The organism is Chryseobacterium sp. 22543 (assembly GCF_052044565.1).
In the GTDB taxonomy this organism is placed as follows: domain Bacteria; phylum Bacteroidota; class Bacteroidia; order Flavobacteriales; family Weeksellaceae; genus Chryseobacterium.
On sequence record NZ_JBQENH010000001.1, the window covers coordinates 971,729 to 1,028,591 of the forward strand.

At 36.1% G+C, this 56,863-nt stretch carries 61 protein-coding genes and 2 tRNA genes (1 of these 63 only partly in view); 27 read left to right on the top strand and 36 right to left on the bottom strand.

What is annotated here, in order from left to right:
* The 7 genes from ACTJIP_RS04280 to ACTJIP_RS04310 form a co-directional block, all read left to right on the top strand.
* Positions 1 to 108, top strand: the 3' portion of a protein-coding gene (locus ACTJIP_RS04280; RefSeq protein ID WP_077419180.1) for a hypothetical protein. The gene continues 1,203 nt to the left of window position 1, outside the view; only the last 108 of its 1,311 coding nucleotides appear in the window; its start codon lies off the left edge, out of view; it ends in the stop codon at positions 106 to 108.
* Between the two features lie 11 nt (positions 109 to 119).
* Positions 120 to 194, top strand: a tRNA-Lys gene (locus ACTJIP_RS04285).
* 4 nt (positions 195 to 198) lie between these two features.
* Positions 199 to 271: transfer RNA gene (locus ACTJIP_RS04290), tRNA-Lys, on the top strand.
* Positions 272 to 368: 97 nt separating this feature from the next.
* Complete coding sequence (locus ACTJIP_RS04295) at positions 369 to 752, top strand: tetratricopeptide repeat protein (protein ID WP_077419179.1); 384 nt, start codon at positions 369 to 371, stop codon at positions 750 to 752.
* Between the two features lie 27 nt (positions 753 to 779).
* Positions 780 to 980 (top strand): YqaE/Pmp3 family membrane protein, encoded by a 201-nt coding sequence (locus ACTJIP_RS04300; protein WP_077419178.1) that lies wholly within the window; start codon positions 780 to 782, stop codon positions 978 to 980.
* Between the two features lie 249 nt (positions 981 to 1,229).
* The gene (locus tag ACTJIP_RS04305; protein WP_077419177.1) at positions 1,230 to 1,961 is read left to right on the top strand and encodes a class I SAM-dependent methyltransferase; all 732 of its coding nucleotides are present in this window, start codon (positions 1,230 to 1,232) and stop codon (positions 1,959 to 1,961) included.
* A 261-nt stretch (positions 1,962 to 2,222) separates the two neighbouring features.
* Positions 2,223 to 3,326, top strand: a complete 1,104-nt coding sequence (locus tag ACTJIP_RS04310) for a serine hydrolase domain-containing protein (RefSeq protein WP_440704159.1) — start codon at positions 2,223 to 2,225, stop codon at positions 3,324 to 3,326.
* Between the two features lie 12 nt (positions 3,327 to 3,338).
* On the opposite strand, the gene ACTJIP_RS04315 is transcribed toward ACTJIP_RS04310, so the two are convergent.
* Positions 3,339 to 4,745: an MFS transporter gene (locus tag ACTJIP_RS04315; protein ID WP_077419175.1), complete on the bottom strand. Its 1,407-nt coding sequence runs from the start codon at positions 4,743 to 4,745 to the stop codon at positions 3,339 to 3,341.
* A gap of 41 nt (positions 4,746 to 4,786) precedes the next feature.
* Positions 4,787 to 5,350, bottom strand: a complete 564-nt coding sequence (locus ACTJIP_RS04320; RefSeq protein ID WP_077419174.1) for a TetR/AcrR family transcriptional regulator — start codon at positions 5,348 to 5,350, stop codon at positions 4,787 to 4,789.
* Positions 5,351 to 5,537: 187 nt separating this feature from the next.
* Here ACTJIP_RS04320 and ACTJIP_RS04325 point away from each other — a divergent pair, with 187 nt between their 5' ends.
* Together ACTJIP_RS04325 and ACTJIP_RS04330 are read left to right on the top strand one after the other, a co-directional pair.
* Entirely contained in the window at positions 5,538 to 5,918 is a 381-nt protein-coding gene (locus ACTJIP_RS04325) for a VOC family protein (protein ID WP_077419375.1), read from the top strand.
* Positions 5,919 to 6,014: 96 nt separating this feature from the next.
* Complete coding sequence (locus ACTJIP_RS04330; protein ID WP_180564470.1) at positions 6,015 to 6,635, top strand: hypothetical protein; 621 nt, start codon at positions 6,015 to 6,017, stop codon at positions 6,633 to 6,635.
* 266 nt (positions 6,636 to 6,901) lie between these two features.
* On the opposite strand, the gene ACTJIP_RS04335 is transcribed toward ACTJIP_RS04330, so the two are convergent.
* Complete coding sequence (locus ACTJIP_RS04335; RefSeq protein WP_077419172.1) at positions 6,902 to 7,261, bottom strand: hypothetical protein; 360 nt, start codon at positions 7,259 to 7,261, stop codon at positions 6,902 to 6,904.
* On the bottom strand, positions 7,261 to 7,395 hold the full coding sequence (locus ACTJIP_RS04340) for a hypothetical protein (protein WP_257468984.1): 135 nt from the start codon (positions 7,393 to 7,395) through the stop codon (positions 7,261 to 7,263). Before ACTJIP_RS04340 ends, ACTJIP_RS04335 begins: the two co-directional genes overlap by 1 nt.
* Positions 7,396 to 7,495: 100 nt before the next feature.
* On the opposite strand from ACTJIP_RS04340, the gene ACTJIP_RS04345 reads away from it, so the two are divergent.
* The 8 genes from ACTJIP_RS04345 to ACTJIP_RS04380 all read left to right on the top strand — a co-directional run bounded on the left by ACTJIP_RS04345 (position 7,496) and on the right by ACTJIP_RS04380 (position 13,597).
* Complete coding sequence (locus ACTJIP_RS04345) at positions 7,496 to 8,116, top strand: TetR/AcrR family transcriptional regulator (protein ID WP_180564471.1); 621 nt, start codon at positions 7,496 to 7,498, stop codon at positions 8,114 to 8,116.
* Entirely contained in the window at positions 8,094 to 8,591 is a 498-nt protein-coding gene (locus tag ACTJIP_RS04350) for a GNAT family N-acetyltransferase (RefSeq protein WP_180564472.1), read from the top strand. The genes ACTJIP_RS04345 and ACTJIP_RS04350 overlap by 23 nt, the downstream gene beginning before the upstream one ends.
* Before the next feature lie 10 nt (positions 8,592 to 8,601).
* Entirely contained in the window at positions 8,602 to 9,420 is an 819-nt protein-coding gene (locus tag ACTJIP_RS04355; RefSeq protein WP_440704160.1) for a helix-turn-helix domain-containing protein, read from the top strand.
* A gap of 75 nt (positions 9,421 to 9,495) precedes the next feature.
* Positions 9,496 to 10,086, top strand: coding sequence for an NAD(P)H-dependent oxidoreductase (locus ACTJIP_RS04360; protein WP_077419168.1), 591 nt, complete (start codon positions 9,496 to 9,498; stop codon positions 10,084 to 10,086).
* Between the two features lie 484 nt (positions 10,087 to 10,570).
* Entirely contained in the window at positions 10,571 to 11,770 is a 1,200-nt protein-coding gene (gene tyrS, locus ACTJIP_RS04365) for a tyrosine--tRNA ligase (protein WP_077419167.1), read from the top strand.
* Between the two features lie 205 nt (positions 11,771 to 11,975).
* Positions 11,976 to 12,497, top strand: coding sequence for an exonuclease (locus ACTJIP_RS04370; protein WP_428168329.1), 522 nt, complete (start codon positions 11,976 to 11,978; stop codon positions 12,495 to 12,497).
* Between the two features lie 13 nt (positions 12,498 to 12,510).
* Positions 12,511 to 13,017 carry a hypothetical protein gene (locus ACTJIP_RS04375; RefSeq protein ID WP_428168330.1) on the top strand — a complete coding sequence of 169 codons (507 nt, stop codon included), beginning with the start codon at positions 12,511 to 12,513 and terminating at the stop codon, positions 13,015 to 13,017.
* A gap of 139 nt (positions 13,018 to 13,156) precedes the next feature.
* Entirely contained in the window at positions 13,157 to 13,597 is a 441-nt protein-coding gene (locus ACTJIP_RS04380; RefSeq protein ID WP_077419165.1) for a GNAT family N-acetyltransferase, read from the top strand.
* A gap of 175 nt (positions 13,598 to 13,772) precedes the next feature.
* On the opposite strand, the gene ACTJIP_RS04385 is transcribed toward ACTJIP_RS04380, so the two are convergent.
* The 8 genes from ACTJIP_RS04385 to panD form a co-directional block, all read right to left on the bottom strand.
* The gene (locus ACTJIP_RS04385; protein ID WP_219073190.1) at positions 13,773 to 15,284 is read right to left on the bottom strand and encodes a helix-hairpin-helix domain-containing protein; all 1,512 of its coding nucleotides are present in this window, start codon (positions 15,282 to 15,284) and stop codon (positions 13,773 to 13,775) included.
* 4 nt (positions 15,285 to 15,288) lie between these two features.
* The gene (locus ACTJIP_RS04390; RefSeq protein ID WP_180564480.1) at positions 15,289 to 16,566 is read right to left on the bottom strand and encodes a protein phosphatase 2C domain-containing protein; all 1,278 of its coding nucleotides are present in this window, start codon (positions 16,564 to 16,566) and stop codon (positions 15,289 to 15,291) included.
* Positions 16,566 to 17,609 carry a TerY-C metal binding domain-containing protein gene (locus tag ACTJIP_RS04395; protein WP_180564481.1) on the bottom strand — a complete coding sequence of 348 codons (1,044 nt, stop codon included), beginning with the start codon at positions 17,607 to 17,609 and terminating at the stop codon, positions 16,566 to 16,568. The genes ACTJIP_RS04390 and ACTJIP_RS04395 overlap by 1 nt, the downstream gene beginning before the upstream one ends.
* Positions 17,610 to 17,626: 17 nt before the next feature.
* Positions 17,627 to 18,265, bottom strand: a complete 639-nt coding sequence (locus ACTJIP_RS04400; RefSeq protein WP_180564482.1) for a vWA domain-containing protein — start codon at positions 18,263 to 18,265, stop codon at positions 17,627 to 17,629.
* Between the two features lie 85 nt (positions 18,266 to 18,350).
* Positions 18,351 to 19,028, bottom strand: a complete 678-nt coding sequence (locus ACTJIP_RS04405) for a TerD family protein (RefSeq protein ID WP_077419160.1) — start codon at positions 19,026 to 19,028, stop codon at positions 18,351 to 18,353.
* Between the two features lie 29 nt (positions 19,029 to 19,057).
* Positions 19,058 to 19,633, bottom strand: a complete 576-nt coding sequence (locus tag ACTJIP_RS04410) for a TerD family protein (RefSeq protein ID WP_440704161.1) — start codon at positions 19,631 to 19,633, stop codon at positions 19,058 to 19,060.
* Positions 19,634 to 19,810: 177 nt separating this feature from the next.
* Positions 19,811 to 20,839 carry a lysylphosphatidylglycerol synthase transmembrane domain-containing protein gene (locus ACTJIP_RS04415; RefSeq protein ID WP_077419159.1) on the bottom strand — a complete coding sequence of 343 codons (1,029 nt, stop codon included), beginning with the start codon at positions 20,837 to 20,839 and terminating at the stop codon, positions 19,811 to 19,813.
* 3 nt (positions 20,840 to 20,842) lie between these two features.
* Positions 20,843 to 21,193 (bottom strand): aspartate 1-decarboxylase, encoded by a 351-nt coding sequence (gene panD, locus ACTJIP_RS04420; RefSeq protein ID WP_440704162.1) that lies wholly within the window; start codon positions 21,191 to 21,193, stop codon positions 20,843 to 20,845.
* Between the two features lie 399 nt (positions 21,194 to 21,592).
* Here panD and ACTJIP_RS04425 point away from each other — a divergent pair, with 399 nt between their 5' ends.
* Complete coding sequence (locus ACTJIP_RS04425; RefSeq protein WP_002976900.1) at positions 21,593 to 21,883, top strand: HU family DNA-binding protein; 291 nt, start codon at positions 21,593 to 21,595, stop codon at positions 21,881 to 21,883.
* A 246-nt stretch (positions 21,884 to 22,129) separates the two neighbouring features.
* Here the strand turns inward: ACTJIP_RS04425 and pdxH are convergent, their stop codons facing one another.
* A complete protein-coding gene (pdxH, locus tag ACTJIP_RS04430) occupies positions 22,130 to 22,771 on the bottom strand; it encodes a pyridoxamine 5'-phosphate oxidase (protein WP_077419158.1) in 642 nt (213 codons plus the stop codon).
* 24 nt (positions 22,772 to 22,795) lie between these two features.
* Between pdxH and ACTJIP_RS04435 the strand changes: the two genes are divergently transcribed.
* Positions 22,796 to 23,344 carry a YqgE/AlgH family protein gene (locus tag ACTJIP_RS04435; RefSeq protein ID WP_077419157.1) on the top strand — a complete coding sequence of 183 codons (549 nt, stop codon included), beginning with the start codon at positions 22,796 to 22,798 and terminating at the stop codon, positions 23,342 to 23,344.
* Between the two features lie 101 nt (positions 23,345 to 23,445).
* Entirely contained in the window at positions 23,446 to 24,027 is a 582-nt protein-coding gene (locus tag ACTJIP_RS04440) for an N-acetylmuramoyl-L-alanine amidase family protein (protein ID WP_077419156.1), read from the top strand.
* 85 nt (positions 24,028 to 24,112) lie between these two features.
* On the opposite strand, the gene ACTJIP_RS04445 is transcribed toward ACTJIP_RS04440, so the two are convergent.
* From ACTJIP_RS04445 to ACTJIP_RS04500, 12 genes are all read right to left on the bottom strand, one after another.
* Positions 24,113 to 24,928 carry an aminotransferase class IV gene (locus ACTJIP_RS04445; protein WP_077419155.1) on the bottom strand — a complete coding sequence of 272 codons (816 nt, stop codon included), beginning with the start codon at positions 24,926 to 24,928 and terminating at the stop codon, positions 24,113 to 24,115.
* A gap of 78 nt (positions 24,929 to 25,006) precedes the next feature.
* Complete coding sequence (locus tag ACTJIP_RS04450; protein WP_034696870.1) at positions 25,007 to 25,393, bottom strand: START-like domain-containing protein; 387 nt, start codon at positions 25,391 to 25,393, stop codon at positions 25,007 to 25,009.
* Positions 25,394 to 25,581: 188 nt separating this feature from the next.
* Positions 25,582 to 26,757, bottom strand: a complete 1,176-nt coding sequence (locus tag ACTJIP_RS04455) for an aspartate aminotransferase family protein (RefSeq protein WP_180565763.1) — start codon at positions 26,755 to 26,757, stop codon at positions 25,582 to 25,584.
* Positions 26,758 to 26,892: 135 nt separating this feature from the next.
* Positions 26,893 to 27,669 carry a hypothetical protein gene (locus ACTJIP_RS04460; protein WP_077419154.1) on the bottom strand — a complete coding sequence of 259 codons (777 nt, stop codon included), beginning with the start codon at positions 27,667 to 27,669 and terminating at the stop codon, positions 26,893 to 26,895.
* A 2-nt stretch (positions 27,670 to 27,671) separates the two neighbouring features.
* A complete protein-coding gene (locus ACTJIP_RS04465) occupies positions 27,672 to 28,499 on the bottom strand; it encodes a hypothetical protein (RefSeq protein WP_180564485.1) in 828 nt (275 codons plus the stop codon).
* 1 nt (position 28,500) lies between these two features.
* Positions 28,501 to 29,406, bottom strand: coding sequence for a hypothetical protein (locus tag ACTJIP_RS04470; protein ID WP_219073192.1), 906 nt, complete (start codon positions 29,404 to 29,406; stop codon positions 28,501 to 28,503).
* 270 nt (positions 29,407 to 29,676) lie between these two features.
* Positions 29,677 to 31,416 (bottom strand): OstA-like protein, encoded by a 1,740-nt coding sequence (locus ACTJIP_RS04475; protein ID WP_077419151.1) that lies wholly within the window; start codon positions 31,414 to 31,416, stop codon positions 29,677 to 29,679.
* Between the two features lie 3 nt (positions 31,417 to 31,419).
* The gene (locus tag ACTJIP_RS04480; RefSeq protein WP_047386665.1) at positions 31,420 to 31,893 is read right to left on the bottom strand and encodes a Fur family transcriptional regulator; all 474 of its coding nucleotides are present in this window, start codon (positions 31,891 to 31,893) and stop codon (positions 31,420 to 31,422) included.
* Positions 31,894 to 31,958: 65 nt separating this feature from the next.
* Positions 31,959 to 33,953 carry a KUP/HAK/KT family potassium transporter gene (locus tag ACTJIP_RS04485; RefSeq protein ID WP_077419150.1) on the bottom strand — a complete coding sequence of 665 codons (1,995 nt, stop codon included), beginning with the start codon at positions 33,951 to 33,953 and terminating at the stop codon, positions 31,959 to 31,961.
* Between the two features lie 114 nt (positions 33,954 to 34,067).
* Positions 34,068 to 35,048, bottom strand: coding sequence for a pyruvate dehydrogenase complex E1 component subunit beta (locus tag ACTJIP_RS04490; protein ID WP_047378880.1), 981 nt, complete (start codon positions 35,046 to 35,048; stop codon positions 34,068 to 34,070).
* 239 nt (positions 35,049 to 35,287) lie between these two features.
* Positions 35,288 to 35,707 carry a DUF2147 domain-containing protein gene (locus ACTJIP_RS04495; RefSeq protein WP_077419149.1) on the bottom strand — a complete coding sequence of 140 codons (420 nt, stop codon included), beginning with the start codon at positions 35,705 to 35,707 and terminating at the stop codon, positions 35,288 to 35,290.
* 150 nt (positions 35,708 to 35,857) lie between these two features.
* A complete protein-coding gene (locus ACTJIP_RS04500) occupies positions 35,858 to 37,786 on the bottom strand; it encodes an LTA synthase family protein (protein WP_077419148.1) in 1,929 nt (642 codons plus the stop codon).
* An 89-nt stretch (positions 37,787 to 37,875) separates the two neighbouring features.
* Between ACTJIP_RS04500 and ACTJIP_RS04505 the strand changes: the two genes are divergently transcribed.
* The 5 genes from ACTJIP_RS04505 (at position 37,876) to ACTJIP_RS04525 (ending at position 41,023) form a co-directional block, all read left to right on the top strand.
* Positions 37,876 to 38,589 carry a CDP-alcohol phosphatidyltransferase family protein gene (locus ACTJIP_RS04505; protein ID WP_077419147.1) on the top strand — a complete coding sequence of 238 codons (714 nt, stop codon included), beginning with the start codon at positions 37,876 to 37,878 and terminating at the stop codon, positions 38,587 to 38,589.
* Positions 38,590 to 38,664: 75 nt separating this feature from the next.
* Positions 38,665 to 39,429, top strand: coding sequence for a 3'-5' exonuclease (locus tag ACTJIP_RS04510; RefSeq protein ID WP_077419146.1), 765 nt, complete (start codon positions 38,665 to 38,667; stop codon positions 39,427 to 39,429).
* Positions 39,430 to 39,431: 2 nt separating this feature from the next.
* A complete protein-coding gene (locus ACTJIP_RS04515) occupies positions 39,432 to 39,830 on the top strand; it encodes a putative signal transducing protein (protein ID WP_077419145.1) in 399 nt (132 codons plus the stop codon).
* 90 nt (positions 39,831 to 39,920) lie between these two features.
* On the top strand, positions 39,921 to 40,526 hold the full coding sequence (locus ACTJIP_RS04520) for a fumarylacetoacetate hydrolase family protein (RefSeq protein ID WP_180564489.1): 606 nt from the start codon (positions 39,921 to 39,923) through the stop codon (positions 40,524 to 40,526).
* A 59-nt stretch (positions 40,527 to 40,585) separates the two neighbouring features.
* Positions 40,586 to 41,023, top strand: coding sequence for a universal stress protein (locus tag ACTJIP_RS04525; protein WP_047386643.1), 438 nt, complete (start codon positions 40,586 to 40,588; stop codon positions 41,021 to 41,023).
* Between the two features lie 83 nt (positions 41,024 to 41,106).
* Here ACTJIP_RS04525 and ACTJIP_RS04530 read toward each other — a convergent pair whose 3' ends face one another.
* On the bottom strand, positions 41,107 to 41,340 hold the full coding sequence (locus ACTJIP_RS04530; protein ID WP_047386641.1) for a DUF6341 family protein: 234 nt from the start codon (positions 41,338 to 41,340) through the stop codon (positions 41,107 to 41,109).
* A 42-nt stretch (positions 41,341 to 41,382) separates the two neighbouring features.
* Between ACTJIP_RS04530 and ACTJIP_RS04535 the strand changes: the two genes are divergently transcribed.
* Complete coding sequence (locus ACTJIP_RS04535; protein WP_077419143.1) at positions 41,383 to 42,288, top strand: DUF6427 family protein; 906 nt, start codon at positions 41,383 to 41,385, stop codon at positions 42,286 to 42,288.
* A gap of 6 nt (positions 42,289 to 42,294) precedes the next feature.
* Entirely contained in the window at positions 42,295 to 42,879 is a 585-nt protein-coding gene (locus ACTJIP_RS04540) for a DUF3109 family protein (RefSeq protein ID WP_077419142.1), read from the top strand.
* A gap of 76 nt (positions 42,880 to 42,955) precedes the next feature.
* Here the strand turns inward: ACTJIP_RS04540 and ACTJIP_RS04545 are convergent, their stop codons facing one another.
* The 10 genes from ACTJIP_RS04545 to ACTJIP_RS04590 form a co-directional block, all read right to left on the bottom strand.
* Positions 42,956 to 45,820, bottom strand: a complete 2,865-nt coding sequence (locus tag ACTJIP_RS04545) for a M16 family metallopeptidase (protein ID WP_077419141.1) — start codon at positions 45,818 to 45,820, stop codon at positions 42,956 to 42,958.
* A gap of 152 nt (positions 45,821 to 45,972) precedes the next feature.
* A complete protein-coding gene (locus ACTJIP_RS04550; protein ID WP_077419140.1) occupies positions 45,973 to 46,659 on the bottom strand; it encodes a hypothetical protein in 687 nt (228 codons plus the stop codon).
* Between the two features lie 236 nt (positions 46,660 to 46,895).
* Positions 46,896 to 48,230 carry a trigger factor gene (locus ACTJIP_RS04555; protein ID WP_077419139.1) on the bottom strand — a complete coding sequence of 445 codons (1,335 nt, stop codon included), beginning with the start codon at positions 48,228 to 48,230 and terminating at the stop codon, positions 46,896 to 46,898.
* Between the two features lie 138 nt (positions 48,231 to 48,368).
* Entirely contained in the window at positions 48,369 to 48,956 is a 588-nt protein-coding gene (locus ACTJIP_RS04560; protein ID WP_077419138.1) for a hypothetical protein, read from the bottom strand.
* Positions 48,957 to 48,974: 18 nt separating this feature from the next.
* Entirely contained in the window at positions 48,975 to 51,368 is a 2,394-nt protein-coding gene (locus tag ACTJIP_RS04565; RefSeq protein ID WP_077419137.1) for a TonB-dependent receptor, read from the bottom strand.
* 266 nt (positions 51,369 to 51,634) lie between these two features.
* On the bottom strand, positions 51,635 to 51,991 hold the full coding sequence (locus tag ACTJIP_RS04570) for a hypothetical protein (RefSeq protein WP_228408911.1): 357 nt from the start codon (positions 51,989 to 51,991) through the stop codon (positions 51,635 to 51,637).
* Positions 51,992 to 52,137: 146 nt separating this feature from the next.
* Positions 52,138 to 54,063 (bottom strand): ABC-F family ATP-binding cassette domain-containing protein, encoded by a 1,926-nt coding sequence (locus tag ACTJIP_RS04575; RefSeq protein ID WP_077419136.1) that lies wholly within the window; start codon positions 54,061 to 54,063, stop codon positions 52,138 to 52,140.
* Between the two features lie 135 nt (positions 54,064 to 54,198).
* Positions 54,199 to 54,447 carry a hypothetical protein gene (locus tag ACTJIP_RS04580; protein ID WP_077419135.1) on the bottom strand — a complete coding sequence of 83 codons (249 nt, stop codon included), beginning with the start codon at positions 54,445 to 54,447 and terminating at the stop codon, positions 54,199 to 54,201.
* Between the two features lie 36 nt (positions 54,448 to 54,483).
* On the bottom strand, positions 54,484 to 55,218 hold the full coding sequence (locus ACTJIP_RS04585) for a hypothetical protein (RefSeq protein ID WP_077419134.1): 735 nt from the start codon (positions 55,216 to 55,218) through the stop codon (positions 54,484 to 54,486).
* A gap of 251 nt (positions 55,219 to 55,469) precedes the next feature.
* Positions 55,470 to 56,822: a T6SS phospholipase effector Tle1-like catalytic domain-containing protein gene (locus ACTJIP_RS04590; RefSeq protein ID WP_440704163.1), complete on the bottom strand. Its 1,353-nt coding sequence runs from the start codon at positions 56,820 to 56,822 to the stop codon at positions 55,470 to 55,472.
* Positions 56,823 to 56,863 lie beyond the last annotated feature (41 nt).

Sequence of the window (56,863 nt, forward strand, 5' to 3'; positions counted from 1 at the left end):
GTAAGCCCATTCAGACCTACCCCTGAACTGGTGCATGGGGTGATGGTTTCAAATCCGTTTCTTGCGAAAGTCTTAAGACAGAATAAATATTTTTCAGGAAAAATATGAGAAAAATAAAAGGATAGGTTAGCTCAGTGGCAGAGCACCTGGCTCTTCACCCGGGTTGACGCAGGTTCGAGCCCTGCACCTATCCTGATATCTGATATAGCTCAGTGGCAGAGCACCCGGCTCTTGGACCGGGAGGACACAGGTTCGAGCCCTGTTATCAGACCGAATTAATACAATAATGAACAGGAATACGAAACTTTCTGTTCTAAGAAGCTAAATTTGTACAGCATAAGCAAACATCCATTCTGTAATTTTAAATAATGAGTACTATACCCCAAAGATTAGAAAACGTAAAAAAACTTCAGGCTAAAAGATGGGAAAATGAAGACCATTGGGATACTTTAAATGACCTGCTGATCAAAGAACTGGATGAAATTTTACTGATTGAACCTGAAAACACACCGGCTTTAATTAATATTGGTGCTGTGTATTCCGATATGGGAGAAAATGAAAAAGCGCTGGAGTATTTAAAGACGGCTTTAGAATTAGGTTCTAAAGACAAAAACCTATTTGTAAACCTGGCTATTGTACTCGTTTATATGGAAAAGCATCAGGAAGAATATTTGGAATATCTTGAAGAAGCTGAAGATAAAATTGAGGATCCGCTTACTTTTAAAGCGTATTTTGATCCTCAATCCCGTTAAAAGTATGTTCAATTAAAATTTAAAACTATGTTACTAGCCATATTACTTCCTTTCTTATCCTTCATTATCCGTGGAAAAGTTCTCACCGGAATTATCTGTCTGATTTTACAGATTACGCTGATCGGATGGCTTCCTGCCGCCATTTGGGCTGTTCTTTCTTTAAACAATGAAAGAGCAGATAAACGCAATGACAAACTGATTAAAGCGTTTCGCAAAAATCAAAAGTAACTTTTCAATTCCCAATACAGACAATACATTGAGATTCTGATATAATTGTCGTAAATTTACATAGGCCCTATTCTCACCGGAGAAATTACTGGAACTAAAATTCCTTTGACTGAAATATTTTCAAAGTCTGAAACGTATTAGTTTAACATCAAAAAGAACAGCAATATTCCATGTCAAGGTTTTGAACCTTGACATGGATAATAAAAAAGTCAAAATGATTTTAATTAAAGAACCTCATTTTTTGAAGCTATGAAAGAAAATAAATACGACAATCCATCATTTTTTGACCAGTACGAAAAAATGCTCCGCTCACAGATAGGATTGGAAGGAGCCGGAGAATGGCACACCTTAAAAAAGATGCTGCCTGATTTTCAGGGAAAGAATATTCTTGACCTTGGCTGCGGTTTTGGATGGCACTGCCGGTATGCAATGGAAAATGGTGCAGAATCTGTGATCGGAATTGATCTTTCGGAAAGAATGCTGGCCAAAGCTCAGGAAATCAATAATCTGGAAGGAATTCAATATGAAAGAAAAGCTCTGGAAGATGTTGATTATCCTGCTGAAAAATTTGATATCATATTGAGTTCACTCACATTACATTATGTAGAATCATTTGATACTATTGCTCAGCATATTTACAATTGGTTGAGTCCCGGGGGATCTTTTGTCTTTTCAGTGGAGCATCCTGTTTTCACTGCTGAAGGCGGCCAGGACTGGGTGTATGATAAAAACGGCGAAAAAACCTGTTGGCCTGTAGACCGTTATTTTTTAGAAGGAAAAAGAAACACTACTTTTTTAGGAGAAAATGTGATCAAATACCATCGTACTTTAACTTCTTATTTAAATACACTATTAAAACACGGCTTCAAAATCAAAGAAGTTATTGAACCGGAACCAGGTCAGGAGATGTTGAAAGAAATCCCGGAGATGAAAGAAGAACTCCGCAGACCGATGATGTTGTTAATCTCTGTTGAAAAATAGCTTTTAAACTGGCAGACGGATAATTTTCCCTGCATGGAATCACCTGATTTTCGAAAGATTCGTAAGTGATTAAAATGTATAGACAAAGACGGCAAAAAAACAAAATCTCGCCTGAATAATCAACTTTTTTATAATCTTAAGTCTGAAGATCGTTAACTGTTTTTAGATGAAATCAATTTTAAAAATGAAAAAACAAATTACTATATTGTATAACATAGTAATAATAAATAATTATATCTTTGCATAACAAAGTATAAAAATATGATTATTAAAAAACTAATTTCCTTTTTGATATTGCTTCTGTTTGTCAGCAATGCAGCTGATGCCCAAATCCATACAAAAGGATATGAAAAGAAAATTGACAGTATTATCCAGACAGAATTTGGGAATGAAAATGAGCCTGGCGGTGTTTTCCTGATTACTCAAAACGGAAAGAATCTCTACCGGAAAGCATTTGGAAAAGCCAACCTTGAACTCAACGTCAATATGACTCCGGAGAATGTTTTCCAGATCGGATCTATGACTAAACAGTTTACCGCTGTGGCTATCCTGATGCTGGAACAACAAGGCAAACTTACGATCAATGATCCTGTTTCCAAATACCTTAAAGATTATCCTAATGGAGACAAAATTACCATTCATCATCTTCTGACCCACACATCAGGAATTAAAGATTTCACCAAAATGAAATCCATTTCTTCTATTGCCCAAAAAGAGATGAAACCTGAAGAAATGGTCAATTTTTTCAAGAATGAAACTGTAGATTTTGCTCCCGGAGAAAAGTTTGATTACAACAATTCCGGATACGTAGTTTTAGGCCATATTATTGAATTGGTTTCCGGAACTTCTTATGAAGATTTCATTAAGAAAAATATTTTCGATAAAGCAGGAATGTCTCATTCTTACTATGCTTCGGACAGAAAAGTGATCCCTCAAAGAGCTTATGGCTATCACAAAAAAGAACAGGGATTTGTAAATAAAACGGTCATCAGTTTCAGTGTTCCTTTTTCTTCCGGCTCATTGATGTCTACTGTAGATGATATGCTGAAATGGCAGCAGGCTTTACTTAAGAATACGCTGCTGAATCCGGCAGAAACCCAAAAAGCGTTTCAGAAATATAAACTGAACAATGGTGAAGAATTTACCTACGGATATGGATGGCATCTGAAAGATATCAATGGAACTCCTGACCGGGAACATGGTGGAAGTGTATTTGGATTTAAAAGCATGGGTATTTATATTCCCGGTGAAGATATTTATGTGATAGGATTCAGCAACTGCGACTGCCACTCCCCGACTGAGGTTACCAGAAATATTGCGAAGGCAACATTGAGCGAAATAAAAACCTCATCAAAAAAGCCATAAAAGGAGTCCTGGTTATTTTTTACACCTCATTTCAGGGAGAACATGATTGGGAACTCTAAAAACAGAAACAATCACAAAAATCAGACAGAGAATATTGATCAGTACGGCAATTGTGAATGCATTGTGATAATTTTGTACTGCGGGTTTTGTTCCCAAAAAATAATAGAAAATACTTCCTACAGCAACAATTCCAATGATGGCAGCAATCTGCTGGAAGGTGTTATAAACCCCAGATGCATTTCCAATCAGTTTTTCAGGCATTCCTGACAAGGCAATATTGGCCAGCGAAGGAATGATTGACCCTACTCCCAGCCCATGTAAAAATAACAGCAGCCATAAAACAGGAAAACCGATCTGTATTCTGAATAAAAACAGCTGAAGAATAAGAATAACAATAATAAAACTGAGCCCTGCAATCAGGGCTTTTTTTCCATATCTCAAAATCAATTTTACAGAAACAGCGGATGCGAGTATAAATCCAAGCCCTTGAAAAACAATAATTTCTCCGGCTTCTAACGGACTGATCTTTAATCCATCCTGAAAAAAAAGCGACAGAATATAAAAATAGGAATCCAACATAATGAAAAAGAAGGAAACTGCCACAATACCCAGATTGAAATTTTTATAACGGAACAATTCAAAATCAATCAGATAAGAGCGTTCGTTTTGTATTCTCTTCTTTTGATTTTTTATAAAACCAAAAATAATTCCGGCTGAAATAACCATCAACAAAGCGTTTTTAAAATGAAATCCTTCATGCTCAGACATTGTCAGGGCATAAGCAGCACAGAACAATCCTACAGAAAGTATTGCAACTCCACCCATATTGAGAAATTGCTTTACTGAAATTTTAGATTCATTCAATAATTTCAGACTCATGAAAACCGCCGGAAGACATATAGGAATATTCATCAGAAAAATAAGTCTCCAGGGTTCTTCCATGATTGTAAGAGATGAAAAGTATCCCCCGAGAAACTGACCTAGAATGGTTCCTATTCCAATAGTAATCCCGTACCATCCCATCGCTTTTGTACGTTCATGGTGAACAGGAAATAAAATCTGAATCATCGAAAGGACCTGAGGAGCCATCATTGCTGCACTTATCCCTTGTACAAATCTCGAAATGACCAGTTGTTCTGCTCCTATAGAAATTCCGCAAGCAATAGAACTCACCATAAAAGCTATTAATCCAATGATATAGATCTTTTTTCTTCCGTATAGGTCACCCAATCGGCCTCCTGTAATCAGAAAAGAAGCAAATCCGATAAGGTAAGCCGCAATCATAAACTGCATTTCTCCGTTGGAAGCATGAAGGTCACGCTGTACTGAAGGTATAGACACATTAATAATAAAAATATCCATGATCGTCAACAACTGACCAAAGAGTATCACCAATAATTTCAAATATTTATGTTTCATTTTTATATAGATATATCTATTTTTTAATATTTAAAAAAAAATTAGGGTAGTAAACCCTGAACAATTTTTTTCACCTGATCAAAAGAATCATTTTGTTTGCTGATTGTAGATGTTACGACCGCTCCTTCTATTAACAGGAAAATATTTTCTGCTGTTAAATCGATATCACTAAGTTGTCCCTGGGCTCCATATTCTGTTACGAGTGCTTTTATCAGATCTTTCTGTTTTTCTTTATGTTGTTTGGCAAAACCCGAGACAGAAGGGTTTCCTTCCCCTATTTCAGAAACTATTTTTATAAAATGACATCCTGCAAACTTAGAGGTCTGCTGCAGTTTCTTCCTATAGTCAATGAGTGCCAGAAGTTTTTCTTTGGGCTCCGAGATTTTGGATGTACTGTTTTCAAATCCTTCAAACCAGCTTAATTCTTCTTTGATGAGATATGCCTGAAGAAGATCATTTTTAGATGAAAAGTGATTATACAGTGAGCCGATAGCAATGTCAGCTTCAGCAATAATCTGGTTGATTCCTGTAGAATTGTACCCTTGTTTATAAAATAAATCTGAAGCAACCCTGATAATCCTATCGCGTACTTTTTCTTTTTTCATCGTGAAAATTTTTACAAATCTACACAAAAAATAGATAAGTCTATCTATTTTTTAAATACATATAAAAGCTTTATTTTAGATTAAAGAAATTCTCACTGTCATGAAATCACGGTTTTCATTTTTCTTATTACTTTTGTTAATCGCTGTATCGTGCAGTCAATCACAGAAATCTAACCCTGAAAAAAATATGAAATCGACCAATCCTGTTGTGTATTTTGAAATTCCTGTGCATGATCTGGAACGTGCTGAAAAGTTCTATTCTGCTGTCTTTAACTTTAATTTTGAGAAAGAAATTATTGACCGTTATGAGATGGCTTTGTTTCCTTTTGAAGAAAAAAACAGTGGTATTACAGGAGCTTTGGCTAAAGGAGATGTCTACAAACCTTCCAAAAGCGGTGTCATTATCTATTTTAAAACAGAGAGTATAGACCATACCCTGGAAAAGGCTGTACAACATGGAGGTTCTGTTCTTTATCCCAAGAAAACAGACGAAAAGTTTGGCTTTGCTGTAGCAGAATTTGAAGACACAGAAGGAAACAGAATTGCACTCCATGAAACGGTAAAATAGTTATACCATTCTCTGCATATTATTTTTTTAAATAAGATTGAGGCATATTTTGTATCTTTCAATAACCATTTTTAAAAGATTATTTGGTAAATACCTATGGCGGAAGAACTTTATTTCATCAAAACCAACCCAACTATTGCCAAAATTAATTTGCACAATAAGCTCGACCGTGAAGAGGAAAATATTCTAAAATTCCTGCCATCTGATGCAAAAGACACGCTTGAGAATATTAAAAACAAGGTAAAGGATTCTGTTGAAGAGCTTACTCAGGAGGAACTTCTGCTTATTTTTCAATGGTTTAGTAATATGTATTCTTCAGATCATGAGGAAGCTAAAACGCAGCTTTACATCAATGGTATTGATCTTTTTTATGAAATACCTACGACCATTCATGCCGAAAATTTCCTTCAGATTCTTTCAGACTATGAAAAACTGCTGAAACAGGACATGAATTATATTGTGGACTCCAAAAATTTCAATCAATTTCTGATCTACGGAATATTTCTCACAGAAATCATCAATAAAAACCAGCATCAGAATAATATGCTTTGTGAGTACCTGAAACCAGACAATCAGTCTTTATATCTTCTGGCAGAAAACCAATGTGGTTCAAAAGAATTTGACGGAAAAATCATTCCGGACCTTCAACATCATTTTGCTGATCTGTATGATCAGACTAAATTTTACAAAGGTTCTATTATTAAACTCGAGCAGTAATAAAAATCTTTCATTCGTTTTTAGCTGTTTTGATGACCCTTTCATTATGATTGGAATGAATTTCTTTATCCTTGTTTAAAATTTATTAGTTTAAAAAATATTATCCTGCTCATGTAACATTCTGGATTCAATAGTTGTCTTGTATACATAATCGAAAGAAAACTGTTGAGAAAAACAGTAACCACGATTAGGAAGAATTATTAAATCAGGATAAAAACTATACCACAGCCAGCAGCCTCCTTTACGATGTAGAACTGCTGGTTTTCTTATTTACTTACAGCCAAATTCTTTACGGTAACAAAATAATATATCATTCCTCCGGCAAAATAAGCAAATACATCAAAAATATCTCCGGTAAAGTGTTCAGATAGTTTCGGGCAGATCACTTCAAACAAAAAAGACAGATAAAGTACTGACGTCAATACAAATTTCAGATCTGGTTTCCATTGATAGCCTAAGATAGAATTCATCGTAAATTCTATCAGATAACAATACATCGGAACAGTAATACCATCTGTAACATAATCATTGATAAAGGGAATATAAATTCCGTTTCGTCTCAGTAAAATAATTGTTCCCCAGACTGCCAGTCCCAGCAGAAACCAATATGAAATTCTTTTTTTCATCACATGTGAAGTACTGCCATTATTATCCCAAGAAGTACCTGCAGTATTTTGGATATAACCTCCTGAGGATCTGTTTTGTTTTCTTTTTCAGTACTTTCTGCTGATTCATAATTGAATTTTGGTTTACCTTCCATTATCCTATGATTTTTATACTGCAAATATATTAAATTAGAACAATTGTTCTAATTTTAAGAATATGATTTATATCCATTCTTATATTCTTATCTTTGAGCTATGAAGACCAAGGATAAAATTCTGTCTAAAGCGCTGGAGTTATTTAATGACAAGGGATATAACAATATTACCACAAGGCATATTGCAGCTGAACTCAATATCAGTGCAGGCAATCTGCATTATCATTTCAGGCACTCAGAAGACATTATTAAAATTCTTTTCTCAGAGCTTATCCTGAAAATGGATGAACTGCTGAGCCAAATGAAAAAAATAGAGAATAAAAGCCTTGAAGATCTTTATCAGTTTACCTATTCTATCTGTGAAATTTTTTATTCTTACCGTTTTATATTTGTCAATTTTATAGATATCCTCAACCAGATTCCTGAAATAGAATCCAGGTATGAAGGGATCAATTTCAGTAGAAAAGAAGAATTCCAGCTTATCTTTTCAGATCTTCAAAAGAGTAATATTGTTCAGAAAGATGTGCCTCATTTTATCTTAGATTGTCTCATTGAACAGATTTTCATTATTGCAGATAACTGGCTTACTCATAACAGACTTATCTTAAAACTCAGTCATAAAGAAGCAATACAGCATTATACACTTCTGCAGATGAATCTTTTTTATCCACTTCTTAATAAAGAACAGCAAAAGCTTTATGAACAGCAGTACATCCAATAGTCAAAGCATTACGATCAGAAAAGGGATCAGGAAAGATCTCCCTGAAATGCTGGAGCTTTTTACAGCTACTATAGATGAGGTATGCAAAAAAGACTATAATCCCCTACAGCTCGAAGCATGGAAATCCGGTGCTGAGAACGAGGAAAGATGGATGAATGTGATCAGCAGCCAATATGTTTTAATTGCTGAAAACAGAAAGCAGATTGTTGGTTTCTGTACACTCGATAAGGGAAACTATATTGATCTGTTTTTTGTACACAAAAATTATCAACAGAAAGGAATAGCAGCGATGCTTTACCATGAAATTGAAAAAGAAGCTCTGCAACAAGATGAGAGACTGCTCACAGCGGATGTAAGCAAAACCGCCAGGCCATTTTTTGAGAAAATTGGTTTTCATGTGATTGAAGAGCAGACTGTTCATGTAAAAGGAATTGCCCTTATCAATTATAAGATGGAAAAAAAACTCATCTCTTAATTTCTGAATTATGAAATTACCACGGGAATACAATGAGTTTAGGATTTCAGTTCCTCAGGAATTCGAAAACGTATTTACTCATTTTTATTTTGCTGAAAATATTTCTGATATCTCGGTTACAAAAACTCTTTTACCAACATACCAGACTATTTTGCTATTCTGCTTTGGAGAAAGTGCCACGATGTCTACCCGGGAAAAGACAATTATTGGTGTTGATAAATGTATGATATTTGGTCCCGTGAGGCAATCTTTTGAATATACGCTTCCGGCAGGATGTTCTATTCTTGTAGCCAATTTTAAAGATGATGCTTTTTTCAGATTTTTTGGAAAAGTACCTATTGAACAATCGGTAAGGCATCCAGATGAACTGCTGGAGGAAAATTGCTTTACCGATCTTTGGTATAAGCTGAAAAAGCTAGATTCAACTACAGAACAAGTGAATCATATTATTGAATTCTGCAGACCTTATCTTCAGCATCAGGATACTACCAGCAAGCTCTTGAGCTGTTTTGAGAATAACCTCTTAAATCCAGTTAAAGTGATTGCAGAACAAACTCAGCAGACTGAAAGAAATATTCAGCGCAAACAGAAAGAGCAATTTGGATATTCTCTGAAAGAACTTAACCGCTATAGCCGTTTTTTAAAAGCTGTAAAAATCATTGAAGAGGAAACCGGAAAGCAGAATAAAGTGAAATGGTTTACTATCATTGATGAATGCGGTTATTATGATCAAAGCCAGCTTATTCATGATTTCAAACATTTTATGAACATCTCACCTGCTCAGTATTTAAAATTTCAGGAGGAAATTTGTAATCCAAAATCTAAATAGCCTATTTCGTTTTCTTACAATTTTTGAAAAGTATACCACATTACTTTTGTCTCATTAATCTTAATAAGAAAAACAATGAGACATTTAATAATTTACGCACATCCTAATGAAAACAGTTTAAATCACAATCTTTTAAATACGGTTGTTGAAACTCTTCAGTCCCGGAACGAGGAAATTATTGTGAGAGATCTTTATACCATAGGTTTTGATCCTGTACTTTCTCTGGATGATATGCAGGGACAGCGCATGGGAAAAATATCGGATGACATAAGAGTTGAGCAGGAACATATTTCATGGGCGGAGCAAATTACTTTTATTTACCCTATCTGGTGGACGGGGCTTCCTGCTATGATGAAGGGATACATAGACCGTGTTTTCAGTTATGGTTTTGCGTACCGTTATGATCAGGGCATACAAAAAGGACTTCTGACTGGTAAAAAAACCGTAATTATCAATACCCATGGAAAATCTCATGGAGAATATGAAAAAACAGGAATGGATAAAGCCCTCACTTTAACCTCAGATAACGGAATTTTCATCTACTCCGGGCTGGAAATCATCAGACATTTATTTTTTGATAAAGCAGATAAAGCGACTTCCGAAGATCTTGAAGTCTGGAAAGATCAAATTAAAAACTTATATTCTGAATATGTCTTTAATGATTAAATTTAAATAATAATTCATGAAAATAAACACAGACAGACCGTTAACCCGCCATTAATTGCCCTCAACAAACTGACGAAAAATAATAATAAAATACAGTCTTTACATCTTTATCCTCTATTTTGCTTTTAAAGGATTTATGGCATGAAATTAGCTTCAAAAATCGCAAGTAAAATTGTTTTGAACCATTATTTTAAGCCATTAAGATAGATGGATGGTTAAGTTTTTTCTTAAAAACAAATCTTGTTATAACCCTGCAATACGTCTTAATGGTTTAAATATTGGATCCACAGAAAATTTCTGGACAATAACAACATTATGAAACATTTAAACAGCATACTACGTCTTCCATTCTTCAGTGAATATTATGCTCCGGGCTATCGTTCGGGAAGACTTTCTATATCTGTAATTCAATAAAATAATCTAACGTATATATAGAGCCCGGACAGTACCTGTCCGGGCTTTTTCATTTTTAAAACTATTCAACATGATCCATTTATTACAAGAAAATGTAGCTATCATCCTGCCTGAAAATGGTTTGGAAGAAAAACTTACACAAGCCAAAGAGGAAAACAGAAAACTATCTATTAAACTAGGGTTTGATCCTACCGCTCCGGATCTGCATCTGGGACATGCAGTAGTGCTAAAAAAGCTGAAACAATTTCAGGACCTGGGACACCAGATCATTATAGTAGTAGGAAGCTTTACAGCAAGAATTGGTGATCCTACAGGGAAAAATAAAGCCCGAAAACCTTTAAGTGCCGAAGATGTACAGCATAATGCCCAGACTTATATCAATCAACTTTCCAAAGTGATTGATATCCAGAAGACAAAAATTGTTTTCAACTCGGACTGGCTGGATGCCCTCGACTTTTCAGAAGTTATCCAGCTGCTATCAAAAGTTACTGTGGCTCAGCTAATGCACCGTAACGATTTTAATAAAAGATTTACAGAAAATACTCCTATTGCCATGCATGAACTGGTATACCCAATTCTTCAGGGGTTTGATTCTGTAAAAATTGAATGTGACATCGAAATGGGCGGCACAGATCAGCTTTTCAACTGTACCATGGGAAGACAGCTTCAGGAGGTGCACGGAATGCCTGCTCAGATCGTCATGTGTATGCCATTACTAAGAGGCCTTGACGGCAAGGAAAAAATGAGCAAATCCCTGAACAATATTATCGGCCTGACAGATGGGCCGAATGAAATGTTCGGAAAAACGATGTCGATTCCCGATGCTTTGATTGAGGAGTTTATCAACCTAGCCACAGATTTTTCAGTGGAAGAAAAAACGATTCTTGTTTCAAAAATGGCAGAAGGCGAAAATCCTATGAATATTAAAAAACTCATTGCCAAAAATATCATCAGTCAATACCATGACGTTGCTTCAGCAGAAAATGCGGAACAATTCTTTATCAATCAGTTTCAGAATAAAAATTTTGAAGAGAAAGTGTATGAGCCTGTTTCTATAGGTTCTTTGAAGAACAGCCAAAATAAAGTATCTCTTGTGGAACTTTGCCATCAGCTTAAAAGTGACCTCAGCAAATCGGCGATCCGGAGACTGATTGAGAATGGAGGAATTCAAATCAATAACAGTAAAATAACGGACTCTAATGAAGAAATGGAACTGATCCCTCAAACCAAAATAAAGATCGGGAAAAGGGGCTTTTTTGAGCTGATATAAAGCGAGAAGATGGGAGCTGGAAGAGGGAAGTTTTTGAAAGACGATGAACTTATAAAGTTTTTTGATAGGAATATTTTTTAAACAGAAGTTAAAATTAAAAAATACAGAAGTTCCTTACAGTCCAAAAATAACTTCCAGCTTCCCTCTCCCATCTTCCATCCTTCAACTTATTTCAATATCTTCGTTTTCTAAAAACTATTTTCCAATGAGCTACATCATGGTAGACATAGAGTCAGACGGCCCGATTCCAGGAGATTTTTCCATGGTCTGCTTCGGAGCAGTACTTGTGAATGAGAAACTGGACACCACTTTTTATGGAAAACTGAAGCCTATTTCTGAAAAATTTAACCCTGATGCTTTAGCGGTTTCCGGTTTCAGCAGAGAAGAAACAATGAATTTTGATGATCCGGAAAAGGTAATGCTTGCTTTTGAAAACTGGATTAAAATACATTCTAAAGGCAGACCGATATTCATCAGTGATAATAATGGTTTCGACTGGATGTTTATCTGCTGGTATTTCCATCATTTTATCGGACGGAATCCTTTTGGCTTTTCTTCGAGAAGACTTTCTGATCTTTATTGCGGACTGGAAAAAGATACTTTTGCCCAATGGAAACATCTGCGTAAAACCGAACATACCCACAATCCGGTAGATGATGCCAGAGGAAATGCTGAGGTTCTGCTCTACATGAAGAAAGAGATGGGACTGAAAATAAGTTTTAAATAACCTTTATCAACTTATGGGAAAAGATACTTCAATTTATATGTTTGACAATGAAAAGGCGGCAGTGAATCTTTATGAGGATCTACGGCATAGAATGTATCATACCCAGACATTCAGAGGTTATATTAATGACAAAAGAAAGGCTCTGAATAATGATAAAATCAGCTTCGATAGAATACTGGAGACCATCAAAAATGATATCAACAGTATTACTCCTGACGATATGCTGGAAATCATGTTGTTCTTTAGAAGTCAGATTGAGCCTCTCTTTTATCATGATTCCTGGGAAGCAAGGAATGAATATTTTGAAACATTATATCAATATTTAGGAATTTTTTGGCTTTACGAGTTTCCTAATGCTGCAGCATATTATGGCTATATGCATCAATACGAAAATTACACTGAGTTCTTCCCCATTAGCATGCTGAAGAATTATCAGTCGGGTATCAGGATCTGCTCAGAAGATTTTCTGCTCTTCAACGATTATGTAATTTGGGTCACAAAGGAAATTCTTGATCGGTAGTCATTCTGTTCTCCATTCTTATTCTTTCTTCCGGAAATCTATAGAAATGAAATCCAGAATTGATGCAAAAAAATCCAAAAATTCTTATCTTAGAGTCTTATTAATGCTGATATAGCCTAAAATTGGAATTCCAAAAAACATGAGTACTTCCCTTATTTACCGAAAAGCTACTGACAACGACATCGATTATCTTCTTGATCTGAGAATGAAAACCATGAATCCTCATTATGAAACTTCAGGACTTTCTACCGACAGAGATACCACCCTGCAAAGAGTTCTGTACCAGTTTGAAAAAGCTGATATTATTCTTTTAGACAATCAACCCGTCGGACTGTTAAAAGTAGACCGAACATTTACCAACATTGAGGTTCTGCAACTTCAGATTGATCCCAGCCAACAAGGTAAAGGTCTTGGAAAAAAGATTTTGTCAGATATTCTGGAGGAAGCTTCATTAGCCGGGAAAACGGTATCATTAAGTGTTTTAAAAACCAACAAGGCACAGCATCTTTATATAAGTCTTGGGTTTAAGATTACAGGGGAAGATGAGTATTCCTATTTTATGGAAACGGAAAGGCAGTAAATAATTTTTTTTAAAATTTTGGCTAAAGCCGTTGAATGTTTCCTTTGATGAAATAATTTGATTTTTGTCATTCTGACGAAGGAAGAATCTCATACATAAACAGCATATGAGATTCTTCACTACATTCCATTCAGAAGGATACTCCCTGAATCAAGTCTTGATTATAGTTTAGTTTTTAGTGATTCGCCATCGTCACGTAGATGAGCCTTCCACCCTCTTCTGCAGATAACAGTATTTTTTTACCATCAGTGAGTTCAACCATAGAACCTGGTGGAATTTCTTTTTGTTCTGTAACATCTTTCATTCCGGATAACCCTTGATTCACCAATACCCATTTTCCCTGATGAAAGGTAAAATATCCTACAGGCATTTTATCCTGCATCGTCAGGTTTTCATTGCGTATTACCTTTCTGGAAACGTGCCATTTGAACAGATACTGGTTATGATAGACCATCAGTCTGTGATTCTCAGGTTTCCATACCTCATCGTCAAATTTAAAATATAAGTCTAAAACGGGTAAGGTTCCCTGATGTGGCGTTCCGCAAAACGGACATTTGGGACTGCTTGTATTATCAAAGACGTACCATTTTTCGGTACAGCCGGAATTATAACAAGGCTGTATCAGATCTACGGTTTTCAACAGCGCAGCTTCCCATTCATTGGCTGTGGGACGCCTGATGGGATCATGCAATCCGTCTATAAAGGTTTTTCTGAAAAGATCCGAAATATAGGGCCCGGTTATGGTATAAGGAATCTTTTGAGGATCACCCCAGAATGCATCCCATTTCCGGAGATGATCAGCTTTTACATGATTGGATAGATTTTCCGGATCTTCCACAAACATAGCTTTTTCTCCCATCGACAGAATTTCATCTTTTTCAGAATCCAGATCCCAGATTTTTCCCCCACGCAGCGGATGTCTTCTTAGCAGGTACATATAGATCAGAACAGCAAGGGCATGCAGATCTGTTTTTTGATTGGGCAGATGTCTTCCCGGATCCTGAAGGCTTAAATGTTTTGTTTTTAAAACTTCAGGAGCAATAAAATCTGCAGTTCCTATCACTTCCGGCGGAAAGAGTTTAGGAACAACCAGACCGTCAATATCGATAATACAGGCAGATTTTGTAACAGGATCTACCAGAATATTATTGTAAGATAAATCAGAATGTGCCAACCCCATCTGATGCAGTTTTTTCACTCCTCTGCTGATATTGACTGCAATCTGGAAATAACTCAGCCAATCTCCCAGCTCCGACTGATCCAGTCTCAACGGATACTGCTGATTCCTGAACATAGGAGCCGTAAACCATTTTCCCACTTTATCCTGTCCCTGAATATTTTCTGACCCGATATATCCTTTCGCAAAATAGAATTTATTATGGTAAACAGGAACCACAATTCCTGTGAGTTTATTTTTTTCAACAATATCGTAAGGCCACCTGAATATTTCATTCAGAAAGTACTCAGAAGCATTACTATTCTGTATACTCTGCAGATAGGTAGAAACAATTCTCATGATTCTTTCTTTTTGCCCTTCATCCAGCGGATTCCGGTAAAAAGCCACCACATAGTCTTTATCAGGAGAAAAATAAACATCTTTCATGCCACCTCGGATAGGGGTTTCATCTACATATTCATAGGATTTGGCTGTGTCCAGGACAGAAACAACCTTAATGGTCTTTTTCATGGTGTTAATAGATTATTGCCAATGTACGGTCATCGTGATTTCCTCTGCTCCAGAAATCGCTCCATATTAAAAGTTCTTCATGAATTTTTTCATCGTTGATAAAATCAACTTTTGTACGGTCATCATTGTTTCCGGCCAGGTCTTCAAAAAACAATTTCCAGTTTTCTGTATCTTCCAGTTTATTTTCGGTGATGAATTTCGGATCATAAATACCGTCAGTCATCAGCACGAGATAGGAAAAATCATCCACACAGGTAATTCTGAAACGGGAATCCATCTGATCGTTGAAAATTTCTTTCATGGTGATAAAACGGGTACCTCCGCTAAACTCACCCACATCCATCTGATTTAAAAGTTTTACTTCAGAAAAATCAGGATCGATAAGATTAATCGGGCAGTCTCCCACTCCAAAACTAAGAATCACATACCCGAAACTAAACTTTTTAAGTAATGTAAAAATCAGCGTAGCATGCAGATCACTTACGGACAGAACATTTTCTATCGCCGCTTTTTCTAATGTCTGATACACTTCTGCAACACTTTCTGATAAAATATTTTTGATATTTTGCTCTGCCTCTGAGCGTTCTCCAATGGAAGCCTCAGTACCATACATCCCATCAATACTGCTTTCAATTCCACTTAAAATCTCCTGCGAATTGAAAAACTGACTGATCGTTGCTGTTGACAATCTTGAACCTTCTCTTGCAGCCGCTGCCGAACCTGCTCCATCTGAAACAGAAACAATATTCCAGTCTCCAGGAAGGTTATTCACTGCAAAATCATCTTCACGAAATTTCCCTTCATGGGCGTGAGAACGTCCTCTTTTGGAAGCCACAACAATTTTTTTGTCTGAAAATGAACCTTTGAATGAATCTTCTTCCGACTTATAAAAAACGGCATTTCTATCGCTTGGAATATTTTTCCACAAGTCTTTCGGATCTGCGTTTACAAAGAGCTGTACTTTTTTAGTTTCAATCTGCTTCTGATCATGAATATGATAAAACTGAACATCCAGATGATACATATTGTTGGTAACCGGAGTTCCTGAGATTGTATCATTTTCAAAGGTAAGTTCCGTTTCTTCGAGGCCACTGATATTCTGAATTTTTATGTTCGGAAAATCTTCCATGTCAAGGTGAAATTCATAGAACTGTTTTGCACTGGCATTCTTCAATACCCAATGAACCTCTTTGAATTCTTCTATTTCTTTATAAATAACAGCTTGTTCCACAGTCTTCGGTTTAGATTCACCGGCTGATTTCCGGAAAAATTTACCCATCATTAACCCAAAGTTCTGTTAATATCAAATCCTCCACCGGAAAACCCATAGTAATCCGAAGTTCCACACCATGGACATTTGCTGTATCCTTCTCCCCTCAGACAGTGAATTCCGCCACACGAACATGTTGCCAACGCAATGGGATTGGCACAGTGAGGACATGAAGTTCCTCCATCCAGCTCTTCAATATTGATTTTAAGAAGGGTTTTCTGATTTGAAGAAAGTCTGTAGTAGGCTTTTTCATCAATTTTATAAGCCCCGTCCAGTCTGTAATATCTTGTTGCCATTCCCGGTATGCTGGATTCTGCAAATGCTTTTTTAAATTTCATCAGATAAAGCTTTTCAGTTTCCTGGCATTTTCCGTTCAATACTACAAAATTGTTATCCGGAAATCTCTGTTCCATTTCAGGATCTACTTTCTCAAGAATATGGGAATCGATCTTAGAAAGGTTGATTCCTTCTTTTTTGGCTTCTGTTACGCTTTGGCTGGTCGTTTTAATAGAATCTGTTACCCATTTGAAAAATTCTTTATAAGAATTCTCATCAGAGTTATTAAACAGCAATACATTATCGGCTAATGAACCGAGCAGTTTATAGTTTGTATTTTCACCTATAGATACGGCAATTGTATTGGATTTCCCGCTGTACTTGTTATTCCACCTCTCAATGGCTTTGGTGGCATCATCAGTGGGAACACCATCAGTAAACAGGAAAACGATAGGTTTCCAGTCACCTTTTCTTTCATAGGTGGTTTTCACAATATCCCTGTCAATACAATCCATTACTTTGATCAAACCCTGGGAAAGTGAGGTTCCGCTCCCGATTGGAATTTTAGGAGGATAAAAGCTGATAATATCCTGCAATGGAGTAATCACTTCGGCTTCTCCTGCAAAACCTACAACGGAAATATAAACGGTTTCCAGTGAATACGGATCTTTTTTTAAGTCCCTGATGATATTAGCGATACCTTCCTGTACCTGCTCAATAGGTTCTCCAACCATAGATTCGGAGATGTCTACTAAAAAATAAATAGGCAGTCTTCTCATGTTGTAAAGACAATTTTTTAAATAATAATAGTAAGCTCCGATGGTGGCGGAGGTAATGTGATATTTTCTCCCGTATTCTGCGACTGTCCTCCCTGTGTAATGGAAGAACTCACCCATTTGAAAAAGGAAGAAAGGGTAATAGCATCTGTAGTATCAAGCTTTACTACATGATCTGTCAGTTCTTTCAAAAACTGTTCATCAGCTTTCGGACCGGCTGCACAACCTACGATGGCACCAAACTCCAGTCCTCTGATTACAGGAATCATCTGTCTGTACTTCTGGATATCTGAAGGTTTCCCATCCGTAAATATAAAAAGTAGTGGCTGCCAGTCTCCTTTTGCTTCGGCAGATTCTTTTACAACTTCTTTCTGCACCAATCCTGAAACCATTTCCAGAGCAGCTCCCGTATGGGTTGGGCCACTGTCCGGGCAGGTAATTTCCATGGGATAAAAACTGGCCAGATCTGTTAAAGGAATAATATTTTTAACTTCTCTATCGAAGGTAATGACGCTTAGATGCAGGCTGTCCATCGCCTGCGGATCTGCACGAAGCATACTGATCAATCCGTTGAATCCGTTATTCAGTGCCTGAATAGGCTCCCCGTTCATAGAACCTGAAGTATCTAATAAAAAATAAGCTAATAATCTCCTGCTCATTATGACAAATATTAATTCTGAAGCCGGCGGAGGAAGTCGAAGACTTCCAAGCCGGCTTTTATTTGGTTTGATAAAAATTAAGAATCTAATTGGAATAAGCGTACTGCTGTTTCAGAATATCTATAAAGTTATCTGTATGATGCGGCTCACCCACAGCACGGAATTTCCAGTCTCCATTATGACGGTATGCTTCTGCAAAAACCATTGCACACATTCCGTTCATACTAGAATCTCCGGAAAGGCTGTATTTTGTAATTTCTTTTCCTGTAGCATCTACCGCCCGGATAAATGCATTTTCGATCATTCCAAAGTGCTGATTATTCGTTTTTCCCTGATAAATGGTAACAAGGAATACAATTTTCTGATAACTCTGATCCAGCTGATCCAGTTTTACAATGATCTGTTCATCATCGCCATCTCCCGCTCCAGTTCTGTTATCTCCTGTAAGCCATACATTTCCGCTTGGATGCTGCATAGAATTGAAGAAAATCACATCTCCCTGATAAAGCCCCATCTGTCTTCCGTCATTGGTCTGTACGGTTCTTCCAAGATTTGCTACTTTGCCGTTGCCATCTAAGAGGAAAGCCACTGCATCAAGGTCATATTCGGCTTCTTTACTGAACAGTTTTCCAAAGAATCCTCCACCTTGTTTTCTCACATCCCATCCTAAACCAATGGTTACTTTTGAAAGATCATAAACGCTTTCTCCGCGGTCATTCTTTCTTAAATCTATCGTTTGTCCTTTCTGTAAATTAATTGCCATAGTTATCGTTTTTGTGTATTTGGGTGTTTTTATTTGATGATCTGTCCTTTATAGTATTTCTCCAGGAAAAAGCCAAGATCTGCTCTGTATCCTATCCCAGAGGCTTCAAACTTCCAGCTTCCGTTTCTTTTGTACAGCCTTCCGAACTCTACACCGGTTTCAATGGAGAAATCTTCATCCAGCTCATATTTTGCAATTTCCTGGTTTGAATGATTATCAACAACTCTGATATAAGAATTTCTTACCTGTCCGAAATTCTGTCTTCTTCTTTCAAAATCTTCTATGGTTACTACGAAAAGAATTTCTTCCACTCTTGAATCTACTTTATCAAGATCTATTACGATTGCTTCATCATCGTCACCATCACTGTTTTTACCATTGGGATCATCACCTGTATGGGTAAGTGCTCCGTCCGGAGAATTCAGGTTATTGTAAAAAACAAAATATTCTTCGCTTACTAATTTTTTGTCAGAATCAATCATGATTGCAGAAGCATCCAGGTCAAAATCGTAGCCGGTTCCTTCATTGGGATCCCAACCTAATCCAATCGTCATTTTCGTCAATCCTATATCGATTTTTTGTCCTTTCTGTAGATTAATTGCCATAGTGTTTTATATTATGATTATTTTCCGCATTAAGATAGAAGTGATTTATGAATTGACCAAATTTATTTAGTAAAAAATGATCTACAAAGCCCAACTAAAGCTATTTAAGTCACAAATCGCCATAAAAAAAGGTTCAATTAAAAAATTGAACCTTGTATTGTTAAAAAGAATATTAAATTAATTTTCAAACCCCTTATCCGAAACGGCAGCATTTCTTGCTTTGGCCAGCATAGGAATAGAAATCAGTCCCATCACCAGCATAATAACAATCTGCAGCGGTAAAGAAATAAAGGAATAGGTCAATCCCATTTCACCCCCGAAGTCAGCACTTTTTCCTACTGATATAAAAAGAGCCATAAAACCATACTTCATGGCAAGGTTATAAGCTCCAATACCTCCACTGGCAGGAATAATCATTCCCAATGTTCCTACTACAATAATAAAGAAACCGTCTGCAAAAGTAAATGCGGATGTTTCAGGAAGGGCAAAACAAACCAGGTAGGCAGCTAAATAATAACAAATCCAGATTCCTAATGTATAAAGGATAAATTTTCCTTTTTCTTTTAGTTTAAAGATGGAAGTTAATCCCTGAAAAATTCCATCAATAAAGTTGACAATTTTTCCTAAAAACGGAATTCCTGAAAGTTTCTTCTTGAATACAAAAAATAAAACTGTTCCTACAATCAGAATTGAAAGGACCAGTAAAATCTTGTTAGGATTCATATTTATTCCGGAATTTTTGTAGAATGACAGAATTGCATCATATTTAAACAATAAAGTCAATCCTAAAAAACCTAGCATACATATAAGATCCACCACTCTTTCCAAAATGATCGTTCCAAAAGATTTGTCCACAGGTACTTTTTCTACTCCATACAGAGCCGTAGCTCTTGCCACTTCGCCACTTCTCGGAATGGTAAGGTTCATCAGATATCCAAATGATATTGACCAAAGGGAATTGGAATTTGAAATTTTGTATCCCATGGGTTCAAGCATCAGATTCCAACGAATTGCCCTAAACCAATAAGCAAGAAGGCCAAATACAGATGCAAACAGCACCCATAGGTAATTCGCTTTCGCCAGTGACTTCTGAATGACTTTAAAATCAAGCCCTCTTAAAGCAAGCCATAAAAAAAAGCCTGCAAAAGCAAGCGATATTACTATTGTTAATATTGATTTTACCGGACTTTTTGATGTTTTCTCCATGTCCTAGGTAAGAAGGTTTGTTTTTTCATCCGGGAAAACAATCTTCGGCTGAAAGTCTTTAGCCTCTTCCGGGGTCATCTGCGCATAAGCAATAACGATGATAATGTCATCTTTTTGTACTTTTCTTGCTGCAGGCCCATTCAGACATACTTCTCCGGATTTTTTTTTTCCTTTGATAACGTACGTATCAAAACGTTCTCCGTTGTTCACATTCACAATATAGACCCTTTCTCCTACTACCAGACCGGCAGCTTCAATAAGATCTTCATCTATTGTTATACTTCCTATATAATTAAGGTCAGAGGCAGTTACTCTCACCCTATGAATCTTTGACTTGAAAACTTCTATTAGCATGGTGCAAATTTATTAATAAAAATTAATAAAACAGGTCTTTAGTATCATTTAAAAACTCCCACAAACACAAGGGTTTAATTTTATAAAACACAAGGATTCTGAGGATTACTTATAAATTTAATAATCATATGGTTAAAAAAATTAAATGTTTATACTTAATTTAGGATTTAATAAATACAAGAAACAATATTAACTTTTTGCTAAAGTCAATAAGCATAAGCATTTGGCATGATTTTAGTAACGCGTAACGTAGATTTTCTGTGAAAAGTTGAATTATCATATTTCAACCAATTTCACCAAAAAGCAAAAAAATCTTACAAGTTTTAATAAAAAAATTGCACAATTAGAAAATAGTATTATATTTGCTATAATTACGAACTAACTTTAATATTAAAAATTATGAACAAGTCTGAATTAATCGACGCAATCGCTAAAGATGCAGGTATCACTAAAGTTGCAGCAAAGGCTGCTTTAGAATCTTTCATTGGTAACGTAACTACTACTTTAAAGAAAAAAGATGGAAAAGTATCTTTAGTAGGTTTCGGTACTTTCTCAGTAGCTGAGAGAGCTGCTAGACAAGGGATTAACCCTGCAACTAAAAAACCGATCAAGATCGCTGCTAAAAAAGTTGCTAAATTTAAAGCTGGAGCTGATTTATCAAATGCAGTTTCAGGTGCTAAGAAAAAATAATCATTCAGATTAAAAAAATTCAAGGGCTGTTTCTTAGAAACGGCCTTTTTTTGTATTCAATAAAGAAATTGAACCATTAAGCAATTTTAAGCGATTAAGAATTATTAAGTTGGCTAAAGCCACTTATTATTGATACAAATAAATAAGCGGGCTTTAGCCCGCTTCTATTTGATATTACTAAGTGTATATTTTCAGGATGTCAGTATCATTAAAAAAAATTATTAACATCTGGCTTCTAAACTCTCATTACGGTGCCAGTCTTGAAATTTTCCAATCCAGATCTTCCAGCTGATAAATAATTCTGTCGTGAAGACGGTTGGGTCTGCCCTGCCAGAATTCAATCTCATAAGGTCTTGCCAGATATCCACCCCAATTGGAAGGTCTTGGAACTTCAGTATTTTCATATTCCTTTTCCAGCTCTTTTAATTTTCCTTCCAAAAACTCTCTGTTGGGAATCACCTGGCTCTGCGGAGAAACTACAGCTCCCAGCTGGCTCCCTTTCGGCCTTGAATGGAAATAACCATCACTTAAGTTTTCTGCCAGTTTTTCAAGATCTGCTTTGATGATGATCTGTCTTTCAAGATTAGGCCAGAAGAAATGCAGACATGCTTTATGATTGCTTTCTATTGCTTTTCCTTTTCGGCTGTCATAGTTGGTATAGAAAATAAAACCTTCATGGGTATATGCTTTAAGAAGGACCATTCTTGTTCTCGGACATCCATCTTCCTCTACTGTGGAAACAGCCATAGCATTGGATTCTGAGATCATCGGGCTCTCACTGGCCTCCAAAAACCAGTCTCTAAACTGCTCGATTGGATTTTGTTTTATCTCACTTTCAATAAGTTGGGATTTATCGTACACTTTTCTTTTGTCGTGCAGGTTTTCCATAAATATTTTTTATTAAATTTGAGTATGAATCACTCATACAAAGGTAAAATATTAATCTCGACACCTGACATTTCCGGCGATATTTTTTCAAGATCGGTAGTGTTGGTTGTTGAACATAATGAAAGTGGTGCATTTGGTTTGATACTGAATAAAAAGAACAGCCAGATGAGCAGCAAGTTCAAAGATTTTTTTGACTTTAAAATTGAGGTGTATGATGGAGGTCCGGTGGAAAACGACAAAGTGTTTTTTATTGTAAAAGGTAAAAGAGTTACTGAAATCTATACAGACATCGCAGATGAATATTATCTTACAGAAGATATCGAACGTATTATAAATGCTATTTTGAGCAGCGAACTGGATATTGAACACATCAAAATATTCTCAGGCTATTCCGGATGGTCGCCAGGCCAGCTTGATACCGAAGTTCAAAGAAAAATGTGGACGGTAGTGGATGTTTATAACCTTGACTATACGCTGCCCAATGACCAAAGTCTTTGGAAATCGATTATGCAGAACCTTGGGGGAGAATTTCTTCTTTGGGCCAATTCACCTGAAGATATTTCGCTGAATTAAGTACCATTTTCATGGCAATCAGACAATTAACAAACTTTAAGATTCCTTTAACCAATTTTAAAGAAAGTTTTTCCGTTCTTTGAAAAACTAAAATCACTGATATGAAAGGTATTACATTACTTGCTTTATCAATATTTTCTACCGCATTTTTATCATTTAGCCCAATTAACAAAAAATACATTGTCATAGATGCCGGCCATGGTGGAAATGATTTTGGGGCTACACATGGTGAAATTCGTGAAAAAAATATCTCATTAAGTGTTGCTAAGGAAATCCAGAAGATCAATGAAAGCCAGAATAAATATGAAATCGTTCTGACAAGGGATTCTGACAGTTATCCTACTCTTTCCGAAAGAACAGATCAGATCAATAAACTTAATCCTGAAATGGTTATTTCACTCCATGTCAATACGTCTCCTGAAAAAGAGAGATCTGATAACGGATTTGAAGTGTATACTCAGAATTCTGATGTTTCAAAGGAATTAGCCGGAAAAATTTACAAGAAATTCAATGCCCGTAAAATATCGGAGAGTAATCTTCATATTTTAAGAGAAACGAAAGCACCTGCCGTATTGGTAGAACTTGGATTCATCAATAATTCTGAAAACAGAAATTATATAACGAGTGAAAAAGGGCAAAAAGAAATCGCACAGAAATTTGTTGAAATCATCAACGAATACTAAATAAAAAAAACAATTTCTGATTTAATCAGAATAAAACCCGGTAAAGGACTTCTGGAACTTTGTTGTTTACCGGGTTTGTCAATTTTTATTGATTAAAACTTTTCTTCCAGCTTTCTACCAATTCTGAGAAACGGGAGTTTTCAAAAGTCTTATTTCTTATCTTACCTACAGAAAATATACCTTTCTCTTCAGAAATCATTAAAATCTCTTCAGCTTTCTGAGACTCGAATGCAATAATCTCGTGTTCCTGAATATCAGCAAGGTTATTTTTATGTAAAAAAGTAACAAAATTTTCCATCAAAGGAGAAATGTAAGCTCCTTCAGTCTGCTTTGGCACTTTGATAATGTCACCTTCTAAAAAAAGAAGATTTCCGGCAGTAGTACGTGCTATTCTTTTATTTGGATTCAGAAGAATAACGTCATCAAGGTCATTTTCCTGAGCATAGATCGCTCCGTAGATATTTTCCGGACAGTGAACCCTGATATTGCTCAGAAGGTTGTTATTAACGTTAATTTCTTTAATCAGATCCAATTCTAAAGGTCTTTCATGAACTGCCAGTATATCTGTCATTTCTGAAATTTCGTAAAAATAGGAAACAGAAGATTTTGCCAATGTTACGCCGTCATTATTCCTGAACACCTGGAAATTGATAATTCCGTTCTTTACTCCTTTACTTTCAATAATTTCTTTTTGAAAAAGTGTCTGGAAAAATTCCAGGGTGTAAGTCAGAGGAATATTCATTCTCATCTTTCTCATGGAAGCCATCAGGAAAAAATAGCATTCTTCGTCCATGATCAATCCACCATTTCTTACAAAGAAAGAAACTTTCACTGAGTCGCCCCAAAGGAAGGCTCTGTTCTTTACATTTAACTCGTCTGATGTAAAATATTGATTTTCCAATTTTTGATGTGATTTATTTACAAAAAAATAATGAACGATAAATCGTTCATCAGTTTTATCATTTAATATAGCCCGGTATTATGCCGCACCCAGTTTTATTCTCAGGTTCTCAATAAGATTTTCCCAATACATTGCATTTTCCTCTTCATCACCTTCTTCACAGAAATCTGTAATATTTAAAGCCAGATCTTCTGTAATATCATCAATTGTAATAGTCATTTCAAAGAAATTTTTTGTTCCTTCATCTTCTTCCCATCTGAAACGCACGAAACCTTCAGGCTTATATCTGATCAAAGTAGCCTTCTCAGCAGGACCTCCACCCCAGCTAAAAAAGAAATCATCGCCTTTCTCTGTTACCTCATCCGCAAACCATTCAGACAATCCTTCTGCAGTCGCCAGATATTCATATAAAATCTCTGATAAACAGTGCATTGGAAATTCGTAATGGACTTTATGTTTCGCCATATAATCTTTGTTTTATCGTCCCGCAATATATAAATTAATTTTTTTATTACGCAAAAAAACAATTACTTTTTTAAAGAATCAGTATGATATTTATCACAGGATTTAAATCCTTATTCCATTAATTTTTACTGGCTAAAATTGTCATGTAAAGCATAAAAAAATCTCTCCTTTCCGGAGAGATTTTATCTTTAATTTTCGTTCAGTATATCAAGAATAATCTGACATCCTTCTCTGATTTCATTTTCAGATAATGTAAGAGGTGGTGAGATTCTCAGGTATTCATTTCTGTACAGCTGCCAGAAAACAACAAGTCCGTTTTCCATACATTTTTTGGCCACTTCCAGTGTATATTCTGGAGTTCCGAGATTCACGGCAAGCATTAAGCCTTTACCATTAATATTTTTAATTTTAGGATGAACTAAAAGTTCTCTGAACAATTTTTCTTTTTTTTCCACTTCATTCATAAGCCCGCTGTCCAGCACTTCCTTTAAAGTAGCGTAACTTGCCGCTGCAATCAATGGATTTCCGCCAAAAGTAGTAATATGCCCAAGCTTTGGTGAATGTGATAAGCTTTCCATAATTTCTCTGGAACTCATAAAAGCTCCTACAGGAACTCCTCCTCCCATTCCTTTCCCCATCACCAGGATATCAGGAACGATTCCAAAGTGTTCGAAAGAAAATAGTTTCCCTGTTCTTCCAAATCCGGGTTGAATTTCATCTAAAATCAAAAGAGCACCTACATCTTCACATCTTCTCTTCAGTTTGATCAGATAGTCGTTAGCAGGAACCAGAAATCCAGCGGCTCCCTGAATGGTTTCAAGGATGACACATGCTGTTTTCTCAGTAATCTTATCGAAATCTTTTTCATTATTAAATTCAATGAAAGAAACCATCGGTAATAAGGGACGGAATTCTCTTTTATGAGTTTCATTTCCTGAAACACTCAAAGCACCATGGGTATTTCCGTGATACGAGTCTTTAAAGGAAACAATTTCTTCTCTGCCTGTATATCGTTTTGCCAGCTTCAAGCTTCCATCAATAGCCTCAGCACCACTGTTTACAAGATAGGTAACTTCTAATGGATCCGGAGTAGCTTCCGCCAGCAGTCTGCATAGCGCTATAGGTTTTTCCTGCGCATATTCTCCATACACCATTACATGAAGGTATTTATCTGCCTGTTCTTTGATTGCATTCACAATCTTAGGATGTGAATGCCCCAGCGTATTGGCAGAAACTCCTGCTACAAAGTCAAGATATCTTTTCCCGTCTGTACCATAAATATAGCTTCCTTCTGCTTTTTCAACTTCAAAACCTGCAGCAAATTTTGTGGTTTGAGCCTGATATATAAAAAAATCTTTTTGCATTTCCATTGTCTCCAAAATTTCAGCAAAGCTATAAAAGATTCGGCACATGCAGAAATTATCCGACTTTAATAAAAAAATTACCCCTGAGCATGTCAAGGGTAATGGATTATCAATATTAAAAAGTTCTGACTATTCTTACAGTACTTTTTCTATAGTTACAAAGCTGTTATTGGTTACAGTATAAGAAGTGGTTCCTCCCACTTCGGAAACGGCTTCCAATGTGATATACTGTCCCTGCACTGCATAAACCGAGAAATCAAGATTGATCTTTCTGTTCGTTCCGTCAAAATTCACTGTATTTTCAAGCAGCTGGAATCTCTGTGCATCATTTACATAGAGTCCTGCTCCTAATCTGCTGCTGAATGAGCCTGCCGGTCCTGTAAACGTGATGTTCAGGTTAATTCTGTATAAACCGGTCTGGCGTATGTATAACCTGTTGAGATTGGCTCCGGATGTGGCTACATTGGTTTTAAGCTTAAGCGGATCAGCAAGAAAATTAGGTTTATCAATCAGAGAATTGATTGGAAGCAATACAGATCCTGTGGTGGTGGAGACGGCGTTAAGCTGAAATCTAGAAATATTATCAGACTCCACTTCAAAAGCCTTACTCCATACCAATCCGTTAAAAACCATTACCTGTCCCGTACTTTTAACGAAGAGAAGCATTCCTTTTAATTCTTCGATGGCCGTTACCGGTGCACTGCCTCCTGTATAGGGAAGTAACGCTTCTGTATCTACCGCAGGAAGACCAAAACCTTTGACGCCGGATGCCTCATTTGTATTGGTAATGTACATCATCACCTGATCATTTCCGCTCGCATTGGAATCCGGGTTGGGAATATTGGTGAAATTTACCTGTGCGCTGTATAGACTGCCCATGAGTATCAAACAGCTGAAAATATATTTTTTCATGATTAGTAAGCTTTAATTAAACGTGCCGCAAGATATGAGCTGGCCGAATTTGTATCTGTTCCGTAAGCTGCCAATGCACCTCCTGAAATGGCAGTGGAACTGATGGCCGGAACCACTCTGAGCTCTGCTCCCACCGGAAGAGAAATAGTCTGTGCAAAACTGGATGTCTTATTACCCTGGGTATCCACAATGAACACAATGGAATAATTGGTCTTTGACACTACGGTTTCCCAATCTGAAGCAGGTGTGTATTTAACCTGCAATGTGAGTTTAAATTCAGTAACTCCTGCAACGGCTCCAAAACTTCCCCCCGTAAAAACAAGAGCAACTCCTACATCGTAGATCCCCGCTGTTTTAACAGTAACGTTGCTTGCATTCTTAAGCAGTAAATTATCTACAAGAACCTGGCTTCTGTTATCGGCAGCAAGGTAGGCAGGTGAGCCTCCGGCAAAGCAGAATCCAATTCCAAATGAGATACAGGGAATGGTAATCCCTGCAGAAATTCCCAGTCTGGATGCCCTTAGCTGATAAATCCCTTGGATTTGTCTGGCAGGATTCCAGGCATAGCCGTCGTATTTATAATACTGTTCATCAGTCTTGTTATAAATAAGACTCCCTACAAGGTTAGCATAATCATCAAATAAATCCGGTGCGGAAGCATTATATCTTGGGAAGGCCGTATGTGTATTTGAATAGGGAAGAATGACCCCTTTCACACCGTCCTGAACTTTCACTATATTCCGGTTGCTAACAATATCGCTACCAATGGTCACCTGTGCTATTAAAGTGTAATGGAAAATAAGCACAACAAGTAATATTATCTTTTTCATCTTATTGCATATTTATTTTTTCAACAATAATTTCAGAAACCGCATTTCCTGTTTTTGACATGGCAAAAAACATATTATTTCCGCCTAATGCTCCTGTGCAGACCCCTGTACCGATATCCTGGGTTCCACCCATCGTCAGTCTTAATTTATCTCCTGCATTGAAGGTTCCTACATAAGTAAATGCCAGAGACTGACCCACATCAATAGAACCCGGAAGAAGGGTTGTAACAGAAAGAGCTCCTGCTGTGGAACCGCTGGTGGTGTTATTAATAGGTCTCCAGGTTGGATCTGACACCGTACTTATCTCAAGATCCAGTTTCGATCTGAGGTTAATAATCACCCCGATACACAGCGGTGTACTGATATCCAGCGCTCCACTTTTAAATGAAACCTTATACAGTCCTCTGGTATTAATATTAATTACATTGCTGGTGGCAGCATCCAGTGAAACATCAGTAGCAATCTCATTAAAGCTCGGGATAGCTGTTGTGAAATTGACGTTAGCCGCTGTACAGGTTCTGACCGTAAGTGCGCATGCGAGTCCGCACGTTCCACAGCTGGTTGTAACCGTACCTGATCGTATGAAACGCGCCATTTTATTGTTCTTCATGGTCGTTACGATAGGATCTGAAATTTTCCAGGTGGTTCCGTCATTCTGTACAATGCTTCCGGTTTCTCTGTTGAAAATAATGGAACTTTGGGTACCGTTTCCGGTGGTACCGACAGCTGATGCCGGCAGGACTGCTGCAGTGTTGGATCTCGGCATCCGTGCCGCATTATTGTCCTGTTTTACATGCAGAAGTGCTCTGTTGTCTGGTTGAAAATTAGGAACTTTCGAAATCCCAACTTGTGCATTGACCCTTATAAGACAAAATATAAGAGCCAACAGGGAATAATTGATTTTCATTTTCTGTTTTTTTTATCATTGTTGGTATTCTAAATTTATAAAATATTATAATTGAAATGATAACGTAAATAAAAAAAAATGTTAAATAAAAAATCGGGGTAAAAAATCCCGGTTTTAAAAGGAATTAAGTATCAGGTAGAGACTGGATGATGCAAAAAAAACAATATTTATAATTATTTTTTTTTTTAAAGAGCCATTTATATAAAAAAAAATCACCATTTCTGATTGAAAGAATGGTGATTTTTTATTTTTGGTAAAAAATATCCGTTATTATTTTCGAACCCTCTTAGGCTTTTTAGCTTCTTCTTTGGCTTTTTCGTCATCAATTGCTTTCTGAGCTTTATCGAAGAGTTCGCTGTCAGCGGTATACTGTATTTCTTCGTTATTCGGGCTGTCTACCAGAATATCCTGCCATTTCCGGATCCGGTCTTTGGTATTCCAGTTAAAATCGGGAAACTTCCTTCGTGCCGGTTCTATTTTACTCATCGGATAGGTATCTGAATTTGCTCCAATACTGCATGAAATAATCTGCAGGGCTCTTTCTTCAAATAATGCTCCGATAATTCCGCAGGTAGAAAGGGTAATACCTATTCTTTCCGGCTTTTTAGTTTCCTGATCGGTATCATCTACATAGACAATAGATTGAGCATTTCCAACTACTCTAGCTTCTTTAATATCATTTTTCTCATAGTAAACCGTCATGAATTTTCCTTTCACCTGATTGAATTCATCTTTGAGAGTAAGTGAATCTACTTTACTGATGGCAAAGGCATTTCCGATTACTTTTAATGAGTCTATATCTTCTGTCTTGGTATTAAAGTAAGCTTCTACTTTATCACCGGTTACCTGTTTTTCACCACTCCAAAGAATCGGGCTGGTGTACATATGCATAACTCCGTCTGTTTCATTGAAAGCAATAGAATCTGCTCTTCCCTGTGCATTGGATTTATAAATACGAGCTTTTTTAAAGGCTCTTAAGTAGCTTTTCTTAACTTTGATATCCAGTGAATCCGGTCTTTGATAGGAGATTATTTTTTCTGCTGCAAAATAAATGGAATCTTTTTCCATCACTTTTACGGCATAAGGATTTTTCGTCATCATCGCAGAGTCTTTTTTCTCAAAAATCTCTCCGTAGCCTCCTTTTATATACCTTCTTTCTTTGGGATCATCAAGGGTTACATTTCCGGTTGCTTTACCAAACCCTGAAATCTGATTGTAGTACATATCATCGCCGGTAAGGATTTTCTCATTATAAAAGATCCTGGAGTTTTTAGTTAGATAAGCCTCCTTGGAATCCATTTTATAGGTTCCTCTCTCCGTATAGATTCTGTTTCGGGGATTGGTTTTGCTGGTAATGGTTGTAGGACCGTTAAAATCTGCAATTTTTGTATTTTGGTTCTGCTTGATATTGGGCCCTTCAATGATATACTGAGGCGTTTCTATTTTCACATTCCCGGTAAGGTCTACCACTCGTGTATTGAGGAAGTAAGTTCCTACTTTGGCGTAGGTTACATTCTGCCCATCAGAGATGGTTCCTCCTGTATTAAAATAAGCCTGATTAGCCAGTCTGTCATAATACAGAATATCTGTTTTTATTGTTTGTTTGGGGTCAGTTAAGACCACATTTTTTCTGGCAACACCTTTCTGGGTATTGGCATCATATTCCATTTCTCCTGCTGTGATTACAGAGCCATCAGTATTTTGAAGTCTTGTATTGCCTATTGCTTTTACAAAATTCTCTTCATTGTACAGGACGACTTCATCAGCAGTAAGAATGGAGCCCTGATGTTCAATCTGAACATGACCGGTAAAATATTGATTCCCGTCGTATTTTTCAGGGTCTTTCTTAATTTCGTCTGCGTGGATGATCTTTACTTTATCTTCAGGTCTCATCTGTTTAGGCTGACCTGTTGAAGGATTCTGCAAATACGGATCTCTCTTCACGGGTGTTTTATCCTGCGCAAAGTTTAGCGTAGAAATAAAGATTAGCAGAAAAAGGATTATTCTCATTAATTAGTCATTCTTAGTGCCATAAAAATATAGCGAATGAGAATCAATTCTTACGCCAAACGCTTCTTCGATGGCTTCTTTGATTCCTTGGATTCTTGGGTCACAGAATTCAATAATTTCTTCAATCTCTTTGTCAGAGTCTTTTTTGTAGATCACCAGGTGGTCATGTTGCTTGTCAAAATAAGACTTCTCATAAGATGAAGAGGTCAATGTCTTTTCTCCGAACTGATGCTTACGGATCAAGCCTGCATCAAGGAAAATTTCAATAGTGTTGTAAATCGTCGCTTTGGAAACATGATATTTTTTCTGCATCATCAGAAGATACAGATCATCAACGTTGAAGTGATGATCCATATTATAAATTTCTTCCAATATCGTATATCTTTCAGGTGTGTTTCTGAACCCTTTTTCTAATAAGTAGTTTCTTAAAACATCCTTGATCAAAGCTATATTTTTTTCTTTTTGTACTGTATCCATTAAAAAAATTATCTACAAATTTATTGAATTTTATTTAAATAGATATTATGGTTAATACTAGTGGGTTAAGAGTTGTGGCGGAAATATCCGGACTGCTCTATCTTATTATCATAGACTGTTAATTCTGTGATTGGTGCAGATTCAACTTCAACGTTATGAGAAGATACTCCCCAAGCCTTAAAGTCATCACTTCCGATATACTTCACAAAGTTATAAATGTTAAGAATAATCTTTTGTTTAACAGTTAAAAGGATATCGTTGATATAGGTGTTATCTATGATCACATATTTAAGATCCGGCGGTATCTCATGAGATCTTAAAGAAGGATGGCTGCTTCTTGAAGGAATGGTTCCATCAGCCATTAAATCTTTAAGGACCATATTGAAGTAATCATTGATTCTTCGGTCTACTTTAAACCCTAAAAGGAAGTTGATTTTATAGACTGTTCCCGGAAGGATTTCGTCTACTGTATATTTAAAAGTATATGGATCTTCCTGGTTTACAATACTCAGGATAAAATAATGGTCTGCTCTTTTCGGTTGTTTTTTGATGATGGAATAGATGATTTTTGATTCTACTTCATCGTTTCTTTTTGCTCTGCTCAGATAAGCCAGGTTTGTAGCATATTTCGGAATGGTTTCATCCAGTTTCATGTCTTTAAGGATAGACACATATTTTTCTATTTTCACAAACTGGATAAATCTTGTTTTAATCAATCGTCCGTTATACCATGCATACATAGAAAGTCCGATAGAACCAGCCAAAACAACTGTGATCCAACCTCCTTCCAGGAATTTGATAATATTGGCACTGAAGAAACCTAGTTCAATAGCCATATAAACAAACGCGAAAAATAAAATCAATATTTTGCTTACTCTTTGTTTCAGTAGCCAGAATACCAGCAGGATTGTTGTCATCAGCATGGTAACTGTAATGGAAAGTCCATAAGCGGCTTCCATTTTTCCGGATTCCCTGAAATGCAGAACGACAATAATACACAGAATAAGAAGTCCCCAATTGATTCTTGGAATATACATCTGTCCTTTAACTCCGGAAGGATAATCAATTTTTTGATTCGGCCATAAGTTAAGAGACATTGCTTCTGAGAATATGGTGAAAGAACCTGTAATCAATGCCTGGCTGGCAATAATTGCTGCGGCTGTTGCTAAAATTACTCCCGGGATGATCATCCATTCTTCCATAATTCCAAAGAACGGGTTTACTACAGAAAATCCAGGTTTGTTGTAATTAGTCAAAAGCCATGCTCCCTGCCCAAGATAGTTTAGGATAAGCATCACTTTAACAAATCCCCAGCTTACTCTGATATTTTTTGCACCGCAGTGTCCCAAGTCTGAATAAAGCGCTTCTGCTCCTGTTGTACAAAGGAAAACAGCACCTAAAATAACAATTGCACTTGGTGAGTTGACAATAAGTTTGTAAGCATAGTAAGGATTGAAAGATCTTAAGATCTCAAAATTTTCGCTCAAATGCATTACTCCCAAACCACCTAATACCAGGAACCAGACAACCATTACAGGGCCAAAAAACTTCCCGATAAAGCTGGTCCCAAACTGTTGTACTACAAAAATTACAATCAGAATTCCAATAGTGATAGGTACAACCGGGGTGTGAGGGTTATAAATTTCAAGCCCTTCAATGGCCGACATTACGGTAAGCGATGGTGTAATTACTCCGTCTGCAATAAGGGCGGCTGCTCCTACTATAGCAATGAGATACAACCATCCTTTCTTAAGGTTTTTTACTAGTGAAAACAAAGCAAGAATACCTCCTTCACCTTTGTTATCTGCTCTTAAAGCAATGATTACATATTTTATTGTGGTCTGCAGGGTAAGCGTCCAAATAATACATGAAAGAGCACCCTCTATGTATTCATTGAAAGGCATATTACTCCCTTGGAATCTTGCATTCACAATTGCTTTCATTACGTAAAGCGGAGAGGTACCAATATCTCCAAAAACAATTCCTAGAGACACTAAAACTCCAATAAAGGAAAGTTTCTTTATGTCGAAGTGGTAGCCATCTTCTGTAACTTCTGCCATATCAGCTTAATTTATTTTAAAGGCGCAAATTTATACTAATTTTATGACGTCAAGAATTTTTCTTCATGAATATAATAAATGAAAAAACTTCCTTTCGGAAGTTTTTCTCTATAACTATTTTACGTACATCGCTTTTTTAATTTCCTCTTTTACTTTTTCAAGCTTAGGGAACCATTCTGCAAATAATGCTGCAGAGTATGGTGCAGGTGCATCAGGAGTAGTAATTCTCTTGATAGGAGCATCTAAATAATCAAATGCTTTTTGCTGTACCATATAAGTAATTTCAGAAGATATAGAAGCAAATGGCCAAGCTTCTTCTAAAATAACCAATCTATTTGTTTTCTTCACTGATGCCAGAATAGTATCAAAATCAAGAGGACGAACTGTTCTAAGGTCAATAACCTCTACAGAAATTCCTTCTTTAGCCATATCTTCAGCAGCCTGTAAAGCCAGCTTCATGATTTTACCGAAAGAAACCAAAGTAACGTCTGTACCTTCTCTCTTGATATCTGCTTTTCCTAATGGTAAGTAGTATTCTTCTTCAGGAATTTCCATTTTATCTCCATACATCTGCTCAGATTCCATGAAAATAACCGGGTCATTATCCTGAATTGCAGTTTTTAACAACCCCTTCGCATCGTAAGGATTTGAAGGAACCACTACTTTAAGGCCGGGAATGTTTGCAAACCAGTTTTCAAAAGCCTGAGAATGGGTAGCTCCTAATTGTCCTGCAGAAGCCGTAGGTCCACGGAAAACAATCGGACAGTTCCATTGCCCACCACTCATCTGACGGATTTTTGCAGCATTATTGATAATCTGATCAATTCCTACCAATGAGAAATTGAATGTCATATACTCTACAATTGGTCTGTTACCATTCATCGCAGCCCCCACAGCAATTCCTGTAAAACCAAGTTCTGCAATTGGAGTATCAATTACTCTTTTAGGACCAAACTCATCAAGCATTCCTTTTGAAGCTTTATAAGCACCATTGTATTCTGCAACTTCCTCCCCCATTAAAAAGATGGATTCGTCTTTACGCATTTCCTCGCTCATTGCCTGTGCAATTACCTCACGAAAAGTATATTCTGCCATATTTATTCGAAAAATTTAGACTACAAAAATAGTGTTTTTTTATTATACACATCATAAAAAGGCTTCTCATTTGAATGGAAAACTTTAATATTAATTTTATTTAAAACGGTTTTTCTTCGTGATTATACAGTTATTTGCCGTTTATCTAAAGCTATGAAGAAATTCCAAGTAATTCTTTTGCATACAAAAAATGACATCTCATTTCTGAAATGTCATCTAAAATTCTATTTAAACTTAAATCAATTAGCTTTCTCCCAAGTTTGGGTTTTTCCAATAAGAGATATTCCAATATATCCTTTTACAGTCAGTTTATCTCCTTTTCTGATGATAAAACACTTATATGTTTTACCATTCTTTGGATTGGTAATGGTCCCTCCATTGAACTCATTCCCGTCTTTTGAAAGTCCTCTAATCACTTCCATTCCTAAAATAGGTTTGTTTTTTCTGTCATCTTTACATTCAACACAATTAGGGTTTTCTGGAGTGATCAGCAACTGAACAACTTTCCCATAGTATTTCCCATCAGATTTTTTAAAAATCTCAACAATAGACTTTGGTTTTCCAGTTTCATCATCTATTGTTCTCCACTTACCTTCTATCTGCGCAAACGTGAGTACACTAAACAAAGAAAGCGCGAACGTTAACAATAATTTTTTCATATTTCTTATAGTTTTAATTTTTATACAATATTCTTATCTACGTATTGATAAAAATATAAATTAATTTTCAACGAACAAAAACTTTTGTTATACAAAGCATAAAGAGGTGTATAAAAATAAAAAGCTGATTCACCTCTTATACTTTTTGTTTTAATTGAGCTTTCTGTTAATCACCCTATCCATATAATCCTGATACCAGGCTTTTGCCGTTTTCTTTCCAGCTTCAACTTCAGGGTTTTTAACCTCATTTAGAAGGTTTTTTTCAAGGCTCAGATCAGATTGAGCATATACTCCGATGATTTCTTTTCCGTCAAAACGATAAATATAGTTTCCAATCATGAACTGATCTGTACTTCCATCTGAATTTACGATTATAAAAGGATATTTTTTATCACTTACCAAACTTCTGCCCCAGCTTCTGATTGGTTTGTTGTATCCTATAAGATCCGCCAATGTAGGATAGATGTCTGCCTGCTGTGCTATTTCCTGGCTCACTCCTTTTAACTGATATTCAGGATTCGGAGAATAGAAAATCAATGGAACTGCATAACGGTTCATCGCTCTTTCGTATTCAGGATAATACACCTGATTGGTATGATCTCCGGTGAAAACAAAGATCGTATTGTTATACCAGGGCTGTTTTTTTGCGGTTTCAAAATATTGTTTGATCGCATAATCCGTATACTGCATCGGCTCATGTATTTCAATTTTCCCTTTTTTAAATTTACCGTTATATTTTTCAGGTATTTTAAAAGGATGATGTGATGAAGCAGTGAACACCGTAGTCATGAAAGGTTGTTTCTTCCCGACATTTTTAGCAAAATACTGAAGGAAGGGCTCATCCCATATCGCCCACATTCCGTCGAAGTCTTCATCATGATTGTATTCTGTTTTTCCGAAATAGTGTTTAAATCCTAAAATATTTCCAAATCCAAGGAATCCCATAGAACCATTTGGTGCTCCATGATAAAAAGAAGTATCATACCCCAGATCATTACAAACAGACACAATAGACTGAATTTTCTGGTTGGAATAAGGCGATCCGGTAAAAGCGTCAGTAAGACTCGGAATTCCGGCCAACACGCTGCTCATCCCGTGAATCGACTGTCTTCCATTCGCAAAAGTATTGGGAAAAATCAGACTCTGGCCAGCAAGGCTATCTATAAACGGAGTGTAAGAAACGTAATCTTTAATATTTTTATCTTTATTAAAAGCTCCGGAATATTCTCTCCCGAAAGACTCTACAATGAAAATAACAATATTGGGACGATTTTCAACTTTTCTGTCATATACTTTATAAGGCTGTACATTTTCTTCAATATATTTTTGATCTACGAAATGAACTTCCTTAAAATTATTGGTATTTAAAGTCCTGAAAAAGGAGAATGTACTGTTGAGCACCATATTTCCCTGCAATGGATTCGTTACAAAACGGGTAGCATCCACCATATTAATAGGTCTGGTACTGTGTTTAAAATCTCCTCTGATTCCTCCTACAACCAAAACAGCAGTGATACACAAAGTAATAATGGACGTAATAAAATAAGGAAGCAGTTTCACAGGTTTACTATCTTCTATTTTTACTCTTTTGTAAAGGAAAACCCACAATCCCATTAAAACAATAAACCAAACCAATACAAAAGGATGCTCTCCTACGGAAATCATCATCGTTTGGGAAACATTGGATTCATGCTCAGCTACCTGAAATACTGCAGAAGTAAGTCTTGCCTGTGAAAATTTATAGTAAATAAAATCCCCGAAATTCATGGCATACGCAATTCCGTTGGTGATAAAGTACAGCCAGAAAAGAATTTTCTGAAAAATCTTTTTTGTATTGATCACCAAAGGCAATAAACTAAGGAGTATAAATAATGCATTGACGTATAAAATAGCAGTGGTATCGAAAGCTGTACCATGGAAGGCCAGCTTTATATATTCTGAAACAGAGTCAACTTTAATCAGATCTTTATTAAAATACCAGAATAAAAGTCTGGCAATCTGATAAAAAACATAGGCTAAAAAAATCCTGTAAACCAATACCAGAACTTCCTGTTTTCTCAATCCTTTTAAAAATTTCATGGAGCAAATTTACATCAAAATCACTTTAATGCATTTTTTAGTGCAGATTATTTTGAGTTAGAATTTTTAAAAACTGTAATTTTGTGTTTATGAATTTTATAAAGAATAATCTGGCCAATGCCTTAACCCTGGCTAACTTATTTGCAGGCTGCATAGGAGCAATACATCTAATTTTAGGAGATTATCAGACTACAGCAATCTGCCTTATTCTCTCTTCGATTTTCGATTTTTTCGACGGCTTTGTAGCGAGAGCATTAAAATCAAATTCCAATCTGGGGCTTCAGCTGGATTCTCTTGCGGATATGGTAAGCTTTGGAGTAATTCCGGGACTTACGATGTATAAAGCTCTTGAACCCTTTGGTGCTGAGCTTCTTGGCATTCACTTTCCGTTTGAAATCAAATATCTCGGATTGATTGTTACGGTATTTTCATGCCTGAGACTTGCCATCTTCAATCTTGATGAAGAGCAGCGTTATTATTTCAAAGGATTGAATACGCCTACCAATACTGTTTTACTGTTTGGTCTCTACTATGCGTTTAAAGAAACCGGAACTTTTAGCTTTTTGTTCGATAATGAACTGTTGCTGATTTTACTGACTCTTCTTACGTCATGGCTTCTGATCAGCCCGATCAAGATGATGGCCATGAAATTCAAATCCAAACAATTAAAAGACAACTATCCTAAAGTAGTATTACTGGTAGGAGGAATTGCCATTCTTGCGATATTCCAGGTAGTAGGAATCCCAATGCTCGTTATTTATTATATAGTAGTCTCCCTTGTTTTTCAGGGACAGTTAAAATAAAAATTAAAGAATTTACATAAGGTTTTTACAGCCTGATTTTAAGTAAAACACATTTTCAAATTATTAATGATCAACATGAATTTAAAACTCCATAAACCACTTTGCATTTTTGACCTTGAAACAACAGGAACCAACATCGGAAAAGACAGAATTGTTGAAATCTGCATCTTAAAAGTAAATCCTGATGCCTCCAGAGAAAGCAAAACATGGCGCGTCAACCCGGAAATGCTTATTCCTAAAGAAACCAGTGAGATCCACGGAATTTATGATGAAGACGTTAAGGATGCTCCTACCTTCAGAGACATTGCTTCTAAAATTATGGAAATGATTACCGGAAGTGATCTAGGAGGATTTAACTCCAACAGATTTGATGTTCCGCTTTTGGCTGAAGAACTTTTACGAGTAGGAATGGATTTTGATCTGAGTAAATTCAGATTGGTAGATGCACAGACTATTTTCCATAAAAAAGAACCTAGAAACTTAGGCGCTGCTTACCAGTTTTACTGTGGAAAAACATTGGAAAATGCCCATTCTGCGGAAGCTGATGTAATGGCAACCTTTGAAGTTCTGGATGCACAAGTAGGAAAATATGATGATATTCCGAATGAGATAGCACCGCTAAGCGAGTTTACATTCCATAATAAGAATGCAGATCTTGCCGGATTTATCGGATATAACGAAAAAATGGAAGAAGTCTTCAACTTTGGAAAATATAAAGGCCAGGGTGTGAAAGCTGTATTTCAAAAAGATTTAGGATATTTCGGATGGCTTCAGAATGCTGACTTTCCGTTGTATACGAAGAAGGTTTTTACAAAAATTCAACTCTCAAGCAGATTTTAAATATGTCTGATCTCGTTCGTTTTAAATTTTATGAAACTGCCCTTGAAGCTAACAGGGACAAGCAGATATTGGCTGAAAATGATATCAACAGCTTCATTGCGAATGAACAGCTAATCCAATCGGATTGGCTTCTGTCGCAGGCCGTAGGCGGTATACAGCTTCAGGTATTTGAAGAAGATCTGGAAAAAGCCAAACAAGCATTACAGGATTATAAGGATAATGAACAGTATTCGCTGGAAGTAGAACACACTATTGAAGATCCTGAGTTTGATTTTGTATGTCCAAAATGTGGTTCTAATCATATTTACAGAGATGACAGCGCAACCAGTTTCTTTGGAATTTCTTTTCTGACGAGTCATAAATTCAAATGTTATTATTGCGGGAATGAATTCACCCATTAATCAATAAGAATTAATACACTTTACCCCATCTGATAAAAGATTACTTCGTTTCTTGCAATGGCGAAGTCAAAAAAATAAATAAAAAGAGTTATGAAAATTATCTGCATAGGAAGAAACTATAGTGAGCATGCAAAAGAATTAGGGAACGAAATTCCTGAGAATCCTGTTATCTTTATGAAGCCTGATACAGCGGTTCTGAAAGGAAATGATTTTTATATTCCAGAATTCTCAAATGATATTCACTACGAGCTTGAAGTGGTATTAAAAATTTCCAAGGGAGGAAAATATATTCAGAAAGAAACAGCAAACAAGCATTATGAAGAAATAGGTCTGGGAATAGATTTCACAGCCAGAGATCTTCAGAGTGAGCTAAAATCAAAGGGACTTCCGTGGGAGCTTGCCAAAGGTTTTGATGGTTCTGCTGTGGTAAGCAGTTTCTTTAAAAAAGAAAGTTTTACTCTTGATAATCTTCAGTTTTCATTATTAAAGAACAAAGAAAAGGTACAGGATGGTAACACAAAAGATATGATGTTCAATTTTGATGATATCATTGCTTTTGTTTCTCAGTATTTTACATTAAGAGTGGGTGACCTTATCTTCACCGGAACTCCAAAAGGAGTTGGAAAGGTAGAAGAAAATGATATTCTGGAGGCTTATCTCGAAGAGGAAAAAATCCTTGATATCCGAATATTATAAGTATTTAACATCAGAGTTTGGCAAATTTTCCCTATCTTTAGGTAACAAAATTAGAGGTTATGATAAATATTGTATTACCCGTAGATTTTGGGGACAAGACAGACCAATTGGTAGACGGTGCCATAAAATTTGCAAAACAGCTTAACGGCAGAATTTACCTTATCCATGTAGCGCCATCAGATATCGGCTTTGCCATTGGTGATATGGGATTTCAATATTTTCCGGAAGTGGAAGCCAATGAAATCAGAGAAGAACTGGTACAGCTTAATAAAATTGAGCAAAGAATCATCGCTCATGATATTGATTGTGAGCACCTTTTAAAACAAGGGCTTGCCAAAGATATTATCCTGGAACATGCAAAGGAAAAAAATGCAGATTATATTGTGATGGGATCACATGGCAGAAGCGGAATTTATGATGTATTTGTGGGAAGTTTAACCAAAGGAATCACAAAAAGTTCAAATATTCCTGTATTGGTACTTCCAATTCACGACTAAGAAAAAGAAATTTTAATCGTTAGTAATAAAAAAACCGATCAAACCCTATTGTTTGATCGGTTTTTTACTATATAACCAATTAATTAACCTTCTTTTTTGTAGATATTCGGATCGTAGTAAGGATTCTTACCTTCCGTTGGAGAATAATAGTCTTTGTCTTTGTCTCCACCTAGTGTTACTACAAGTACATAGCACCAATAAGTAAATAATACACAGCAAACTGCAAATAAAATCCAGTTTAAAACATTACCGAAAGTATCAAAGAAACCGAAAGTCCATTTGAAAACTTTACTTAAGAATAGAAAGAAAGACGTCATTATTTTCCTTTTTTAAATTAACTTTGTACAAATTTATAAAAAATGTTTAAATTACTTTCAAAAGAAAGCAATATTTTTTCAATTCCTGTTTATATTGGTTTTCTTCTTTTAGTAGTCATAATATTTAACATACTGAATTTCAACACTTATGAAGCTATTGTTGCCGGAATAACTTTTCTGGGAATTGCTTTGGGATATTTTTGTTTTCACAGTATTGCCCTTAATTATCAGACTCATCTTCCATTATTCTTATATACTTTTTTCATTTTCGGGCTATATCCCGGAAATCTGGATATTGGGATTGCTGTTTCGCTGCTTACAAACTCCTTTCTTATCCTTCTTCTGACAAGTGCGGATGAAGATATCAGAAAGAAGTCGTATGTATTGGTAGGATCTATTGTGGCATTGAATTTTATTTTCCTTCCTACCACCTGGCCGATGGCTGTTTTTGTGATCATTCACGTGATTGCTACCTCTGCCAAAATCACTTTGAACCTATTCAGATTCCTGCTGGGAACTGTTCTGATTACCTTCAGTTATTTTTCTGTGATGTATTTTTTTCAGTTCACTTCCTGGAATATAGATTATTTTCCGTTTGGAAAGATGAAACCCGTAACGGATTACACGGAGCTTCTGCCACTGATTCCTGTGGTTCTGATGCTTATTTACGCGGTATATGACCATTTTAAAAACTATAATAAGAAAAGCCCGATAAGCAGGTACAAATATACTTTCCTGTTGGTCTTTTCGATGGCACAGCTTGTTTCCATCATCCTGTATATGAATAAGAGCTATGAATATCTGCTGCTTCTGGCGTTCCCTTCAAGTATTATTTTAAGCAGAATGATGAGGTTTTTACCTAAGTACTGGATGCGTGAAGCCAGTGTATGGCTTATTATTATTAGCTTACTGACCTTTAAAGCAGGTACAGTTTTTGATTTATTTTAAAAAATTATGATTCAGATAGACGATAAATTGATTTCTGAGGAAATTTTTTCCGAAGAATTTGTTTGCAACCTTACGAAATGTAAAGGTGCATGTTGTGTGGAAGGAGATGTAGGGGCTCCGTTAGATAAAGACGAGCTTGAGATATTGGACAGTATTTTTGATAAAATAAAACCTTATCTTACTCAGGAAGGCATCAAAGCCCTTGAAGAACAAGGAACATGGACTACTGATCCGCACGACGGAATGTATGTTACTCCTATGGTGGAGGACCGCGAATGTGCTTATGTAACGTTTGACGAAAAAGGGATTACCAAATGTGGTATTGAAAAAGCCTATGAAGATGGTGCTGTAGACTGGCAGAAACCAATTTCCTGCCACCTGTACCCTATTCGTGTTACAGAATATTCTGCATTCACTGCTTTGAATTATCATGAATGGAATGTATGCAGCGATGCGTGTACACTTGGAAAAGAACTTCAGGTTCCTGTCTATAAGTTTTTAAAGACGCCATTGACAAGAAAATACGGAGAAGAGTTCTACAATGTTCTAAGTGAAGCCGCTGAAGAATGGAAAAAAGAATATGGTTCTTAACCAATCAGGATTTGAATGAAATAACAAAAACCGCAGATTTCTCTGCGGTTTTCTTATTGTAGGTAAAAAAGTACGGCTAGTTAGCTGCTCCTACTTTTACAGCAGTTACTTCTGCTTTTTTAGTTTCATCTTTTTTAGCTTTTTCCCAACCGTCTTCCGGCATCAAAGTCGCTACAATTCTACCTTTTGTAAGGTATTTTTTAGCAACATCCTGAAGATCTTTTACGGTAAGTGCCTTTACTTTTTCCTGGTAATTCAGGATGTCATATTTATCACTTCCGTCTAATTGGTTTTTAGCAATAGCATTCATCCAGAACATATTGTCTTTAAGTTCTGTTTTATTATCATTGTATTCTCCTTCTTTATACTTATCCAGATCTTTCTGCTCAGGGCCGTTATCAATCAGCTTCTGAAGCTCAGTAATAGCACTCTTGGTCAGTTTATCTGCATTTTCCGGACCACAAGGAAAGTTAATTCCAAAGCTGTAAGTACCATAAGGAATTCTGTTCATTCCTCCTCTTGCACCTCCACCGTAGATACCGCTTTCGTCTTCTCTCAATTTCTCGATAACTTTTATGGTAGCGACTTCTCCAAGAGCAGATAATGCTAAAGCTTCTTTTTCGTTGTAAGGTGCTTCTCCACTATACGAGATAGATACCATACTCTTAGGATCTTTTCCTTTTTTATACACTTTTGTATAATCTCCGGTGATTGTTCTGTATCCGGTATCTTTGAACATTGTAGCTTTTCCTGATGATGGCAGGCTTGCAATATACTGAAGGACTTCATTTTTAAACTTCGTTTCGTCAATATTTCCTACGAAATAGAACTGGAAGTTTCCGGCATTGGCAAATTTATCTTTATAAATATCGTATGCTTTTTTATAGTCTGTATTCGCCCAGTCTTTTTCCATTGGGAATACCCCAATAAATCTAGGGTTCTTCTGATTCATAAATTTTGCATGCTCATTAGAGAAATAAGCCTGAGGATTAGACAACAGGTTATTCAGCATTGCAGACTGTTTTTCTTTATATGCATTGAAGGAAGCCGGATTGTAATTTAAGCTTGTAAAATAAGCATACATAAGCTCCAGGGCCGTTCCTAAATCTTTTTGGCTTGTTCTTCCGGAAACACCTTCAAAAAGAGAGGTTACCATTGGATTTACATTCACCTGTTTACCTGCAAGATAATTAGTAAGGTCTGCTTTAGAGAATCCACCCACTCCTGCTTCTGTTAATGCAGAGAATGCAAACTGTGTCTTATTGTAATCAACATCCGGAATAAGAGAACTTCCTCCTAAGCTTCTTGCAGTAAATACAATTTCGTCATCTTTAAAGTCAGTTTTCTTGAAAGTCACTTTAGCACCGTTGCTTAATGTCCACGTTGTTGTTCCCAACTTGGCATCCGTTTCTGTTTTAGCAATTTTCCCTTCAGATTTGAAAGGTTTTACTAAATTTTTGATAGTAGCCTTTTCTTCATAAGGTTTTAGATCAGCCATTTTTACAGCTTCGAATGTATTCATAACCATGGCTTCTGTAGGCATAGCTACATTATCTTTCTTAGGCCCTGTGATGACAATGACCCTGCTGTCATCTTTCACCATTTTCTTGATGATTTCGTTGGTCTGCGCAAGGGTAACAGATGGCAGGAAAGACTTGGTATCTTCATATTCCCATGCAATTCCAGGCATTGGTTCCTGCTCCAGGAAGTTTCTTACATACTCATCTACAAGCATGTCACTTTCTGTTTTATCTTTGTTATTATAAGATCTTTCAAGGTTGGAAAGCACCTGAGATTTCGCTCTGTCAAGTTCAGACTGTGTAAATCCGAATCTTTTTGCTCTTTCAACCTCTTCCAATAAAACTTTTAACGCATTCAGCTGGTTTCCTTCTTTCACCATGGCAAATCCCTGGAAAGCTTCCTTGCTTCTTGCATAGGTTCCTCCATGATATACTGATCCGAAAGTAAAAGGTGGATTTGTAGAGTTGATCAGTTCTCTCAATCTGTTGTTCAGCATCGTTGTTGAAAGATTTTCCACAAGACTCTGATTGTACTGCTCTACTGTTACATCCGGCTTGTAGGCATCAGCATCTTTCATGATAAACTGTACCATAGAATTGGTAGCATCAGGATCTGTTTCAATCGCTACCAGTGTTTCTTTATGATTCGGAAGATCAAAAGATTTTCTTTCTCTCGGTTTTGAAGGGTTTTTATATTTACTGAAATTATCCTTGATCTTTTTTTCAATTTCATCCACGTTGATATCTCCTACTACTACAATTGCCATCAAATCCGGTCTGTACCAATCCTGGTGGAATTTTCGGATAACATCAGGCTTGAAGTTTTCCAATACTTCTTTTTTACCGATTGGAAGTCTTTCTGCATACTGAGATTTATATAAAAACTTCGGAAGATATTTATCCATCATTCTTTTATCTGCTCCAAGACCTAATCTCAGCTCTTCCAATACCACTCCTCTTTCTTTATTGATCTGTTCATCAGAAAGGGTTGCATTAAAAGCCCAGTCCTCCATTACTTTCAGTCCGGCATCCAGATTTCCTGGTTTATCCAATGGAACAGGAAGCATATAAACCGTTTCGTCAAAGCTGGTATAAGCATTAAGATGCTGACCAAACTTTACGCCGATGGACTGTAAAAAGTCTACTAATTTATTATCTGGAAAATTTTTGGTTCCGTTGAAGTTCATGTGCTCCATAAAGTGAGCCAATCCCCTTTGATTTTCATCTTCAAGAATAGATCCGGCATTGATTGCCAAACGGAAATCTACTTTTTTTTCCGGTAAGGTGTTTTTTTTGATGTAGTACTTCATTCCGTTGGAAAGGGTACCAATTCGTACAGAAGGATCCACCGGAATATTCTGTCCAAAGGCATTTGCCGACATCAAAAAGATGACCGCAAATGAAGATAAGACTTTTTTCATGGTATTTGATTTTATTTACAGCTTAAAACTACCATTTATTCACAATGTGAGGAAATTATAGATTCTATTTTATAGTTAAATTTGAGTTAAATTTATTTATATACTAAAAAAACCGGGCAATACCCGGTTTTAATATCTTAAAAAGCAATTTTCTATTTAAAATCAGCATCCGTAACTCCGGAGTTGATCACAATTTTGGTAGTTTTAATTGTCATTTTCTGACCTCCACCTTCAGCATCTACTTCGGCAGGGAACTGTATTCCATCTACGGTCATATAGCTTTTGATGGTAGCATTTCCTTCTCCTGCATTGGTTTTATACAAAAGTCCTGTTCCTGCATCGAAATAAAATTTTCCTTTATCTGAAGACAATACATTATAGTCTTTTCCGTCTAATTTTTCTGTGGATACATTTGGAAAATTAGAAGCATCAAAAGCTAAAGCATCAATTGGCTTTCCTTTTTTCAGCTCAGCAATCTTATCAGCAGGAATATCTGTTTTATTTCCCATCTGATCAAAGTACCCTTTCTCACCGTCAAAAAGCTGAATCATTTCTTTCCCCATCAGCGATTGTACAGACTTGAATTTATTTCCTAATTTTTTAGTCGTCATTTGAATTTCCATTCCCTGCACAGAAACCGTGTTATCAGTAATGGTAGATTTTATAGCTTCCAATTTATCTTTTCCTCCTAATGCTTTGAAATAATTGTCAACAACTTCTTTAGAGGTAAGTTTGGATTTTACAGCTTCTGTTTTAGCAGATGCAGCCCCTTTCTTCTGAGCCGCTGCCGGTACTGAAAAAAGTACAGCACAGAAAAATGGAATGATGATCTTTTTCATATTTATAATAAAGTTTAAAGGGTAAATATAGGAATATTGGCGGACATACATACCGGAGCAGAAATAAATAATACATGAGCGTTGATGAATGATCAATAAGAACACATGAAACAAAAACAAGAAAGATCATCTCACCAATAATCATGATACATTTGGTGTAATTCCTATACATAGATTTATAACAAAAAAACCGTCAAAAAAATTGACGGTTTTCAAATATTTATATCTGAGTATAATTATTTCTTAAGTTCTTCTAAAAATTCGTCGTGAGAAATTTTAGTTTCTTTTTTGCTCGCTTTTTCAAGAATTACATCTTTCAATTTAGCCATAGCTACTTCAGAAGAAATTTGTCTTACCTGCTCCTGGTCTTTCAACATTTCAACAGCATATTTTTGGATTTCTTCATCACCAAGGTGGTGAATTCCATAGATTGCCAATTGATTTTTAACTAACTGCTCAGCCTGAGCCAATACATCAGCATAGTCAAGGTTGATTTCGTTTTCAGTCATCAATTTACCTTCGATGATCTGATATCTCAATTGGTTTTTCTCAGCTTCAAGAATTTCCTGAGCCTGTGCTTCAGACTGGATGTTCTGGTTAGAGAATAATAACCACTTCACAAGGAACGTCTCAGGAAGTTTTACTTCTTCTTTATCAGTTACCTGCTCTAATACTTTATTCACAAAGTGAACATCAGCATTTTGCTGGAAGTACTCGTCTAATTCAGTTTTCACTTTATCTTTAAGCTCCTCTTCAGTCTTAATGTTTCCTTCTCCGTATACTTTGTCGAATAAGTCCTGGTTAAGCTCAGCTAAATTTAATGTATAGAAGTCTTTTACTTTTACTTCTAATTCATTGTGGTGTAAGTGCTCAACTTCTTCTTTGCTGAATCCTAATTCTTTAGCTAATTCTTCGTCACCTGCAAGAGTTTCTTTCGTTACTTTTACAGAACCTTCCATTTTCAAACCTTTTACCAATTTGAAAGCTTCTTTGTTTTCAGCAGTAATGGTAAGGTTTTTTGGGTGGTGGTGGTGCTCTCCTTCAGCATCTTCTTCCACAACCTGAGAAACTTCTAAAGCAATGTAAGAATCTTTAGTGATTTTATCTTGAGGAACCTGCTCAGCGAAACGCTTCTGCATGTTTTCAATACTCTTGCTGATTTCTTTGTCAGAAGCTTCTACTTTGTAGTGAGGAGCTTCATACTTAGCTAAATCTATAGTGAATTCAGGCTCATATCCAACTTCGAAAGCAACTTCTAATTGATCAGCATTGTAATCTAATTCGTTTACTGGCTGAGGAACAGGCTGACCAACTAATCTTAATTTGTTTTCATTAACATAGTTGTTTAAAGCATCAGAAACTTGTCTGTTGATTTCTTCGAATGCAATACCTGCTTCATATTGTTTTTTAACCATACTCAAAGGCACTTTCCCTTTTCTGAATCCAGGAACTTGCGCATTTTTAGCATAATTAATCAACTGCTTCTCTACTTTTTCTTTGTAGTCAGATTTTTCCAATGTTACTGTAAGCAATGCACTTACGTCATCATGGTTTTGTGCGGTAACCTTCATTATTGATTAAAATTTTAGGTTGCAAAAATATGAATTTTTTATGAAAATCACCCATTTAAAATCAACTTATAACGCCAAATATTGTTAAATAAAAAACCACCGGAGAATTCCGGTGGTTCAAACAAGATTAAAGGTATATTAATTAATAATATTATAGTTGGCTTGTGCATCAGTTTCACCTCCTGTATGAGTTCCGTAAATCACTCCGTTTCCACTTACAGCAGAAGCTTCAGAAACGGTTACAGGCTCATGGAATAATGTAAGAACCAGCTGACTAGGTACAGATGTATTTTTTACGGCAGTATTTACCACCCATTTTGTTTTTAATCCAACACGGCTACCATCACCTCTTGTAGAGCTGGCATCGTCTGTACGGGTTAAAGTGATATCAGAGTTGGGAAAGTTATATACCAAGAAATGTTCGTCTTTTGCATCTTTAATTTCCTGAGTAGCATCTTCGTCACCATTCTTAAAAATAACTTCTACATTATAAGTATGGCCATTTATTAATTTAACATTAGGATTGGTTGTACTATTCACCTGGTAGTCATATACAACGGGAGTTCCTGTAGCAACATCTGTAACTTTTAAGAGAACATCTGAAAGTTCTTCCTGAGGAAGATCATCTGCTTCATCATCACTTCTGTTGCATGAAGTTAAGCTTAAAGAAACAGCTAAGAATAAAAGTCCTAAGACAAGTGTTGTATTTTTAAAAATATTTTTCATTTTTTTGATTTTAAGTAATTAAAATTGATATTTAAAAGTTAAAATAAAGTTTCTTCCCATTTCGTTGGAAAAGAAACGAAGTCTGTTCAGGTAATCTCTGTAAGACTTATCGAATACATTTCGAACTGAAAAATCAATTCCGAAATTTTTAGACAGATTTACCCCTGTCTGAATGTTCCAAAGCGAATATCCGTTTGGAGGTGTAGAAATATCTACTTCCTGGTTGTAAGCATTTCCGTCGGAATCAAATAATCTGATTGGAACGTTATAAGTTGGAAATCTTGTTTGCTTTAAATAAGTATTATTACTTACTGTAAAATAAAAACCTTTCCATTCTTTTTTATTGAATTCCAGTGAATTATTAAAATTCGGAGGCATCATGAGAATAAGCGGGACATTGTGAGTTGTATCCTGGCCATAAACATAAGATCCGCTTCCTTTATAAGTCAGATTATCTGTAATTTTAAGCTGGGCATCAATATCTAACCCATACATTCTTGCATTGATCTGCTGATAGTTATACACTACAAAAGCTCCTCCCCACTGTGTATTCTGATATCCTGTAGGAATTTGATTGATAAAATTCTGAGTATAAAAGAAGTAAGGGTTTACCGAAATGTTTAATCCTTTCAAGACATTTGCTTTTACATCTGCCACTAAATTAAACTGATGTCCTGTTTCACTTTTCATTCTCATATCTCCTCTTTCAATAATGGCTGCTGAATGGTGAAGTCCGTCTGCAAAAAGTTCTGCAATATTTGGAGACCTTGAAACTCTTGCATAATTGAATTTCAAATCAAAATATTCAGATGGATGATAGACAATTCCTCCGTTCACTGAAATATTATTATAACTTAAAGATGGCTTTGTAAGAATTCTGTTTTGGTTAATTCTTACAACAAAGTCTGAATAATCTGCAGCATATTGTTTATTCCAATCGCTCAGATCATACCATTTTGTTACATCATAATGATCATAATCGTATCGGCCTCCCAATTCAAAATCCAATTGAGGAGTAATTTTATATTTTAGTACAGAATAAATTCCTGCATAATATCTGTCATAGTTTGGAACAAGGCGTCTTGCCTCCGTCTGAGTATTGGAATAGTTGTTTTGATATCCTGCATTAATTCCTGTTTCAAGATTCCATTTTCCTCTTTCTATCAGGTGATTCACGTTCAGATCATTGGTTATAAGCTCAAGATCCAATGCCGGTTTTTTACTAAGCTGTTCCGTACGTCTGATATCATATTCTTTTCTATGATTGTACTGAAAACTATAAGTAGCCGTTATTTTTCCGAAATTTTCAAACCTTTTGTAAGCTGATACTTTGGCAATATGATGTTCAATTTCCTGTTTAGGATTATCAATATCATAACTAAAATCTCTTTGGTAAATTGGCTCTGATTCAGTAAGAGCATTACGCAGATCTTCTGAATTTCCAACATGAGAGCTTCTAAGAATTCCAACAGTGCTTTTTGTCAGATAATAATCAAAAGAGAACCCTTTTTCAAATGTCATCTTCTGAACTCCAAAATTAAATCCGGAACTTTCAAGCCCTGTATTCATCAAGCCATAATCCGGCGCTTCAAGATCTCCCAGTTTTTTATAGCTCCCATTAGTTTTTATTGCCCAGCCATTTTCCCAGGTTTTTGCAAGTTTTACATTAAGGTCAGCCCCTCTTCCGTTAGAAATCCCGGAAAGAGAAACATTTCCCATGATGGTATCTTTTTTAGGCAAGATCTGAGGCTGTAAAACAACAACTCCACCTATGGCTCCACTTCCATATTTCAAAGCAGATGCTCCTTTTATTACATCAATATGTTCAAAATTATTAACATCTACATTGGGAGCATGTTCTACTCCCCATTCCTGTTCGGCAAGTTTTACTCCATCATTCAGAATGGAAACTCTACTTCCATAAAGCCCATGAATAATAGGTTTTGCAATATTGTTCCCCGTTTTCAGAACGTTAACACCAGAAATATTGGTTAATAAATTCCCTAGGTTTTCGGTAACATTTCTTGAAATCATTGATTTATCAATAGTTTTCACAACCATGCTTCCATTGTTCTTGTGACTTCCGTGAACTGTAACAGTTTCGATGTCTTTGACGTGATGTTCCAGTGTAATAACCAGCTGAACATTCTGATCAACTCCTATATTTTCAGTATAATCATTGCAATCAGGATGTTGTGCAATGAGTGTATACTTTCCTGCAGGAATTTTGTCAAAAGAAAATTGACCTTTCTTGTTTGTTTTAGCTGTAAGGTTTCCGATTTTAATCACAGCATTTTCCAACATGGTTTTATCATGAAAATCCTGAACGGTTCCTTCAACAGTATAGGTTTTTTGTGCACTTATAAATACTGATCCGCAAAAGATCAGCAGCAGGCAATATATCAATTTCATTGTAAATAGATTGATTGCGTACCCTTTTCAATAGGGTACATTTTCGTTAAAATTTGTGGGAAGGGTTAATTTAATTGTAAAATGTATTAATGATGAGAAGTTAGAGGTTAGAAATTAGAAGCTAGTAACTGGACATTATTTAATATTAATTACAAACTATCAGTTGTTTTCCAACAACTTAAAACTTTAAACCTAAAACTTTAAATTTTTAAGCATTAAACATTGAACTTAAAGTATTAAACTTTAAACCCTATAGAATCTATGAATTATGAAATTGTGGGAGGTCCCCGAAGCTGAAAATTAAATTTGGTCTGTGACCAGATTTTCTCCTGAATGGCGATGATTTGTTTTACCTCATGGCTGTAATGCTCAACAGTAAAACTGAATTCTTCAGGAGCTAATGTATGTCCGGTAACCAAAAAGTGGCAGGCCAGACAGTCGCCAGCTTTCTCTTTAGTAACTGCTTTCGTCACCGTATTCTCTGTTTTTTTAAGATTGAAAACCTTAAAATAATCTACAGCATCGTGATGGTGAAAGCTCTGAGAAAGCAGCGCGAGGAAATATACTCCAAACAATAGCTTGGAGATAAAACTCTTTAGGTTTCTGCTTTCTTTAAAAATCATGGTTCAAAATTATGAAAATAATTCAATTGTTTCCTTAAACTTTTATTAAATTACTTATGACTTATTGATAATAGGTAGAAATGAAAAGTATTTTGTTACAAAAAAAATGCTTCATAATTTTTAGTTTATGAAGCATTTCTATTTTTTTAATCAAGCTGTGTACCAAGATATTCCCACTCCTGTAGAGCTGTATCCAGGTCTTCCTTAGTTTTATTGTATTTTTCTAAGGTTTCATCTGAAGGATTTTCTTTGGCAAAAGAAGCTTCCATTTCCTCTATTTTTGTTTCGAGTTCGGAAATTCTCTCTTCTACTTTCTTGATTTTATTCTGAATATTTTTCTGCTCTTTACTAACGATATTTGAAGATGGGGTGCTAACAGCCGGTTTTTCTTCCACTTTCTTAGGTTCTACCTTTACTTCCTGATGAAGTTTGGCTTTTTCTGCAGAAATCTCTCTGATTGTTTCCTTTTGTCTGTATTCAAGATATTCATTGATGTCTCCAAGGAATTCTTTCATTTTCCCGTCACGGAATTCATAAATCTTATCACAAAGTCCCTGAAGGAATTCCCTGTCGTGCGAGATCACAATTAAAGTCCCTTCAAAATTCTGCAGTGCAAGCTTGATAATTTCCTTAGACTGAATATCCAGGTGGTTGGTAGGTTCATCCATGATCAACGTGTTGAAAGGACGAAGCAACAGTTTACAAAGTGCCAGACGGTTTCTCTCCCCTCCGGAAAGTACTTTTGTTTTCTTTGAAACAGCATCCCCCTGGAAAAGGAAAGATCCTAGTAAATCTCTTACTCTAGGTCTTGTTTCTTCCGTTGCTGCATCCTCCGCTTCTTCAAGAACCGTTTTATTAGGAGTTAAAACCTCTTCCTGATTCTGTGCGAAGTATCCGATATTAACGTTATGCCCAAGATTCCATGCTCCTGAATAATCTTTGATATCTCCTGCCAGAATTTTAGCCAAAGTTGTTTTTCCCTGTCCGTTTTGTCCTAACAGAGCAATTCTGTCTCCTCTCTGGACGATGAAATCTACATCATCAAAGATCTGTTTCTGTCCATAAGATTTTCCAAGATTCATTGCTTCGAAGATCACTTTCCCCGGAACCATAGACTGTACGAAACGGATATTGAATTTTGAAACGTCTTCATTATCAACTTCGATACGTTCTATTTTATCTAATTTCTTAATAAGTGACTGCGCAAAAGATGCTTTTGTAGCACTTGCACGGAACTTATTAATATTGTCTTCCATCTGTTTGATCTCCGCATCCTGATTCTTTTTAGCCTGAATCAGCTTTTCACGGCGATCTTCTCTCATGACAAGATATTTGGTATAATTGGCTTTATAGTCGTCAACTTTTTTATTATTAATATCAAAAGTACGGTTACAAACAGCGGTCATAAACTGCTTATCGTGACTTACAAGAACAATAGCTCCCGGATAATCTCTCAGGAAGTTTTCAAGCCAGATGATAGATTCCATATCCAGGTGGTTGGTAGGCTCATCGAGAAGCATAATATCATTCTTCTGAAGAAGTAATTTTGCCAGTTCGATTCTCATTCTCCATCCTCCTGAAAACTCATCAGTAACCTTTTGGAAATCATCTGCTTTAAATCCTAAACCAAATAACACTTTTTCCATATCACCTTCAAGATTGTAGGCATCGTGGTTCATTAAAAGGTCATTCAGCTCGGTCATTTTATTAATCAAATCCGTATAGGAATCACTTTCGTAATCTGTTCTGACAGCCATTTGGTGATTCACTTCTTCAAGCTCATTTTTCCAGGCATTAATCTGCTCGAAAGCCTGCATTGTTTCGTTCCAAACAGTTCTTCCTTTTACAAAATCAAGATCCTGTTTCAGGAAACCAATGGTAACACTTCCTTCAGTGACCACTTCTCCTTCGTAGAAATTAATTTCTTTGGACAGCATTTTCAATAAAGTGGATTTTCCCGCTCCATTTTTTCCTACGAGGCCAACTTTATCATCTTTTTTGATGGTAAAATTGACATTTTGAAATAAATAATTTCCTGAATGATGTAATCCTAAACTTTGAACCGAAAGCATTTTAATTGATAATTAGTAATGAATAATGAATTTTCGGGTGCAAAAATACGGAAAAAGAAATGAATAGCCCAGAAATAAAAAAAGCTATCCAAAACGGACAGCTTTCTTTTGGATATGAATTGATTTTATAAGGTCTTATCCCGGAGTAAGCGGTGGGGTTTTCTGCCCTGCTTCTACCATAGCAATCATTTCTACAAGGGTTGCTTCAGCTTCTTTATATTTTACCTGTTTGATCCCGTGGTTGGACCCTATTGCAACTTGCAATTCATTCAAAGTCTTAGCTTCTGACATTGTAATGGGTTTACTCCCATTTTTAATACTGATTTGATATTCACAAGTATCTAGAAGTTTATTTGCTTTTTTAAGCCATTCTGAAACTTTCATAATTATTTTGTTTTTGGTGATTGATATAAAATTATTTTATCTATTGAGAAGCTCTCTCAAAGATTGTCCTGAAGATACTTTGTCCACGAAAGCTCCTCCTGGTGCATTTGTAATACCATATGTTCCCTGAATCATCTGTAAATCATAATCTGTATTTTTATCACTGAACATAAATTCACATCCTGGTGCTAGTGCATTACTTGTAACAGTACCTTCTCTCATATTTGTTTGAGCAGCAAATAAAACTATATTTTCATTAGGCTCCACACTCACCTGTCCCTGGGCATTAGAAGTAAATGCACAAAAGGGTAAAAATTGTCCATCTACTCTTGCTGCAAGTCCTATTGTGAGATCTGGAGTACCCAAAGGTCTTTCATTTCTTACCGTAATTACTCCTTCGGGGGCTGTCCCCCTAATAGAAAATGAGCCATTTGGATGGAAACTTACAGCTGTTCCTAAAGGTATTTCCTGTGATAATGCCTGCATTTGAATTGTCGTATTGGGAGCAATCATTGATTTATTGAAAACATATACTTTATATTCCGGTTCATAATCAATATCCACCATGCCAAACATATTGCTATAATCAATAGCAAACCAAGCCGGCACTCCTGAAGTAATCTGGTTCGTACCCGTTGCCCCTTTGTATCCCATTAATCTATAAGCATTTGCCTGCAGATATTGTAAAATTTCGTTCTGTTCCCCTGAGGTAAAATCAAAGTTAATTGAGAATATTCTAGTACCTGCTCTTTGAATGAGTGTCTTTTCCATTGTTTTAATCTTTGGTGTTCTTACTCTTTTGATATTAGGCTTTTCAGAATACGCCTTTGTTCCTATTATATTTTGAAGCTTCGCGAAATGAACAATTCAAAGTAACGAGATTTAACATCCAAAAAATACCGTATAAAATACCAAATTTAAAATTCAGTAATTGTACTCACTGATAATCATTAACTTATAAAAAAGGGAACATCTAACATGATGTCCCCCTAACCTAAATTTAAAACTGAGAAGCGTTGGCACTAATTCTTAATTTCATTTAATGTAATGGCTGCCGGTGTTTTTAAAATAGAACGATCCCAGACATCATTATTGGGAACACTGGTCCCATACAGAAAATCTGCAACAAAACTGTCTTCTGGCAGATGAAGCTCAGCGGAAAGCCTTGTCCGGCTGGTTTGATCAACGGAAGTACAGCTGGAAACATTTAATCCGTTATTAATCAATTCAATAGTAATTTCCCGCTGGGATCTTTTCAAAAAGCTGTTACTATATAACCCGAAATTTGCTGAAATATGGGTGTAGTCTGCAAATTTTCCGAAATCATAGATTGGCTTTTTACCCACAGAAAGATCTTTTATATATTCTTTTATCTTGATATAAAAACGACTGAGAAAGGGATGCTTATTATAATCTGTTCCAAAATAGGCATCGTTTTCTGTACTGAAAACGGATACTTTAGCATTGGTTTCTTCCAGCATCAATTTCCCATATACTTTTGAAAGGTCATTGTATACCTTATCCCGGCACACATATGCCTGTGAAAAACCATTGGCAGTCTCAATTTCATATCCGGAAAGCAGAGCATCCCAGATTTTATTGCCTTCAGCATTGGTTTTTTCATTCCTGATATCTGAAACATAATGATGCAGATCATCAATATGAATGAAGTCTGTAGAAATATAAACAGACTGCGGACCTTCAAGATATCCTCCTCCGATATCGGCGTGATCACCCGGCACAAAGATTTCTTTCCAAACGGAAGACACATTTTCTGATTTCTGATCTTCCATTATTTTTGAGTTCTCAAAAAAACCGGTAAGTGGAAAGAAAAAGCGGCTCTCATTTACTGCGCAAATATGCAGAGCATTCTCTACCTGAGCAGGGATATTCAGATTATAAGTATTGAAAGGTTTGGATTCTACCGTATCAAAAGCTCCTAAAAATTTTATTCTGCAGTTTCCCAGAGAATAATGAGTTAAAAGCTGATTACAAAAAGTTCTTGCCAGCATTCCTCCTCTCCCGAATCCATATATATAAAAATGGTATTCTATTGTCTGATCATGGATCATCTGCTGTGCAAAATCTCCTGCTTTCTGAAGTTTATCATCAGAAGAATATCCGTTGCCATAGGGTGGATTTGCACATGTTGCCATAGCAAAATTATTATCTTCACTGCCCGTTACGGTTCCAATTCCTTCGATATATATTTTTTCATCACCAATAAATAAGCTGTATAATTTATAGATATTGGTGAAAGTACCATAATAACTCTTATTGTTGTTCAGCGGTTTATCCGGTGAAAGAATATTTACTCCATTATTTCCTGTACCGTCAAAGAAAATCCCGACGGAAATCACTCTACTGCCATTCATGTTTTTACTTTAATTTTTTATTACAGATCTTGTTTGTGTTT

Excerpts from the sequence above, each read along its gene's own strand:
- ACTJIP_RS04295 (WP_077419179.1), top strand. The coding sequence starts at position 369 with ATGAGTACTATACCCCAAAGATTAGAAAACGTAAAAAAACTTCAGGCT.
- ACTJIP_RS04300 (WP_077419178.1), top strand. The coding sequence starts at position 780 with ATGTTACTAGCCATATTACTTCCTTTCTTATCCTTCATTATCCGTGGA.
- ACTJIP_RS04305 (WP_077419177.1), top strand. The coding sequence starts at position 1,230 with ATGAAAGAAAATAAATACGACAATCCATCATTTTTTGACCAGTACGAA.
- ACTJIP_RS04310 (WP_440704159.1), top strand. The coding sequence starts at position 2,223 with ATGATTATTAAAAAACTAATTTCCTTTTTGATATTGCTTCTGTTTGTC.
- ACTJIP_RS04315 (WP_077419175.1), bottom strand. The coding sequence starts at position 4,745 with ATGAAACATAAATATTTGAAATTATTGGTGATACTCTTTGGTCAGTTG.
- ACTJIP_RS04320 (WP_077419174.1), bottom strand. The coding sequence starts at position 5,350 with ATGAAAAAAGAAAAAGTACGCGATAGGATTATCAGGGTTGCTTCAGAT.
- ACTJIP_RS04325 (WP_077419375.1), top strand. The coding sequence starts at position 5,538 with ATGAAATCGACCAATCCTGTTGTGTATTTTGAAATTCCTGTGCATGAT.
- ACTJIP_RS04330 (WP_180564470.1), top strand. The coding sequence starts at position 6,015 with ATGGCGGAAGAACTTTATTTCATCAAAACCAACCCAACTATTGCCAAA.
- ACTJIP_RS04335 (WP_077419172.1), bottom strand. The coding sequence starts at position 7,261 with ATGAAAAAAAGAATTTCATATTGGTTTCTGCTGGGACTGGCAGTCTGG.
- ACTJIP_RS04340 (WP_257468984.1), bottom strand. The coding sequence starts at position 7,395 with ATGGAAGGTAAACCAAAATTCAATTATGAATCAGCAGAAAGTACTGAA.
- ACTJIP_RS04345 (WP_180564471.1), top strand. The coding sequence starts at position 7,496 with ATGAAGACCAAGGATAAAATTCTGTCTAAAGCGCTGGAGTTATTTAAT.
- ACTJIP_RS04350 (WP_180564472.1), top strand. The coding sequence starts at position 8,094 with ATGAACAGCAGTACATCCAATAGTCAAAGCATTACGATCAGAAAAGGG.
- ACTJIP_RS04355 (WP_440704160.1), top strand. The coding sequence starts at position 8,602 with ATGAAATTACCACGGGAATACAATGAGTTTAGGATTTCAGTTCCTCAG.
- ACTJIP_RS04360 (WP_077419168.1), top strand. The coding sequence starts at position 9,496 with ATGAGACATTTAATAATTTACGCACATCCTAATGAAAACAGTTTAAAT.
- tyrS (WP_077419167.1), top strand. The coding sequence starts at position 10,571 with ATGATCCATTTATTACAAGAAAATGTAGCTATCATCCTGCCTGAAAAT.
- ACTJIP_RS04370 (WP_428168329.1), top strand. The coding sequence starts at position 11,976 with ATGAGCTACATCATGGTAGACATAGAGTCAGACGGCCCGATTCCAGGA.
- ACTJIP_RS04375 (WP_428168330.1), top strand. The coding sequence starts at position 12,511 with ATGGGAAAAGATACTTCAATTTATATGTTTGACAATGAAAAGGCGGCA.
- ACTJIP_RS04380 (WP_077419165.1), top strand. The coding sequence starts at position 13,157 with ATGAGTACTTCCCTTATTTACCGAAAAGCTACTGACAACGACATCGAT.
- ACTJIP_RS04385 (WP_219073190.1), bottom strand. The coding sequence starts at position 15,284 with ATGAAAAAGACCATTAAGGTTGTTTCTGTCCTGGACACAGCCAAATCC.
- ACTJIP_RS04390 (WP_180564480.1), bottom strand. The coding sequence starts at position 16,566 with ATGATGGGTAAATTTTTCCGGAAATCAGCCGGTGAATCTAAACCGAAG.
- ACTJIP_RS04395 (WP_180564481.1), bottom strand. The coding sequence starts at position 17,609 with ATGAGAAGACTGCCTATTTATTTTTTAGTAGACATCTCCGAATCTATG.
- ACTJIP_RS04400 (WP_180564482.1), bottom strand. The coding sequence starts at position 18,265 with ATGAGCAGGAGATTATTAGCTTATTTTTTATTAGATACTTCAGGTTCT.
- ACTJIP_RS04405 (WP_077419160.1), bottom strand. The coding sequence starts at position 19,028 with ATGGCAATTAATTTACAGAAAGGACAAACGATAGATTTAAGAAAGAAT.
- ACTJIP_RS04410 (WP_440704161.1), bottom strand. The coding sequence starts at position 19,633 with ATGGCAATTAATCTACAGAAAGGACAAAAAATCGATATAGGATTGACG.
- ACTJIP_RS04415 (WP_077419159.1), bottom strand. The coding sequence starts at position 20,839 with ATGGAGAAAACATCAAAAAGTCCGGTAAAATCAATATTAACAATAGTA.
- panD (WP_440704162.1), bottom strand. The coding sequence starts at position 21,193 with ATGCTAATAGAAGTTTTCAAGTCAAAGATTCATAGGGTGAGAGTAACT.
- ACTJIP_RS04425 (WP_002976900.1), top strand. The coding sequence starts at position 21,593 with ATGAACAAGTCTGAATTAATCGACGCAATCGCTAAAGATGCAGGTATC.
- pdxH (WP_077419158.1), bottom strand. The coding sequence starts at position 22,771 with ATGGAAAACCTGCACGACAAAAGAAAAGTGTACGATAAATCCCAACTT.
- ACTJIP_RS04435 (WP_077419157.1), top strand. The coding sequence starts at position 22,796 with ATGAATCACTCATACAAAGGTAAAATATTAATCTCGACACCTGACATT.
- ACTJIP_RS04440 (WP_077419156.1), top strand. The coding sequence starts at position 23,446 with ATGAAAGGTATTACATTACTTGCTTTATCAATATTTTCTACCGCATTT.
- ACTJIP_RS04450 (WP_034696870.1), bottom strand. The coding sequence starts at position 25,393 with ATGGCGAAACATAAAGTCCATTACGAATTTCCAATGCACTGTTTATCA.
- ACTJIP_RS04455 (WP_180565763.1), bottom strand. The coding sequence starts at position 26,757 with ATGCAAAAAGATTTTTTTATATATCAGGCTCAAACCACAAAATTTGCT.
- ACTJIP_RS04460 (WP_077419154.1), bottom strand. The coding sequence starts at position 27,669 with ATGAAAAAATATATTTTCAGCTGTTTGATACTCATGGGCAGTCTATAC.
- ACTJIP_RS04465 (WP_180564485.1), bottom strand. The coding sequence starts at position 28,499 with ATGAAAAAGATAATATTACTTGTTGTGCTTATTTTCCATTACACTTTA.
- ACTJIP_RS04470 (WP_219073192.1), bottom strand. The coding sequence starts at position 29,406 with ATGAAAATCAATTATTCCCTGTTGGCTCTTATATTTTGTCTTATAAGG.
- ACTJIP_RS04475 (WP_077419151.1), bottom strand. The coding sequence starts at position 31,416 with ATGAGAATAATCCTTTTTCTGCTAATCTTTATTTCTACGCTAAACTTT.
- ACTJIP_RS04480 (WP_047386665.1), bottom strand. The coding sequence starts at position 31,893 with ATGGATACAGTACAAAAAGAAAAAAATATAGCTTTGATCAAGGATGTT.
- ACTJIP_RS04485 (WP_077419150.1), bottom strand. The coding sequence starts at position 33,953 with ATGGCAGAAGTTACAGAAGATGGCTACCACTTCGACATAAAGAAACTT.
- ACTJIP_RS04490 (WP_047378880.1), bottom strand. The coding sequence starts at position 35,048 with ATGGCAGAATATACTTTTCGTGAGGTAATTGCACAGGCAATGAGCGAG.
- ACTJIP_RS04495 (WP_077419149.1), bottom strand. The coding sequence starts at position 35,707 with ATGAAAAAATTATTGTTAACGTTCGCGCTTTCTTTGTTTAGTGTACTC.
- ACTJIP_RS04500 (WP_077419148.1), bottom strand. The coding sequence starts at position 37,786 with ATGAAATTTTTAAAAGGATTGAGAAAACAGGAAGTTCTGGTATTGGTT.
- ACTJIP_RS04505 (WP_077419147.1), top strand. The coding sequence starts at position 37,876 with ATGAATTTTATAAAGAATAATCTGGCCAATGCCTTAACCCTGGCTAAC.
- ACTJIP_RS04510 (WP_077419146.1), top strand. The coding sequence starts at position 38,665 with ATGAATTTAAAACTCCATAAACCACTTTGCATTTTTGACCTTGAAACA.
- ACTJIP_RS04515 (WP_077419145.1), top strand. The coding sequence starts at position 39,432 with ATGTCTGATCTCGTTCGTTTTAAATTTTATGAAACTGCCCTTGAAGCT.
- ACTJIP_RS04520 (WP_180564489.1), top strand. The coding sequence starts at position 39,921 with ATGAAAATTATCTGCATAGGAAGAAACTATAGTGAGCATGCAAAAGAA.
- ACTJIP_RS04525 (WP_047386643.1), top strand. The coding sequence starts at position 40,586 with ATGATAAATATTGTATTACCCGTAGATTTTGGGGACAAGACAGACCAA.
- ACTJIP_RS04530 (WP_047386641.1), bottom strand. The coding sequence starts at position 41,340 with ATGACGTCTTTCTTTCTATTCTTAAGTAAAGTTTTCAAATGGACTTTC.
- ACTJIP_RS04535 (WP_077419143.1), top strand. The coding sequence starts at position 41,383 with ATGTTTAAATTACTTTCAAAAGAAAGCAATATTTTTTCAATTCCTGTT.
- ACTJIP_RS04540 (WP_077419142.1), top strand. The coding sequence starts at position 42,295 with ATGATTCAGATAGACGATAAATTGATTTCTGAGGAAATTTTTTCCGAA.
- ACTJIP_RS04545 (WP_077419141.1), bottom strand. The coding sequence starts at position 45,820 with ATGAAAAAAGTCTTATCTTCATTTGCGGTCATCTTTTTGATGTCGGCA.
- ACTJIP_RS04550 (WP_077419140.1), bottom strand. The coding sequence starts at position 46,659 with ATGAAAAAGATCATCATTCCATTTTTCTGTGCTGTACTTTTTTCAGTA.
- ACTJIP_RS04555 (WP_077419139.1), bottom strand. The coding sequence starts at position 48,230 with ATGAAGGTTACCGCACAAAACCATGATGACGTAAGTGCATTGCTTACA.
- ACTJIP_RS04560 (WP_077419138.1), bottom strand. The coding sequence starts at position 48,956 with ATGAAAAATATTTTTAAAAATACAACACTTGTCTTAGGACTTTTATTC.
- ACTJIP_RS04565 (WP_077419137.1), bottom strand. The coding sequence starts at position 51,368 with ATGAAATTGATATATTGCCTGCTGCTGATCTTTTGCGGATCAGTATTT.
- ACTJIP_RS04570 (WP_228408911.1), bottom strand. The coding sequence starts at position 51,991 with ATGATTTTTAAAGAAAGCAGAAACCTAAAGAGTTTTATCTCCAAGCTA.
- ACTJIP_RS04575 (WP_077419136.1), bottom strand. The coding sequence starts at position 54,063 with ATGCTTTCGGTTCAAAGTTTAGGATTACATCATTCAGGAAATTATTTA.
- ACTJIP_RS04580 (WP_077419135.1), bottom strand. The coding sequence starts at position 54,447 with ATGAAAGTTTCAGAATGGCTTAAAAAAGCAAATAAACTTCTAGATACT.
- ACTJIP_RS04585 (WP_077419134.1), bottom strand. The coding sequence starts at position 55,218 with ATGGAAAAGACACTCATTCAAAGAGCAGGTACTAGAATATTCTCAATT.
- ACTJIP_RS04590 (WP_440704163.1), bottom strand. The coding sequence starts at position 56,822 with ATGAATGGCAGTAGAGTGATTTCCGTCGGGATTTTCTTTGACGGTACA.